This is a genomic window from Flavobacterium sp. TC780, from assembly GCF_056783245.1.
This window is the reverse complement of record NZ_JBXBAV010000009.1, coordinates 1-45,803: the sequence shown is the minus strand read 5'-3', so window position 1 is coordinate 45,803 and position 45,803 is coordinate 1. Positions and strand designations below refer to the sequence as shown.

At 33.3% G+C, this 45,803-nt stretch carries 27 protein-coding genes, 4 tRNA genes and 9 pseudogenes; 32 read left to right on the top strand and 8 right to left on the bottom strand.

What is annotated here, in order from left to right:
* The 5 genes from AC1RYN_RS00935 to AC1RYN_RS00915 form a co-directional block, all read left to right on the top strand.
* A partial coding sequence (locus AC1RYN_RS00935; RefSeq protein ID WP_481805457.1) for a putative porin occupies positions 1–1,551 on the top strand: 1,551 nt, incomplete at its 5' end.
* A 52-nt stretch (positions 1,552–1,603) separates the two neighbouring features.
* Positions 1,604–2,965: a pyridoxal-phosphate dependent enzyme gene (locus AC1RYN_RS00930; protein WP_481805456.1), complete on the top strand. Its 1,362-nt coding sequence runs from the start codon at positions 1,604–1,606 to the stop codon at positions 2,963–2,965.
* A 100-nt stretch (positions 2,966–3,065) separates the two neighbouring features.
* On the top strand, positions 3,066–3,548 hold the full coding sequence (locus tag AC1RYN_RS00925; protein ID WP_481805458.1) for a 3'-5' exonuclease: 483 nt from the start codon (positions 3,066–3,068) through the stop codon (positions 3,546–3,548).
* Positions 3,549–3,606: 58 nt separating this feature from the next.
* Positions 3,607–4,878: a DUF2851 family protein gene (locus AC1RYN_RS00920; protein WP_481805455.1), complete on the top strand. Its 1,272-nt coding sequence runs from the start codon at positions 3,607–3,609 to the stop codon at positions 4,876–4,878.
* 67 nt (positions 4,879–4,945) lie between these two features.
* Positions 4,946–5,173, top strand: a complete 228-nt coding sequence (locus AC1RYN_RS00915; RefSeq protein ID WP_129537458.1) for a PspC domain-containing protein — start codon at positions 4,946–4,948, stop codon at positions 5,171–5,173.
* 73 nt (positions 5,174–5,246) lie between these two features.
* Here AC1RYN_RS00915 and AC1RYN_RS00910 read toward each other — a convergent pair whose 3' ends face one another.
* Positions 5,247–6,698, bottom strand: a complete 1,452-nt coding sequence (locus AC1RYN_RS00910) for an amino acid permease (RefSeq protein ID WP_481805454.1) — start codon at positions 6,696–6,698, stop codon at positions 5,247–5,249.
* Between the two features lie 238 nt (positions 6,699–6,936).
* Between AC1RYN_RS00910 and AC1RYN_RS00905 the strand changes: the two genes are divergently transcribed.
* The 21 genes and pseudogenes from AC1RYN_RS00905 to AC1RYN_RS00805 all read left to right on the top strand — a co-directional run bounded on the left by AC1RYN_RS00905 (position 6,937) and on the right by AC1RYN_RS00805 (position 25,881).
* A complete protein-coding gene (locus AC1RYN_RS00905; RefSeq protein ID WP_481805453.1) occupies positions 6,937–7,824 on the top strand; it encodes a ComEA family DNA-binding protein in 888 nt (295 codons plus the stop codon).
* Positions 7,825–7,834: 10 nt separating this feature from the next.
* Positions 7,835–8,974, top strand: a pseudogene (locus AC1RYN_RS00900) (acyl-CoA dehydrogenase family protein).
* A 356-nt stretch (positions 8,975–9,330) separates the two neighbouring features.
* A complete protein-coding gene (rpsU, locus tag AC1RYN_RS00895; protein WP_039111382.1) occupies positions 9,331–9,525 on the top strand; it encodes a 30S ribosomal protein S21 in 195 nt (64 codons plus the stop codon).
* A 193-nt stretch (positions 9,526–9,718) separates the two neighbouring features.
* A complete protein-coding gene (locus tag AC1RYN_RS00890; protein WP_481805452.1) occupies positions 9,719–10,564 on the top strand; it encodes a tyrosine-type recombinase/integrase in 846 nt (281 codons plus the stop codon).
* A gap of 44 nt (positions 10,565–10,608) precedes the next feature.
* A complete protein-coding gene (hpf, locus tag AC1RYN_RS00885; protein ID WP_481805451.1) occupies positions 10,609–10,911 on the top strand; it encodes a ribosome hibernation-promoting factor, HPF/YfiA family in 303 nt (100 codons plus the stop codon).
* Between the two features lie 90 nt (positions 10,912–11,001).
* Positions 11,002–11,075 (top strand) — tRNA-Thr (locus AC1RYN_RS00880).
* Between the two features lie 55 nt (positions 11,076–11,130).
* Positions 11,131–11,211: transfer RNA gene (locus AC1RYN_RS00875), tRNA-Tyr, on the top strand.
* 81 nt (positions 11,212–11,292) lie between these two features.
* Positions 11,293–11,364 (top strand) — tRNA-Thr (locus AC1RYN_RS00870).
* A gap of 55 nt (positions 11,365–11,419) precedes the next feature.
* A pseudogene (gene tuf / locus AC1RYN_RS00865) lies at positions 11,420–12,609 on the top strand (elongation factor Tu).
* 63 nt (positions 12,610–12,672) lie between these two features.
* Positions 12,673–12,743 (top strand) — tRNA-Trp (locus AC1RYN_RS00860).
* A gap of 18 nt (positions 12,744–12,761) precedes the next feature.
* Complete coding sequence (gene secE / locus AC1RYN_RS00855; RefSeq protein WP_035619188.1) at positions 12,762–12,959, top strand: preprotein translocase subunit SecE; 198 nt, start codon at positions 12,762–12,764, stop codon at positions 12,957–12,959.
* A gap of 10 nt (positions 12,960–12,969) precedes the next feature.
* A complete protein-coding gene (gene nusG / locus AC1RYN_RS00850) occupies positions 12,970–13,521 on the top strand; it encodes a transcription termination/antitermination protein NusG (RefSeq protein WP_039111377.1) in 552 nt (183 codons plus the stop codon).
* Between the two features lie 67 nt (positions 13,522–13,588).
* Positions 13,589–14,026, top strand: a complete 438-nt coding sequence (gene rplK, locus AC1RYN_RS00845) for a 50S ribosomal protein L11 (protein ID WP_035619182.1) — start codon at positions 13,589–13,591, stop codon at positions 14,024–14,026.
* Between the two features lie 13 nt (positions 14,027–14,039).
* The gene (gene rplA, locus AC1RYN_RS00840) at positions 14,040–14,729 is read left to right on the top strand and encodes a 50S ribosomal protein L1 (RefSeq protein WP_035619180.1); all 690 of its coding nucleotides are present in this window, start codon (positions 14,040–14,042) and stop codon (positions 14,727–14,729) included.
* A 22-nt stretch (positions 14,730–14,751) separates the two neighbouring features.
* A complete protein-coding gene (gene rplJ / locus AC1RYN_RS00835) occupies positions 14,752–15,252 on the top strand; it encodes a 50S ribosomal protein L10 (RefSeq protein ID WP_481805450.1) in 501 nt (166 codons plus the stop codon).
* A 90-nt stretch (positions 15,253–15,342) separates the two neighbouring features.
* Positions 15,343–15,714, top strand: coding sequence for a 50S ribosomal protein L7/L12 (gene rplL / locus AC1RYN_RS00830; protein ID WP_481805449.1), 372 nt, complete (start codon positions 15,343–15,345; stop codon positions 15,712–15,714).
* Between the two features lie 261 nt (positions 15,715–15,975).
* Positions 15,976–19,787 (top strand): annotated as a pseudogene (rpoB, locus tag AC1RYN_RS00825) (DNA-directed RNA polymerase subunit beta).
* Positions 19,788–20,077: 290 nt separating this feature from the next.
* A pseudogene (rpoC, locus tag AC1RYN_RS00820) lies at positions 20,078–24,384 on the top strand (DNA-directed RNA polymerase subunit beta').
* A gap of 11 nt (positions 24,385–24,395) precedes the next feature.
* Positions 24,396–24,704, top strand: a pseudogene (locus tag AC1RYN_RS00815) (DUF3467 domain-containing protein).
* A gap of 215 nt (positions 24,705–24,919) precedes the next feature.
* Complete coding sequence (locus AC1RYN_RS00810) at positions 24,920–25,042, top strand: hypothetical protein (RefSeq protein ID WP_481805448.1); 123 nt, start codon at positions 24,920–24,922, stop codon at positions 25,040–25,042.
* Positions 25,042–25,881: an alpha/beta fold hydrolase gene (locus tag AC1RYN_RS00805; protein WP_481805447.1), complete on the top strand. Its 840-nt coding sequence runs from the start codon at positions 25,042–25,044 to the stop codon at positions 25,879–25,881. Before AC1RYN_RS00810 ends, AC1RYN_RS00805 begins: the two co-directional genes overlap by 1 nt.
* Positions 25,882–26,319: 438 nt before the next feature.
* On the opposite strand, the pseudogene AC1RYN_RS00800 reads toward AC1RYN_RS00805, so the two are convergent.
* Together AC1RYN_RS00800 and AC1RYN_RS00795 are read right to left on the bottom strand one after the other, a co-directional pair.
* Positions 26,320–27,911 (bottom strand): annotated as a pseudogene (locus AC1RYN_RS00800) (peptide chain release factor 3).
* A 177-nt stretch (positions 27,912–28,088) separates the two neighbouring features.
* The gene (locus tag AC1RYN_RS00795; RefSeq protein WP_481805446.1) at positions 28,089–29,522 is read right to left on the bottom strand and encodes an alpha-amylase; all 1,434 of its coding nucleotides are present in this window, start codon (positions 29,520–29,522) and stop codon (positions 28,089–28,091) included.
* 564 nt (positions 29,523–30,086) lie between these two features.
* On the opposite strand from AC1RYN_RS00795, the pseudogene AC1RYN_RS00790 reads away from it, so the two are divergent.
* The 4 genes and pseudogenes from AC1RYN_RS00790 (at position 30,087) to AC1RYN_RS00775 (ending at position 37,996) form a co-directional block, all read left to right on the top strand.
* A pseudogene (locus AC1RYN_RS00790) lies at positions 30,087–31,514 on the top strand (peptidylprolyl isomerase).
* A 79-nt stretch (positions 31,515–31,593) separates the two neighbouring features.
* Positions 31,594–32,547: an AAA family ATPase gene (locus tag AC1RYN_RS00785; protein WP_481805445.1), complete on the top strand. Its 954-nt coding sequence runs from the start codon at positions 31,594–31,596 to the stop codon at positions 32,545–32,547.
* A gap of 283 nt (positions 32,548–32,830) precedes the next feature.
* Positions 32,831–35,602: pseudogene (locus tag AC1RYN_RS00780) on the top strand (bifunctional aconitate hydratase 2/2-methylisocitrate dehydratase).
* 129 nt (positions 35,603–35,731) lie between these two features.
* Positions 35,732–37,996, top strand: coding sequence for an aconitate hydratase (locus AC1RYN_RS00775; protein WP_481805444.1), 2,265 nt, complete (start codon positions 35,732–35,734; stop codon positions 37,994–37,996).
* Between the two features lie 237 nt (positions 37,997–38,233).
* Here AC1RYN_RS00775 and AC1RYN_RS00770 read toward each other — a convergent pair whose 3' ends face one another.
* On the bottom strand, positions 38,234–39,613 hold the full coding sequence (locus tag AC1RYN_RS00770; protein ID WP_481805443.1) for a Kelch repeat-containing protein: 1,380 nt from the start codon (positions 39,611–39,613) through the stop codon (positions 38,234–38,236).
* Between the two features lie 244 nt (positions 39,614–39,857).
* Here AC1RYN_RS00770 and AC1RYN_RS00765 point away from each other — a divergent pair, with 244 nt between their 5' ends.
* Entirely contained in the window at positions 39,858–41,051 is a 1,194-nt protein-coding gene (locus AC1RYN_RS00765; protein WP_481805442.1) for a C40 family peptidase, read from the top strand.
* Between the two features lie 60 nt (positions 41,052–41,111).
* Here AC1RYN_RS00765 and AC1RYN_RS00760 read toward each other — a convergent pair whose 3' ends face one another.
* From AC1RYN_RS00760 to AC1RYN_RS00745, 4 genes are all read right to left on the bottom strand, one after another.
* A complete protein-coding gene (locus AC1RYN_RS00760; RefSeq protein ID WP_481805441.1) occupies positions 41,112–41,468 on the bottom strand; it encodes an iron chaperone in 357 nt (118 codons plus the stop codon).
* 63 nt (positions 41,469–41,531) lie between these two features.
* Positions 41,532–42,926, bottom strand: a complete 1,395-nt coding sequence (locus AC1RYN_RS00755; protein WP_481805440.1) for a serine hydrolase — start codon at positions 42,924–42,926, stop codon at positions 41,532–41,534.
* A 160-nt stretch (positions 42,927–43,086) separates the two neighbouring features.
* Positions 43,087–43,812, bottom strand: a complete 726-nt coding sequence (locus AC1RYN_RS00750) for a glycosyltransferase family 9 protein (RefSeq protein WP_481805439.1) — start codon at positions 43,810–43,812, stop codon at positions 43,087–43,089.
* Positions 43,757–44,188: a glycosyltransferase family 9 protein gene (locus tag AC1RYN_RS00745; RefSeq protein ID WP_481805438.1), complete on the bottom strand. Its 432-nt coding sequence runs from the start codon at positions 44,186–44,188 to the stop codon at positions 43,757–43,759. Before AC1RYN_RS00745 ends, AC1RYN_RS00750 begins: the two co-directional genes overlap by 56 nt.
* A gap of 485 nt (positions 44,189–44,673) precedes the next feature.
* On the opposite strand from AC1RYN_RS00745, the pseudogene AC1RYN_RS00740 reads away from it, so the two are divergent.
* Positions 44,674–45,762, top strand: a pseudogene (locus AC1RYN_RS00740) (APC family permease); the annotation flags it as partial.
* Between the last annotated feature and the right edge of the window lie 41 nt (positions 45,763–45,803).

Sequence of the window (45,803 nt, the reverse complement as noted above, 5' to 3'; positions counted from 1 at the left end):
AATTACATCTACTTGTTCAGTTACGTATTGCTAAGGTTAATACATGCTCCTGTTGTTAGGGAGGCAGCACCTAGATTTAATGTCTCTGCAGAATATAAGGGATTGCGTTCAGAAGGAAATTATATAAATCAATTGTCGAGCACAGGAAATTTTAAATTAACAGCAAGTTATAGTACTAAAAAGGGACAGTACTATATTAATGCACACTATACTTATCAAGATATCTCTAATGAAGAAAACGGAGGGATAACAAGAACTAATGATTTTGAAAGTGGTAATCCAGATTTTAAAAACCGACAGAGGCTAGAAGTGTATCTTACTGATGCGGAATCATTCTTAAAAGGGAAAAGATTGTTTTTTGATCATGCATATAGGATAAATGAAACACAGGGAAACAATAATTTGTATGTAACGCATCAATTTAATTACGAAAATAAATTTTTTGAATACTACCAACCAACAGTTTTATCAACAGTTGGTACAAGAAATATTCTTCGATTTGGAGATTCGTACGTAACAAGTAATATTAATGACCAGTCGCATTATAATAAAATGTATAATAAGGCAGGAATAGCTTATGAAAACATATTGTTAGGAAAGTTTCAATTTTTTATAGATGATTTTAGAAGTAATTCATACTATGGCAGAGTTTTGATTTTTGATGATGGGGTAATTATTCCTAGTTCATTAAGTCAGGATATTAATAGTTTTGGAGGTCAATATGAATATCAAAAAAACAAATGGAATGGAAGATTTTTATATTCAAGATCAATAACAAATCAATCGCTTTCTAACTTAGAAGCAAAGCTTAAACATGATTTTAGTGATAAAATTAAACTTTCATTTGAATACCAAAACATAAATAAGTTGCCAAATAATAACTTTAATTTATATCAGAGTAGTTATATAGAATACAATTGGTCTAATAAATTTAAGAATGAAAAAATCAATTCTTTAAGTGCTAGTGCAACGACACCATGGGTTAATATGTCCTTTCAGTATTCTGTGTTGAATGATCATATGTATTTTAAAGATGAATCAACAATTGCACAAACTAATGCAGGTACCCAAATTATAAAGCCAGCACAATACGATGGTACAATCAACTACTTAGAAGTAAAAGCCAGTAAAGAATTTAAATTCGGACGTTTTGCATTGGATAATACAGTTTTATATCAAAAAGTAGATCAGGGAGATGCTATATTAAATGTGCCAGAAATCGTAACAAGAAATACGCTGTATTACACTAATTATTTATTTAAAAAAGCACTTTTTTTTCAAACAGGAATTGTGTTTAATTATTTCACTAGTTATTATGGGAATGATTATAATCCTGTAATTGGTGAGTTTTTTGTTCAGAATAAGAAAGAAATAGGAAATTACCCGAACTTAGATTTTTTTATAAATGCAAGAATCAGACAAACGAGAATCTTTTTTAAAGTTGAGCATTTCAATTCGTCGTTTTCAGGTAATAACTTCTATTCAGCACCTAATACTCCATACCGTGATTTAGCCATCCGTTTTGGTTTAACTTGGAATTTCTTCCAATAAAAATAATTAATAATAATGGGAATCAGATTGTATAATTTCCAAACTTAATAAAATGAATTACTCAAAAAATATTTTAGAAACAATCGGTAACACGCCTTTAGTAAAACTTAATAAAATCGTTACTGAAATAGATGCTTTGGTTTTAGCCAAAGTAGAAACTTTTAATCCAGGAAATTCGGTTAAGGATAGAATGGCAGTAAAAATGGTTGAAGATGCCGAAGCCGATGGACGTTTAAAACCAGGAGGAACCATTATCGAGGGAACTTCAGGTAATACAGGAATGGGATTGGCACTAGTTGCAATTATAAAAGGATACAAGCTTATTTGTGTAATTTCGGATAAGCAATCAAAAGAAAAAATGGACATCTTGCGTGCAGTAGGTGCAAAAGTTGTGGTTTGCCCAACAGATGTAGAGCCGACAGATCCTCGTTCGTACTATTCAGTATCGAAACGATTGGCAGAGGAAACTCCAAATTCGTGGTATGTAAATCAATATGATAATCCATCAAATGCATTAGCGCATTATGAGCAAACTGGACCTGAAATTTGGGGACAAACAGCTGGTAAAATAACGCATTTTGTAGTTGGAGTAGGTACAGGAGGAACAATATCAGGAGTTGCAAAATACTTAAAAGAGAAAAACCCTAATATTAAAATCTGGGGAATAGATACTTATGGATCAGTTTTTAAAAAGTACCACGAAACAGGTATTTTTGATGAGAACGAAATTTATTCATATATAACTGAAGGAATTGGAGAAGACATTTTACCAAAAAATGTTGATTTTTCATTAATAGATGGATTTACAAAAGTAACAGACAAAGATGCAGCTGTTTATACTAGAAAAATTGCACTTGAAGAAGGGATTTTTGTGGGTAACTCAGCAGGAGCTTGTATAAAAGGATTGTTGCAACTAAAAGAGCATTTCACAAAAGATGATGTCGTGGTTGTTCTTTTTCATGATTCTGGAAGCCGTTATGTGGGTAAAATGTTTAATGACGATTGGATGCGTGAGAGAGGTTTTCTTGAAGAGAACATTACTAAAGCAGAAGATGTTATAAAAGATCATATCGACAAGCAATTAATCGTTGTACGTACAGAAGAATTAGTTTCACACGCTATTGAAAGAATGCGTAAATATAAAATATCTCAAATTCCAGTAGTAGATATTACAGGCTTTGTAGGTTCAGTTGATGAAACTGATTTATTTAGAAGTTACGTAGCAGATAAAAATGTAGCCGAAAAACCGATTAAAGAAGTAATGGGAAAACCTTTTCCTATTGTGAAATTAGGAACGCCGATTGAAGAAGTTTCTAAACTTTTCACAAAAGAAAATGATGCTGTCCTTGTAGAGCTAGGAAACGGAAGGCATCATATTATTACCAAATACAATATTATTGGTTCAATAAAATAAAACAATAGAGCAATAGTTCATAGCATATTAAATAGCCACAAATCAAGCAAGAAAGTTTGCTGAATTTGTGGCATTTTTGGCTTATAAAAAAATACTAAAAATGACTTTTACAGCTATAGATTTTGAAACTGCTACAGGATATCACCCTTGCTCAGTGGGTATTGTTACGGTAGAAAATGGAGTAATCATTGATGAGTTTGTTGCATTAATTAAGCCGCCTAATAATGAATACTCGCCATTTACAATAAAAGTTCATGGTATTTATCCTCGAGACACAATAAATGCTAAAACATTTACTCAAGTATTTCCAGAAATAAAAAAGCGCCTAGAAAATAGAATTGTTGTTGCTCATAACGAAAGTTTTGATCGTAATGTCTTAGCGAAATCAATGGCATTACATGGTTTAGATTATGAAGATTTAAATATTGCTTCACGTTGGGAGTGTACAGTTAAAATCTATAAGGCAAAAGGACTAAAGCCAACTAAGTTGAGTGATTGTTGCCGTGAAATGAATATTCAACTTAATCATCACGAAGCCTTGTCAGATGCACGAGCTTGTGCTAAATTATATTTATTGAGGTAATTTTCTTATGTTTTAAGTTTTTTTGAATTACTTTAGTCAATCTTTAAAAGACTAAATAATGAAAGAAGATTTTCTACATTACCTATGGAAATATAAAAAGTTCGATACTTTAAATCTAAGAACGTTTAATAATGAAGAGCTTATAATTATTAATGTTGGCCAGTATCTAGAATTGGCTGGACCAGATTTTTTTAATGCGCAAATAATAATTGGAAATCAAAAATGGGCCGGAAACATTGAGGTTCATTTAAAATCTTCTGATTGGTATTTGCATAATCACGAAAATGATAAAGCATATGAGAGTGTAATTTTACATGTTGTTTGGGAGCATGATAGTGAAATATTCAATCAAAATAACTCTGAGATACCCGTTTTGATTTTAAAAAATTATGTTTCAGAAGAAATCATTAAAAATTATAAAACGTTAATAACTCCTAAATCTTGGATTTTTTGTGAAAAAGAAATTAAAGATATTAATAGATTTTCATTTCTAAATTGGCAAGAGCGCTTGTTTTTTGAGCGATTAGAGCGTAAATCGAAGGCTGTTTATGATCTATTGGAGAAAACAAATAATGATTGGGAAGCAGTTTTATTTTGCTTCTTGGCTAAAAACTTTGGCTTAAACACCAATGGAGATTCTTTTTTACAATTAGCCCAATCAATACCGTTTACTATAATTAGAAAAGAAAGTTTTGAAGTTGAAAATTTAGAAGCTTTACTTTTTGGTAATGCTGGATTATTAGATGCTGATAAAGAAGATAATTATTTTAAAGATTTAAAAATTAGATATTTTTATCTATTGCATAAATATCAACTAGAGAGAGTACATGTTGAACCCATGCAGTTTTTTAAGCATCGTCCTGACAATTTTCCGACAATCCGCCTTTCTCAATTGGCTAATTTGTATCATAAATACCAAAATTTATTTTCAAAGATTATAAATTTAAAGACAGTTCAGGAAATTTATGATTTGTTATTGGTTCCAGTAGCTCCATATTGGCAAAATCACTATCTGTTTGATAAAGAAAGTCCTTTTAAATCAAAGAAAACGGTTCGCTCTTTTGTTGATTTACTTATTATTAATACAATTATTCCAATAAAGTTTGCCTATACTAAAAAACTAGGTGAATTTATTTTAGAAGATTTAATTGTTATTTTAAATGAAATTAAACCTGAAAAAAATGCCGTTATTGATAAGTTTAAAGCATTCGATGTTAACGCAGTTAATGCTTTAGAAACACAATCTTTACTGCAATTAAAAAATGAATATTGTAATAAAAATAGGTGTCTTGATTGTGTTGTTGGATTGGAATTGCTAAAGGGGAATTAGAGAAAACAAAATTAAGGAATCAGATGATGGGTAAATTTTGTATTTTTGTCTATTATTTGAAGTATATATGTCAGCAATTATCAAACTTAAATTCTTTTTTGAAAAATACGGTTTTCACGTTTCTTCTAGGTTAGCCGATAGATTAGGAATGCGCGTAACAAGCGTTCGTTTATTCTTTATATATATATCTTTTGTTACGGCTGGACTTTGGTTCGGAGTCTATTTAACATTAGCATTCTGGATTAGATTAAAAGATTTGGTTCGTGCAAAGAGGACTTCTGTTTTCGATTTGTAACTCATTTTACTTCATAAAAAAAGGGATTACAAAGCAACAAAGCTTTGTAATCCCTTTTTTAGTATTCTTATTTTTATTTATCAGGATTGTTTAATTTACTGTTTTTCTTACCGTAAGTAAAGTAAATGACAACACCTAGTGCCATCCAAATTACCAATCTTACCCAGCTTTCGTTAGGCAAAGAGTACATCAGTGCTAAACAAATTATGATACCAGCAATAGGAACAAAAGGAACTAATGGAGTTCTAAAAGATCTTGGAGCATCTGGCATTTTTTTACGCATTACCATAACACCAATACATACTAATACAAACGCTAATAAGGTACCAATACTAACCATGTGACCTAAATCACTTACAGGAACAAATCCAGCGAAAAGACTCACAAATACCAAAAAGAAGACATTAGTTTTCCAAGGAGTACGATATTTTGAATGAATTTCACTAAAGAACTTAGGTAGTAATCCATCTTTACTCATAGTATAAAATACACGGCTTTGTCCCATTAGCATTACTAGTATTACTGATGTATAACCAGTCAGAATCGCAACGATTAAACCAGTTTGTAAAAACGAATATCCAGTTTTTGCAAAAGCAGTTGCGGCAGGTTTTGCATCACCAGCAAATTCATAATAAGGTACAAGGCCAGTCATTACGTGAGCAAATAAAACATATAATATAGTACAGATTATTAAAGAGCCTAAAATACCAATAGGCATTCCTTTTTGTGGATTTTTTGCTTCCTGTGCAGCAGTAGAAACAGCATCAAAACCAATGAAGGCAAAAAACACAGTCCCCGCTCCAGCAGCAATCCCAGACCAGCCAAATTCGCCAAAAACACCTGTGTTTTTAGGGATATATGGAGTGTAGTTTGCAGTGTCAATAAAACTCCATCCTAATACGATGAAAACAATTACAACAGCAACTTTTAGAACAACTAAAAAGTTGTTTATAGATGCAGATTCTTTAGTACCTCTTATTAATAATAAAGAAAGTAATGAAACAATGATAATAGCAGGAAGATTGATAATACCTCCTTCGATAATAGTTCCGTCGCTTAGTTTTAATGTCTCCCAGGGAGAACAAATTAAATTGTGCGGTAGATGTATATTGTATTTGTTAAGTAATTCGAGTAAATACCGAGACCAACTTACGCCAACCGTCGCTGCTCCTAATGCATATTCTAAAACTAAATCCCATCCAATTATCCAAGCCATAAATTCACCCATTGTTGCATAGGAGTATGTATAAGCACTACCAGCAACAGGTATCATCGAAGCAAATTCTGCATAGCATAGACCTGCAAAAGCGCACCCTATAGCCGCTAGAATAAAGGACAATGTAACTGCTGGCCCAGCATGCTCGGCAGCGGCAATTCCAGTTAATGAAAATAATCCGGCTCCAATAATTGCACCTACTCCTAGAGCTACTAAAGAGCGGGAAGATAAAGTTCTTTTTAAGCCTCTTTCAGATTCGGAAGCTTCATTAAGCAATACCGATAGTGGTTTAGTTTTCCAAATTGACATATATTATTTTGGTTAATTGTTATTAAGCTTCAAATGTATTCTTTTTTATAAAAAATAAAAACAATTAGTGCATTTTAAGTTGTAAAATAATTAATTTTATGAAGAATTGTTGGTTTGCCTTGCTTTTTAACTTGATGATATCTTTTATTTATATTGTTTATTTTAAGTTAAAACTTGTTAAATTTATGTTTTTTTGACTTAATTTACAATTCAAAATTAAATTAAGTTTCTGTCAAAGATGAATTTTAGAAAAATCGCTCCTTACTTTAAATTTAGTCCAGAACAAAGAATTGGTATTTTTTTGCTTTTTGCAATAATTATTGTTTTACAGTTGGTTTATTTTTTTGTTGATTTTAGTTCACCATCACAATTTTTTCCAGACAAAGAAAAATGGATGTCTTTACAGAGAGAAATAGATTCAATTAAAAATGATAATGAAAATAAAGAAGAGAAAAAATATTTATTTAATCCCAATTTTATTACTGATTATAAAGGATACAAGCTAGGTATGACAGTCGAGCAAATTGATCGATTGTTAGTTTTTAGAAAACAGAATAAATATGTCAGTTCTCCCAAAGAGTTTCAGGATGTGACAAAAATTTCAGACTCTTTGTTGAGTACTATGATTCCGTATTTTAAATTTCCTGATTGGACAGCTAATAAGAAGGAGATGAAGGAGTATGAAAAATATCCAAATAAGAAGATACACATTAAAAAAGAGAAAAATATACTAATAGACCTCAATCAGGCAACGCAAGAAGATTTAATTAAAGTTTCGGGAATAGGAGAGACTCTTTCTTTACGGATTTTAAAACAGAAAGAAAGTTTAGGGTATTTTGTTTCGATGGAACAGCTTAAAGATATTTGGGGACTTTCGCCTGAAGTTATTTTGAATTTAAATGATCATTTTAAAATTTCTGAGCTTACTTCTTTTAAAAGAATAGCTATAAATGATGCTTCTTTAAAAGAGCTTTCAAGTTTTCCTTATTTCCGATATACACTGGCAAAACAAATCGTCACCTATCGAAGTATGAACGGAAATATAAACAATATTGAGGATTTGATAAAAATTAAGGGCTTTCCTGTTGAAAAAGCAAAAATAATTCGTTTATATTTGGAGTTCTAAAAATATACTAATGAATTTTGATTATAACGAAACGCAATCAATGATTGCTCAGTCCATAAAAGAATTTGCTGAAAAAAATATCCGTCCCCATATAATGGAGTGGGATGAAGCACAAACATTTCCAATTCCATTGTTCAAAGAATTAGGAGCAATGGGTTTTATGGGAGTTTTGGTTCCAGAAGAATATGGAGGATCAGGACTAGGTTATCATGAATATATAACCATTATCGAAGAGATTTCAAAAGTTGATCCTTCAATTGGGTTGTCTGTTGCGGCTCATAATTCATTATGTACAAATCATATTTTAACTTTTGGTAATGAGGAGCAAAAGAAAAAATGGCTTCCTAAATTAGCAACGGCAGAGCATATTGGTGCATGGGGGTTAACAAAATAATACTGGATCCGATGCAGGGGGAATGAATACAACAGCAGTAAAAGATGGAGACCATTGGATTGTAAATGGAGCGAAGAACTTTATTACACATGCTAAATCTGGTGATGTTGCAGTAGTAATTGTACGCACAGGAGAAAAAGGAGACTCGAGAGGAATGACAGCTTTTGTGTTTGAAAAGGAATGCCTGGGTTTACATCAGGAAAAAAAGAGAATAAATTAGGAATGCGTGCTAGTGAAACAGCCGAATTGGTTTTTGATAATTGCCGAATTCCCGATGCAAATCGTTTAGGAAATGTAGGGAGGGGTTTATACAGTCTATGAAGATATTCGACGGAGGGCGAATCTCTATAGGAGCTCTGTCTCTTGGAATAGCTAAGGGAGCTTATGAGGCAGCATTAAAATACTCCAAAGAAAGATATCAATTCGGACAGCCAATCAGTAATTTTTCAGGGGATTTCGTTTAAGTTGGCAGATATGGCAACAGAAATTGAGGCTTCAGAATTATTATTGCATAAAGCAGCATTTTTAAAGCAACAACATAAGCCAGTAACCACAATGGGGGCAATGGCTAAAATGTATGCTTCAGAGGTGTGTGTGAAAGTGGCGAATGAAGCGGTTCAAATTCATGGAGGATACGGATATACAAAAGATTTTCCAGTAGAGAAATTCTATAGAGATTCTAAGTTGTGTACTATAGGTGAAGGGACTACCGAAATTCAAAAAGTAGTTATTTCAAGGAACATCTTAAAAGACTAGTTGTATGATGAGGGTATCCATAAAAAAAAGAAGCCATTCAGTTCGTGTTGATTGGCTTCTTTTTTTTTTATGGATGGGCTTTCTGTTGCAAACGAAGCTTATTGAACTCCAATTAAAATAAATGTTAAGTGAAGTGATTATTTTGTTCTTAAAAAAGAACAAAAAAGGATTTTTGCTTCAATCCTTCACGCAATCTTATAATGTTGTTAAGTCGAGTATTGATTAGCGAAAAAGATTTATGTTAGTTTATCTCAGTAATAGGTATTCCATTAGGAAAAAAATAATTCATAATTTATAACTCATAATTGGAAATAATGTTTACTTTTGCACACTTAACGAAAGGGGGTGTCAATATTATGTTAATTATACCAATTAAAGACGGAGAAAATATCGATAGAGCATTAAAGCGCTATAAAAGAAAATTTGATAAAACAGGAACTGTTCGTCAGTTAAGAGCACGTACTGCTTTTATTAAGCCATCTGTAAAAAATAGAATCAAAATTCAAAAAGCTGCTTACATTCAAAACATGAAAGACAACTTGGAGAGTTAGGTAAAATCTATAATTCAAATAAATGCCGTTAGTCATCAAATTTTTATAACTTTGATGCTAACGGTTTTTTATTTTGTAAATCGAACGATTTTGAGTTTAGTGTTGAAAAGAAGGGGTGGTGTGGTATTCTTTAGAGAAGTAAATAGAGAGTAAAAGTGAAAACAAATAAAGAGGCATTCAGGAATATCTTAAGTTGGAGAAAAAGTATTCTTCGCATACTCTGGGTGCTTATATGAATGACGTGGTTTCTTTTGAGTCATTTAATAAATTGCATTTCGATCAGGAAAATATTGATCAGGTGAATTATAGTCAGATTAGATCGTGGGTGGTTTCGCTTGTGGATGCTAATGTATCAAATGTTTCCGTTAATCGTAAGATGGCGTCTTTAAAAGCATTTTATAGGTTTTTGTTAAAGACAAAGCAAATAGAGGTTAGTCCAATGCAGAAGCATAAGGCTTTGAAGACTCCTAAGGTGGTGCAGGTTCCGTTTTCGGAGAAGGAATTGATAGATTTGATAAATCAGATGGGGGATTCTGAGGGGTTTGAAGGGATTAGGAATAAATTGATAATTGATTTGTTGTATACGACAGGTATTCGAAGGGCGGAGTTGATAGGTTTGCTTGTGGTTAATGTTGATTCGTCTGCTAATACGATTAAAGTATTAGGGAAACGTAATAAAGAGCGTATAATTCCTGTTTTGCCGGTTATTGTTAGGCAGTTTTTGTTGTATGTAGAAGAGCGTAAAAGTATTGAGAATATAGTTGATCAAGAATATTTTTTTATTACTAAAAAAGGGTTAAAATTGAATGAAACCTTTGTGTATCGATTAATAAATTCATACTTTAGTAAAGTCTCTGAAAAGGTAAAAAAAAGTCCTCATGTCCTCCGACATACATTTGCGACTCATTTATTAAATAACGGGGCTGATTTAAATTCAGTAAAAGAATTATTGGGACATTCAAGTTTGGCATCCACTCAGGTGTATACGCATAGTAGCTTAGCAGCTCTTAAAAAAAGTATATGTAGATGCGCATCCTAGGAATAAAAAATAATTCTAAAATGTTTAATTCTAAAATAACTATTATGAAGGTAAGTATTAATGCGGTTAACTTTACTGTTGACAGAAAGTTGGTAGATTTCGTTCAGGAAAGAATGGATAAGTTGGAAAAGTATTATGACAGGGTGGTATCAGTAGATGTTTTTTTAAAAGTTGAAAAAACTAGTGACAAGGAAAACAAAATTGCCGAGATAAAGATTAATGTTCCTGGGGATGATTTTTTGGTAAAAAAACAGTGTAAAACCTTTGAGGAGGCGGTTGAGCTTTCGGCAGAGTCCTTGGAAAGGTTGTTGGTTAAGAGGAAAGAAAAAATAAGAACACATATTTAATGTAATTTTTTTTTAAAAAATGTTTTGATTCAAAGATAAAATAGCTACATTTGCAGTCCGTTAGAAATAGCGGACTTTTTTATTGAAATTGCCAGCGTAGCTCAGTTGGCTAGAGCAGCTGATTTGTAATCAGCAGGTCGTGGGTTCGAGTCCCTCCGCCGGCTCAAAATAATTCAAATGCGATTTGAAATTGTTCATGTAATTATTGATAAAAAAAATGGGGAGATACTCAAGCGGCCAACGAGGGCAGACTGTAAATCTGCTGTGAGAACTTCGCAGGTTCGAATCCTGCTCTCCCCACAAAAGAGGAAATTAAAATTGTGGTTTTTGGGTTTTGAAATCTAGAAGCTGAGTTTTGAAATCTGAAATTTAGAATTCTCTGCCGGTGTAGCTCAGGGGTAGAGTGCTTCCTTGGTAAGGAAGAGGTCTCGGGTTCAATTCCCGACATTGGCTCAAGTAAGTAGGAAATTGAAAATTAATATATAACTAAGATTAAAAATTAAGTAAAATGGCAAAGGAGAATTTTAATCGTTCCAAACCGCACTTAAACATAGGTACAATTGGACACGTGGATCACGGAAAAACTACATTAACTGCTGCAATTACTAAAGTATTGTCAGATGCAGGTTACTGTCAAGCTAAATCGTTTGATCAAATCGATAACGCTCCAGAGGAGAAAGAAAGAGGTATTACAATTAATACTTCACACGTAGAGTATGAAACAGCTAATCGTCATTACGCTCACGTTGACTGTCCAGGTCACGCGGATTACGTAAAGAACATGGTTACTGGAGCAGCTCAAATGGATGGAGCTATCTTAGTAGTTGCTGCTACAGATGGTCCAATGCCACAAACACGTGAGCACATCCTTTTAGGACGTCAAGTTGGTATTCCAAGAATCGTTGTTTTTATGAACAAAGTGGATATGGTTGATGATGCTGAGTTGTTAGAGCTTGTTGAGATGGAAATCAGAGACTTGTTATCTTTCTACGAGTATGATGGAGATAATGGTCCTGTTGTTCAAGGTTCAGCTTTAGGAGGATTGAATAATGATCCTGCTTGGGTTCCTAAAATTATTGAATTAATGGAAGCTGTTGATGCTTGGATCGAAGAGCCAGTACGTGACGTTGCTAAACCATTCTTGATGCCGGTTGAAGATGTATTTACAATTACAGGACGTGGAACTGTTGCTACAGGTCGTATCGAAACTGGTATTGCTAATACAGGAGATCCAGTTGAAATCATTGGTATGGGAGCTGATAAATTAACTTCTACTATTACAGGAGTTGAGATGTTCCGTAAAATCCTTGATAGAGGTGAAGCTGGAGATAACGTAGGTTTATTGTTAAGAGGTGTTGATAAAGAATCTATCAAAAGAGGAATGGTTATCATTAAGCCAGGATCAGTAAAACCACACGCTACTTTCAAAGCAGAGGTTTATATCTTGAAAAAAGAAGAAGGTGGACGTCATACTCCATTCCATAATAATACTACCGTCCACAGTTCTACGTACGTACAACTGACGTAACAGGAGTTATTACTTTACCAGAAGGTGTAGAGATGGTAATGCCAGGAGACAACTTGACTATTAATGTTTCTTTATTAAGCCCAATCGCAATGAGCGTAGGTTTACGTTTCGCTATCCGTGAAGGTGGTAGAACAGTAGGAGCAGGTCAGGTAACTGAAATCGTAGGATAATCCTATAAAAATAAAACAATAAAAGCCAGTTGGTTTTCTTAACTGAGATCACTGGCTTTAATTACGGGCGTAGTTCAAGGGTAGAATAGCGGTCTCCAAAACCGTTGATGGGGGTTCGAATCCCTCCGCCCGTGCAATAATAAATATATCTCATGACAAAAGTTGTTAATTACATATCAGAAGCATTCGAGGAATTGAAGTCAAATGTAACTTGGCCAGCATGGGCAGAAGTGCAACGATTGACGATTGTAGTAGCTGTATTTTCAGTATTATTCGCTTTGGCAACTTGGGGAGTAGATGAATTTTTTGCAAAAGCATTGGCTGGATTTTTTAACTGGATAAAAGCGTAATTTTTTTGTAATGGCAGATAATAATGTGAAAAAGTGGTATGTGGTTCGAGCAGTAAGTGGACAAGAGAATAAAGTCAAAGCTTACATCGAAACTGAAATTGCCAGATTAGGTATGGGTGATTATGTTTCCCAAGTTTTAGTTCCTACTGAAAAAGTGGTAACTGTGAAAGAGGGTAAAAAAATAGCTAAGGATAAAGTGTATTTTCCTGGGTATGTTATGATCGAAGCCAATTTAGTTGGTGAAATACCTCATATTATTAAATCGATAACTAGTGTAATTGGTTTTTTAGGCGAAATTAAAGGTGGTGAGCCTGTTCCGCTTAGATTATCAGAGGTAAATAGAATGCTAGGTAAGGTTGATGAACTGGCTGTTAACACAGATACACGTTCAATTCCTTTTAACTTAGGAGAAACAATTAAGGTAATTGATGGACCTTTCAACGGATTCAATGGAACAGTTGAAAAAATCAATGAAGAAAAGCGTAAGCTAGAAGTAATGGTTAAGATTTTCGGAAGAAAAACACCATTGGAGTTAAGCTTTATGCAAGTAGAAAAAGTATAATTTTTGTTACATCTATAATAACCACTACAATTGCTTCCAATAATTGCAGTGTTAAATTTTTTAAAAAATGGCTAAAGAAATTAGTAAGGTAGTTAAACTACAAGTTAAGGGAGGTGCTGCGAATCCGTCGCCACCGGTTGGACCTGCTTTAGGAGCTGCTGGGGTTAATATCATGGAGTTCTGTAAGCAATTTAATGCTAGAACACAAGATAAACCTGGCAAAATATGCCCAGTACAAATTACTGTGTATAAAGACAAATCATTTGATTTTGTTGTAAAAACTCCTCCAGCAGCAGTTCAGTTAATGGAAGCTGCAAAGCTAAAATCTGGTTCAGGTGAGCCTAATCGTAAAAAAGTAGCTAGTGTTACTTGGGAACAAATTAGAGCTATTGCTGAAGACAAGATGCCAGACTTAAATGCATTCACTATGGAGTCTGCAATGAGTATGGTCGCTGGAACAGCTAGATCTATGGGTATAACTGTATCAGGAGATTCTCCTTTTTAATTAAGAGAAAGACATGGCAAAATTGACAAAAAAGCAAAAAGAGGCTGCTTCAAAAATTGAAAAGAACAAACTATATTCTCTTAAAGATGCTGCGGCATTATTAAAAGTAGTTGCTTCTGCAAAATTTGATGAGTCTGTTGATATCGCAGTTCGTTTGGGTGTAGATCCAAGAAAAGCAAATCAAATGGTTAGAGGTGTAGTAACATTACCTCACGGAACAGGTAAAGATGTAAAAGTATTAGCATTGGTTACTCCAGATAAAGAAGCAGAAGCTAAAGAAGCTGGAGCAGACTATGTAGGTCTTGATGATTATTTACAAAAAATAAAAGATGGTTGGACAGATGTTGATGTAATCATCACTATGCCAGCTGTAATGGGTAAATTAGGTCCATTAGGTCGTATTTTAGGACCTAGAGGTTTAATGCCAAACCCTAAAACAGGTACTGTAACTATGGATGTTGCAAAAGCTGTTCAAGAGGTTAAAGCTGGTAAAATTGACTTTAAAGTTGATAAAACTGGTATCGTTCACGCAGGAATTGGTAAAGTTTCTTTTGGAGCTGAGCAAATTGTTGACAACGCACACGAAATTATTCAAACATTAATAAAACTTAAACCAACTGCTGCTAAAGGTACCTACATTAAAGGTATTCACCTTACAAGCACTATGAGTCCTGCTATTGCATTAGACCCAAAAGCAGTATAATTGGTAGTTAAAAATTTTTAGTATGACTAGAGAAGAAAAATCAATCGCGATTGAAGATTTAACTGCACAGTTAGCTGGTACAAATATTATTTATGTAGCAGATATTTCTGGACTTAATGCAGAAACAACTTCAAACTTGAGAAGAGCTTGCTTTAAAGCAGGTATTAAATTAGAGGTTGTAAAAAACACATTGCTTGCAAAAGCTATGGAAGCTTCTGAAAATAATTATGGTGAGTTGCCTTCAGTATTGAAAGGAAATACTTCAATCTTTATTTCAGATGTTGCAAATGCACCTGGAAAAATTATCAAAGATTTCCGTAAGAAATCTGATAAACCAATTTTAAAAGGAGCTTTTATTAATTCAGAAGTTTACATTGGAGATGATCAATTAGATGCATTAGCAACTATCAAATCTAAAGAAGAACTTCTTGGAGAACTTATTGGATTACTTCAATCTCCAGCTCAAAGAGTTATCTCTGCTTTACAAAACCAATTCGCAAACAGCGAGGAGGAAGAAGCATAATGACAAATGCGGGAAATTTTATTTCCTTGCTGCTTAATTAGCGCACAATAAATAATTATATTTTACAAATCATTTTAAACGATAGAAAAAATGGCAGATTTGAAACAATTCGCAGAACAATTAGTTAACCTAACAGTTAAAGAAGTTAACGAATTAGCAACAATATTAAAAGACGAGTACGGTATCGAGCCTGCTGCTGCAGCTGTTGTAGTTGCTGCTGGAGGTGATGGTGCTGCTGCTGAAGAAGCACAAACTGAATTTACAGTTGTATTAAAAGAAGCTGGTGCTTCTAAATTAGCTGTAGTTAAATTGGTAAAAGAACTTACAGGTTTAGGTCTTAAAGAAGCTAAAGATGTAGTTGATAGTGCTCCAAGTAACGTTAAAGAAGGTGTTTCTAAAGAAGAGGCTGAAGGTCTTAAAAAATCTTTAGAAGAAGCTGGAGCTGTTGTTGAGCTTAAATAATTCAACTCAGTTTTAGAACTAGGTTTAGGTCTTGAGTTATCTCAATGACCTAAACCATTTTTCGTATAATAAAATATATCAAGTTTTATTATCAAATAGTTTAAAATACGAAAAAGTTTTTGATCAATACGAAGAAAAAAATTAGGCTGAATTTCGTTAGTTTATTTTTAAAGATGTATTGATTATAATAAGAAAGTATAGATTAAACAGTGTGTTTTTACACAAAAAATTACTTTTTTTTAATCAAAATTTTGTCCATTGATGATAACAAATCAGACTGAAAGATTGAATTTTGCCTCTACAAAAAATATTCCTGTATATCCAGATTTCCTAGATGTTCAGGTTAAGTCTTTTAAAGATTTTTTTCAATTAGAAACTAAATCTGACGAAGAGGCAACGAAGGGTTGTACAACACCTTCATGGAAAATTTTCCAATCACAGATACAAGAAATAACTTTGTATTGGAGTTCCTAGATTATTTTGTTGATCCACCACGTTATACAATTCAAGAATGTATAGAGAGAGGTCTTACTTATAGTGTGCCTTTAAAAGCTAGGTTAAAACTATATTGTACAGATCCAGAACATGAAGATTTTGAAACTATTGTACAAGATGTTTATCTAGGTACAATTCCTTATATGACTCCAAGCGGTACTTTTGTTATCAATGGTGCTGAGCGTGTAGTAGTGTCTCAACTACACCGTTCTCCTGGGGTTTTCTTTGGACAATCATTCCACGCAAATGGAACAAAACTTTATTCTGCCAGAGTAATTCCTTTTAAAGGATCTTGGATAGAATTTTCTACAGATATTAATAGCGTAATGTATGCTTATATCGATAGAAAGAAAAAATTACCAGTTACAACTTTATTCCGTGCAATTGGATTCGAAAGAGATAAGGATATCCTTGAAATTTTCGACCTTGCTGAAGAAATTAAAGTTTCTAAAACAGGTATTAAAAAATATATTGGAAGAAGACTTGCTGCACGTGTATTAAATACATGGCATGAGGATTTCGTTGATGAAGATACTGGTGAAGTAGTTTCTATCGAACGTAACGAAATCATCCTTGATAGAGATACTATTATCGACAAAGATAATGTTGAAGAAATCATCGATTCTAACGTTAAATCTATTTTGTTACATAAAGAGGATAATAATCAAGCAGATTATGCTATTATCCACAATACATTACAAAAAGATCCAACAAACTCTGAAAAAGAAGCTGTTGAGCATATTTACCGTCAGCTGCGTAACGCTGAACCGCCTGATGAGGAAACTGCTCGTGGTATCATAGATAAATTGTTCTTCTCTGATCAACGTTATAACTTAGGTGAAGTTGGTCGTTATAGAATGAACAAAAAACTTGGTCTAGATATCCCAATGGAAAAGCAAGTGCTTACCAAAGAAGATATCATTACCATTGTAAAATATTTAATTGAATTAATCAACTCTAAAGCTGAGATTGATGATATTGATCACTTATCAAACCGTCGTGTTAGAACAGTTGGAGAACAATTGTCTCAACAATTCGGTGTTGGTTTAGCACGTATGGCTAGAACTATTCGTGAGAGAATGAACGTTAGAGATAACGAGGTGTTTACACCAATTGATTTGATTAATGCTAAAACATTATCATCAGTTATCAACTCTTTCTTTGGTACTAACCAGTTGTCTCAATTTATGGATCAAACGAATCCACTTGCTGAGATTACGCACAAAAGAAGATTATCTGCACTTGGACCAGGTGGACTTTCGAGAGAAAGAGCTGGTTTCGAGGTACGTGACGTTCACTATACGCATTACGGACGTTTATGTCCAATTGAAACTCCTGAGGGACCAAACATTGGTTTGATTTCATCTCTTGGTGTTTATGCTAAAGTTAACGGAATGGGATTCATTGAGACTCCTTACCGTAAAGTAACTAACGGTGTTGTAGATCTTGACACTACTCCAGTATATTTAAGTGCTGAAGAAGAAGAAGGAATGTTGATTGCGCAAGCAAACATCGAAATGGATGCAACAGGAAAAATTATCGCTGAAAACGTAATTGCACGTCAGGAAGGTGATTTCCCTGTAATCGAGCCAACACAAGTAGATTATACAGACGTTGCTCCAAATCAAATTGCTTCTATTTCTGCATCTTTGATTCCTTTCTTAGAGCATGATGATGCGAATAGAGCTTTGATGGGATCAAACATGATGCGTCAGGCAGTACCTTTAATTCGCCCTGAAGCCCCTATTGTAGGAACAGGTTTAGAGCGTCAAGTTGCGTCTGATTCAAGAGTATTGATTAATGCAGAAGGTGATGGAACAGTAGAATATGTTGATGCAAACATCATCACTATTAAATACGATCGTTCTGAAGAAGAAAGAATGGTTAGTTTTGAGTCTGATGAAAAAACATATAATCTAATTAAATTTAGAAAAACCAATCAAGGAACAAGTATCAACTTGAAACCAATCGTTAAGAAAGGTGATAGAGTAGCACTTGGTCAAGTATTATCAGAAGGATATGCTACACAAAATGGAGAATTAGCTTTAGGTCGTAACCTAAAAGTAGCGTTCATGCCATGGAAAGGGTATAACTTTGAGGATGCGATTGTAATTTCTGAAAAAGTAGTTCGTGATGATATCTTTACGTCAATTCACGTAGATGATTATTCATTAGAAGTTAGAGACACAAAATTAGGTAACGAAGAGTTAACTAATGATATTCCTAACGTTTCTGAAGAAGCTACTAAAGATTTAGATGAAAACGGTATGATTAGAATTGGAGCAGAGGTTAAACCTGGCGACATTCTTATCGGAAAAATTACTCCAAAAGGTGAATCAGATCCTACTCCAGAAGAGAAATTGCTTCGTGCAATCTTCGGAGATAAAGCAGGTGATGTTAAAGATGCTTCATTAAAAGCCTCTCCTTCTTTACATGGTGTAGTTCTTGATAAAAAATTATTTGCAAGAGCCGTAAAAGATAAACGTAAACGTACACAAGACAAAGATGCTTTAGGTGCTTTGGAAATGGAATTTGAAACTAAATTTGTTGAATTAAAAGACAGATTGGTTGAAAAATTATTCTTGATCGTTAACGGAAAAACATCTCAAGGTGTAATGAATGATTTGGGTGAAGAAGTTTTGCCAAAAGGTAAAAAATATACTCAAAAAATGCTTTACGCAGTAGAAGATTTTGCTCACTTAAGTAAAGGTCAGTGGGTTGCAGATGATGCAACTAATAAAATGGTTAATGATTTAATTCATAACTATAAAATTAAGTTGAATGACTTACAAGGATCTTTAAGAAGAGAGAAATTCACTATTACTGTTGGAGATGAATTGCCAGCAGGAATCTTGAAATTAGCAAAAATTTATATTGCTAAAAAACGTAAGTTGAAAGTAGGGGATAAAATGGCAGGACGTCACGGTAACAAAGGTATTGTTGCAAGAATCGTTCGTCATGAAGATATGCCTTTCCTTGAAGACGGAACACCTGTAGATATTGTATTGAATCCACTAGGGGTACCTTCTCGTATGAACATTGGTCAGATTTATGAAACGGTTTTAGGTTGGGCTGGACAAAATTTAGGTAGAAAATTTGCTACTCCAATTTTTGATGGTGCTACTTTAGATCAAATCAACGAATTGACTGACGAAGCGGGAATACCAAGATTCGGTCATACGTATTTGTATGATGGAGGTACTGGAGAACGTTTCCACCAAAGAGCAACTGTAGGTGTAATCTACATGTTGAAATTAGGACACATGGTAGATGATAAGATGCACGCACGTTCTATCGGACCATACTCGTTGATTACACAACAACCACTTGGAGGTAAAGCTCAATTTGGAGGTCAGCGTTTTGGAGAGATGGAGGTTTGGGCACTTGAGGCTTATGGAGCGTCAAGTACACTACGTGAAATCTTAACTGTTAAGTCTGATGACGTTATTGGTAGAGCTAAAACTTACGAAGCAATCGTTAAGGGAGAGTCAATGCCAGAACCAGGTTTACCAGAATCATTCAATGTATTGATGCACGAATTGAAAGGTCTTGGACTTGATATTCGTCTAGAAGAATAAATAAAAATTTTCAGTCGCAGTCTCAGTATTTCAGTTCAACACTGAAAACTGAGACTGAAACTGTTTAGTAAAGTTTAAGTTTTTAAGATTTATACCCGTAACCCGTTCCGATTTTTTATAGTAATGCAAGGCATTTTATAACTAGCGCTTCAAAAATTGAGTTTGAAGTTTAGAGAAGTAACCCGAGGTAGCAGCGTAATGATTTAACTCTTTTATTAGGAAACTTTTAAAAGATGTAGATTATAATCTAAAATCAATTTTTAATAGCAAATAAATCAATAGTAAAAACTATGATGAATAATAGAAATAATAATAAAGATAAAAATCCTGTAAAAAGATTTAATAAAATCTCTATAGGATTGGCTTCACCAGAATCTATCTTGAAAGAATCAAGAGGAGAGGTGTTGAAACCAGAAACAATTAACTACAGAACTCACAAACCAGAACGTGACGGACTTTTTTGCGAAAGAATCTTCGGACCTGTTAAGGATTTTGAATGTGCTTGTGGTAAATATAAAAGAATTCGTTACAAAGGTATTATATGTGACCGTTGTGGTGTTGAAGTTACTGAAAAGAAAGTACGTCGTGATAGAGTAGGACATATCAACCTTGTTGTGCCTATTGCTCATATCTGGTATTTCCGTTCTCTTCCTAATAAAATTGGTTATATCCTTGGACTTCCTTCTAAGAAATTAGATATGATTATTTACTACGAAAGATACGTAGTAATTCAAGCAGGTATTGCTAAAAATGCAGATGGAGAATCTTTACAAAGATTAGACTTTTTAACTGAAGAAGAATATTTAAATATTTTAGATTCTCTTCCTCAAGACAATCAATATTTAGATGATTTTGATCCTAATAAATTTGTTGCCAAAATGGGAGCAGAGTGTATTATGGATTTATTGGCACGTATTGACTTAGACGAGTTATCTTACCAACTAAGACACAGCGCTAACAACGAAACATCTAAACAACGTAAAACAGAAGCATTAAAAAGATTACAAGTAGTTGAGTCTTTCCGTGAGTCTAACTTAAACCGCGAAAACCGTCCAGAATGGATGATTATGAAAGTGGTTCCTGTTATTCCACCAGAATTACGTCCGCTTGTGCCACTTGATGGAGGTCGTTTTGCAACTTCAGATTTAAATGATTTATACCGTCGTGTAATTATACGTAACAACCGTTTGAAAAGATTAATGGAGATTAAAGCTCCAGAAGTTATCTTAAGAAACGAGAAACGTATGTTGCAAGAATCAGTAGATTCATTATTTGATAATACACGTAAAGCTTCTGCTGTTAAAACAGAATCAAACAGACCATTAAAATCATTATCAGATTCATTAAAAGGTAAACAAGGACGTTTCCGTCAAAACCTTTTAGGAAAACGTGTGGATTATTCTGCTCGTTCGGTAATTGTTGTTGGACCGGAATTAAAATTATTCGAATGTGGTATTCCTAAAGATATGGCATCTGAATTATACAAGCCTTTCGTTATCCGTAAGTTGATAGAAAGAGGTATTGTTAAAACGGTAAAATCTGCTAAGAAAATTATAGATAAGAAAGAGCCAGTAGTTTGGGATATCCTTGAAAATGTAATTAAAGGTCACCCAATATTACTGAATCGTGCTCCTACTTTGCACAGATTAGGTATCCAGGCATTCCAACCAAAATTAATTGAAGGAAAAGCAATCCAATTGCACCCTCTAGTTTGTACGGCATTTAATGCCGATTTTGATGGGGAATCAAATGGCGGTACACTTACCATTAGGACCAGAGGCTATTTTGGAAGCTCAACTATTAATGTTGGCTTCTCATAATATCTTAAACCCTGCTAACGGTGCGCCAATTACTGTACCTTCTCAGGATATGGTCTTGGGTCTATATTATATGACCAAAAGACGCTTTTTTTCGACTCCAGAACTTAAAATTTTAGGTGAAGGCTTAACTTTTTACTCTGCAGAAGAAGTAAATATTGCATTAAACGAAGGAAGATTAGAATTGAATGCTTCAGTGAAAATTAGAGCAAAAGATTTTAATGAAGCTGGAGAGTTAGTGTATCTATCAATGATTAAAACAACTGCTGGTCGTGTATTGTTTAATGAAAGAATAGTACCAAAGCAGGAGGATATATCGATGATGTATTGACTAAGAAAAACCTTAGAGATATTATTGGACACGTTTTAAGCGCAACCAATGTACCTACTACAGCTGCCTTCTTGGACAATATGAAAGATATGGGGTATAATTTGCCTTTAGAGGAGGATTATCATTCTCTCTTGGTGATATTAGAATTCCAGAACAAAAAACTAAGTTGATTGCAGATGCCAGAGAACAAGTTGAAGGTATCTCAACAAACTATAACATGGGTCTTATTACCAATAACGAACGTTACAACCAAGTTATTGATGTTTGGACTTCTGCAAATGCTCAACTTACAGAGTTAGCAATGAAAAATATTAGAGAAGATCAACAAGGATTCAACTCTGTATATATGATGCTTGACTCTGGGGCAAGGGGATCTAAAGAACAGATTCGTCAGTTAACTGGTATGCGTGGTTTGATGGCTAAGCCTAAAAAATCTACTGCTGGTGGTGGTGAGATTATTGAAAACCCGATTCTTCTCTAACTTTAAGGAAGGACTTTGATCCTTTAGTACTTTATCTCTACTCACGGTGCTCGTAAAGGACTTGCGGATACGGCTCTTAAAACTGCCGATGCTGGTTACTTAACAAGAAGATTACATGACGTTTCTCAAGATGTTATTGTTAACATTGAGGATTGTGGTACTCTTAGAGGTGTTGAAGTTTCTGCATTGAAAAAGAATGAAGAGATTGTTGAATTGTTAGGAGAAAGAATTTTAGGGACGTTTGCATTGCAAGATGTAATAAATCCTTTAACAAGTGACTATTTAGTAAGATCAGGTGAGCAAATCACAGAAGCTATAATGAAAGCGATTGAGGCTTCTCCAGTAGAGAAAGTTGAAGTCGTTCTCCATTAACTTGTGAAGCGCTTAAAGGAATCTGTGCTAAATGTTACGGTAGAAACTTAGCTACTGGTAAAATGACTCAAAGAGGAGAGGCAGTTGGAGTAATTGCAGCTCAATCTATTGGAGAGCCAAGCACAGTTAACATTACGTACTTTCCACGTTGGAGGGGTTGCGGGTGGTATTTCTGAAGAATCTAGCATCGTTACAAGATTTAACGGTAAACTAGAAATCGAAGATTTAAAAACTGTTAAAGGTGAGGATAACGAAGGTAATTCAGTTGATATTGTAGTATCTCGTTCTACCGAATTGAAATTAATTGATGAAAGAACAGGTATCTTATTAAGTACAAACAACATTCCTTACGGTTCTAGCATCTTTGTAAAAGATGGACAATCGGTTGTTAAAGGAGATGTAATCTGTAAATGGGATCCATATAATGGAGTTATCGTTTCTGAGTTTACTGGTAAAATTGCTTACGAAGATTTAGAGCAAGGTCAATCATTCATGGTTGAAATTGATGAGCAAACAGGATTCCAAGAAAAAGTAATTTCTGAATCAAGAGCTAAAAAATTAATTCCAACTTTATTAGTTTATGGTAAAGAAGGTGAATTAATTCGTTCTTATAACTTACCAGTTGGAGCCCACTTAATGGTTGAAAACGGTGAGAAAATTAAAGCAGGTAAAGTATTGGTAAAAATTCCACGTCGTTCTTCAAATCAGAGAATTACCGGAGGTTTACCAAGAATTACAGAGTTGTTAGAAGCTCGTAATCCTTCAAACCCAGCTGTAGTTTCTGAAATTGATGGATTCGTTTCTTTTGGAAAAATCAAAAGAGGTAACCGTGAGATCGTTATCGAATCTAAATTTGGTGATGTTAGAAAATACTTGGTTAAATTATCAAGCCAAATTCTAGTTCAGGAGAATGACTTCGTTAGAGCAGGTGTGGCATTGTTCAGACGGTTCGATTATCCAGACGATATTTTAAGAATTCAAGGACCAGCTGCTGTTCAACAGTACTTAGTAAATGAAATTCAAGAAGTATCCGTTTACAAGGGGTAAAAATCAATGACAAGCACTTCGAAGTTGTTATTCGTCAGATGATGCGTAAAGTAAGAGTACAGATTTGCTGATACTTTATTCTTAGAAGATCAATTGATTCATACTAAGGATTTTATCGTTCAAAACGATAAATTATACGGAATGAAAGTAGTTGAAGATGCTGGAGATTCTAGCGTATTAAAAGCGGGTCAGATTATTTCTCCTCGTGAATTACGTGATGAAAATTCATTATTAAAACGTACAGATAAAAATCTAGTAGTAGCTAGAGATGTAATTACTGCAACTGCAACACCAGTTCTACAAGGTATTACAAGAGCTTCGCTACAAACTAAATCATTTATTTCTGCTGCTTCTTTCCAAACGACTAAAGTACTTAACGAAGCTGCAGTAGCAGGTAAAGTAGATTACTTAGAAGGATTGAAAGAAAATGTAATTGTTGGACATAGAATCCCTGCAGGAACTGGTATGAGAGAATACGATCATACAATTGTAGGTTCAAAAGATGATTACAATGAAATGATGGCTAATAAAGAAGAATATATTTATTAATTTAGGAAACTATGAGTAATTCGAATCAACAACAAGAGCAAATTAATATAGAATTAGATGAGAAAATCGCTGAAGGAATTTATTCTAATTTAGCAATTATTAATCATTCTTCTTCAGAGTTTGTTTTAGATTTTGTAAGTATTATGCCAGGTATTCCTAAAGCCAAGGTAAAGTCAAGAATTGTCTTAACACCGCAACATGCTAAACGATTAAAAAGCAATTGGAGAAAATATTCATCGATTTGAAGTCGCTCATGGCGAAATCAAGGAAACTGAACAAGCACCATACCGCTTAACTTCGGTCCGGCAGGACAAGCATAAATTTTAAAAGCCCCAGAAATGGGGCTTTTTTTATGGAAAAAAGAGTAGTGAAATTCAAAAAAAATAGAGATTAAATCTGCAAACTTTTGGTCTCAAAATAGGATTCGTATAAAGAGTCTTGTTAAACATCGTTAATTATTTATTGACTACTGACAAAGGGCTGTCACTGCCCAAGTTTACATTTGTGTCATATTAATCTTTAAACAATTAAAAAAATGACAAACGTAACTGGTGCAAGTTTTAATCCAATCGAATTTCCAAGTCCTACTTTAATTTCTATCAATGGGATAGTACTCGAAGTATTTGAGGCAGGTCAACAAATTCTGATAAACGTATAGTGCTTTGCCACGGTTTTCCAGAGCATGCCTTTTCTTGGCGCTATCAGATTCCCGAACTAGTCAAAGCTGGCTATCATGTCATTGTTCCTAATCAGAGAGGTTATGGGAAATCATCTTGTCCAACCGAAGTAACAGCGTATGATATTGAACATTTAACAGGTGATCTGGTCGCTTTACTTGATTACTATGGATATAAAGACGCTGTTTTTATTGGTCATGATTGGGGTGCAAATGTTGTTTGGAATCTTGCATTATTGCATCCAGAACGAGTAAATAAAGTGATAAACTTGGCCTTACCTTATCAAGAGCGTGGAGAAAAACCTTGGATAGAGTTCATGGAAGAAGTATTTGGAGGAGACTTCTATTTTGTTCACTTTAATCGACAGCCAGGAGTAGCAGATGCTATAATGGATGAAAATATACCTCAGTTCCTTCGCAATATGTTTCGTAAGAACGTACCTCTTGTGTTGCCTGAACCAGGAATGTGGATGATTAATCTTGCAAGAACAAAAAAAGTACTCGGCGACCCCATAATGAATGAAGGTGAACTGGACGTTTTAATCTCTGCCTTTGAATCTTCAAAGTTTACAGGAAGTATAAATTGGTATAGAAACCTTGACCGAAACTGGCACTTATTAGCAAATGTAAACCCAATCATTCAACAACCCGCACTTATGATATATGGTAATCATGATATGATTCCTAAGTTTGAAAGATTATCAGAGTTTGTGCCTAATGTAGAAGAGGTTAGTTTAGATTGTGGTCATTGGATTCAACAAGAACTTCCAGATGAAACTAATCAAGTGATTTTAAAATGGCTAGAACAATATAATAACTAAACAAGAAATGGAGACATATTGTCTTGACGCTGCAATATGCTAAATGATTACTAAAAGCAATTGGAGAAAATATTCATCGATTTGAAGTTGCTCAGAGTAAAATCGAAAAAAGTGAATAAGCAACAATACTGCTTAACTTCGGTCCAGCAGGAGAAGCATAATTAAAATTTAAAAGCTCCAGAAATGGAGCTTTTTTTATACCTTAGAATTTGATGCTTTTATTTTTGAAGAATGAGGTTGTTTATGAATAAGATACATTTTATCCGATTTTAGACTCACTTTATCGACTTAATTTTATTTTTAGAATGTTTTTTTAGAATTTGCAACTTCCTAGAAATTGAATACTCACTCGAGGTTGTTTTTTTTGTTAATTCACATATTCAAAAAAAGCGTACTTTATAAAGTAGCGCTTTTTTTATATAACATTGAATCTTATAATTATTCAAATTCAGAAGTGAAAAATAATTTTACACTTGGATATTTATTTTGAGTCATTTGTATTGTAAAGTCTGAATCAGCTAAAAATACCAATTGACCATATTTATCTTTTGCTAAGAATTTTTGTTTGATACGTTTGAATTCTTTGAACTCATCATTTTTAGCATCATCAGGTTTAACCCAACAAGCTTTATGAACAGGGAAATTTTCATACGTACATTTCGCACCATATTCATGTTCCAAACGATATTGAATTACCTCATACTGAAGAGCTCCTACAGTTCCAATAACTTTACGGTTGTTCATTTCTAGAGTAAACAATTGCGCAACACCTTCATCCATTAATTGATCGATTCCTTTGTCTAATTGTTTAGCTTTCATTGGATCGGCATTATTAATGTATCTAAAGTGTTCAGGAGAGAAACTAGGAATTCCTTTAAGCCATTACTTCGCCTTCAGTTAATGTATCTCCAATTTTAAAGTTTCCTGTATCATGCAAACCAACAATATCACCAGGATATGAAATGTCTACACATTTTTTTCTTCTCAGCAAAAAAAGCATTTGGACTAGAAAATTTTAAATTCTTTTTCTGCGTACATGATAATACGGTTTATTTCTTTCGAAAGTACCAGAAACGATTTTATAAATGCTAAACGATCTCTATGTTTAGGATCCATATTGGCATGTATTTTAAATACAAAACCTGTCATTTTTTCCTCGGTAGGTTCAACTAAACGTGTTTCTGAATCTTTTGGTCTTGGAAAAATAAGGGGCGATTGTAACAAAACAATCTAATAATTCACGTACTCCAAAATTATTTAAAGCAGAACCAAAAAACAACAGGCTTGGATTTTCCGTCGTAAATAATCCTGACGATCAAATTTAGGATATACTTCATCAATTAATTCTAATTCTTCACGTAGTCTATCAGCAGGTTTTTGACCAATGATTTTTTCTAGCTCAGGATTTTGTACATCGGAAAAAGCAATGGTTTCTTCAATGTTTTTACGACTATCTCCACTAAATAAATTTATGTTTTGTTCCCAAAGGTTGTAGATTCCCTAAAGTCATATCCCATTCCGATTGGGAAACTTAATGGAGTTACAGTCAAACCTAATTTTTGCTCAACCTCATCCATCAAATCAAATGCATCTTTACCTTCACGATCTAATTTGTTTATAAAAACAATAATCGGAATTTTACGCATTCTACATACAGCAACTAATTTCTCCGTTTGTTCCTCAACCCCTTTAGCAACGTCAATTACTACAATTACACTATCTACAGCGGTTAAAGTTCTAAAAGTACCTCCGCAAAATCCTTGTGTCCAGGTGTATCAAGGATGTTGATTTTTTTATCTTTATAATTAAAGGCCAATACAGAGGTAGAAACCGAAATTCCTCTCTGACGCTCAATTTCCATGAAATCACTCGTAGCTCCTTTTTTTATTTTTATTGTTTTTTACTGCACCAGCCTCCTGAATAGCACCACCAAATAACAATAGTTTTTCAGTTAATGTTGTTTTACCAGCATCGGGATGCGAAATAATTCCAAATGTTCTCCTACGTTGTATTTCTTTTAAAAAGCTCATATTTAATATCAATAGTTTGCAAAAGTACTATTAATTACGGCTTGAAAAAAATAGTAGCTTCTTAATTTAAGTCTGTTTCGTTTAGAAGCTACGTTGTTATTATCTGGTTGCTTGAATAAAAAAAGAGGCTGATTTAAATAGTCAGCCTCAAAATTAAATGTATTTATTAGGTAATCATTAATTATTAATCGACCAAATGGTATAACCTTTTGGAGGACATTGAATTTTCACCCATTGATCAGCTTGAGTTGTAGGATACCAACTTGAGCTCCCTGTAAAATCTTTGATTTGAGTATTTGCCCAATTGGTTTGAATCCATCTTTCCTGCCATGATGTTGAATTGTTGATGTATACTACCAATCCAGGATTTCCGTTATATCCGTTTCTGCGGGCAATATATTCATCATTATCAGAGTATAAAATAGAAGTGGTTCCAGTGGCTTTGTTGTTATGAATCCAGATAAGGTTGTTTAATTTATTTTTATCAAGCCATTCTTCGTAGTCTCTATAAAAAATAGTTGGATATCCTTCATGAGTTAATATATAGGAGTAAGCCAATAATTTATTCGAAATTTCGTCAGTGTCATGATTGGTAACAAAAGTAACAGCTTTGTATGGGTTTCTTTTCCACATCATATCGTCATTTAATAGAGCAAGATTATTTCCATCAAAGGCGTCATTCATTTTATAATAACAAGCAAAATCAAAAACTGAACTATTAGCATTATTAGCCCAGTCATTTAATACGTTTACATTCGAATCCCATAATTCGCCAACAGAAAAGCCTCCTACATTTGCATTCCAGGCGTTTACAACCCACGCACCAAATCCTTTAACGTAATCAAATCTCCAACCATCAAATTTCATAGTATTTTTATAATATTTACCGATCCCATCAGCTCTAAGCCATAACCAATCCTGTACATGAGGATTTGCGTGGCATAAATCTGGGAAACCGCCAAAAGAACCTTCGTCATTATTACCATAACTATTTTTATAAAAGTCATTATAATTACGAGTGAATTTTCCTGAAGAAACTCCACTAAAGTTGGTCCAAGTATTGGTTCCTGTAAACGGATTTGCTTCCGATTGCCCGCCACTATTATGGTTAATTACAATATCAGCATAAACCTGCATGTTTTCAGCGTGAGCTTTGGTGATCAAACTTACAAGTTCTGTTTTAGATCCAAACCGAGTTTCTACAGATCCATTTTGATTATAATCTCCAAAATCAAAATAATCAGTTGGATCATAACCCATCGAAAAAGCGCCATTTTGTGCTTTTGATGCAGGTGGTAACCAAATGGAACCAATTCCAGCATTTGACCAATCTGTGATTTTAGTATTAATAGTATTCCACCAATTTCCACCAGAAGGAACATCCCAATAAAAAGCTTGCATCATTACTCCTCCACCAGGATTTACAACATATTTTCCTGTTGTAGAAGTTCCTGTATCGAACGGACGACCATCGTGATTGGTGACATTTATAACTTTAAATTTAGAATTCGCAGCTTCAATTTCCGAGTCAGTATTTTCGTTTGAGCTACAAGAATAAAAAAAAGCTGTTAGAGCACTAATTAAATAAAGCTTTACAATTTGTTTTTTCATAATTAAATGGATTTAGGTTAATTTTAGATTTGGTGATTTAAATTGTGATTAATTAAATAATAAATATAAAGTTTGATTTATTTGTATATTTTTGGGACAAATAACAATAATCACATATCGAATGTAGGTAAAACTTGCTTGTATAAGTATTTGAATATTTTAATTTCTAAGCGAAAACGTTATAGTGTTGAAAACTTTAAGTTATTTAGTTTAAAATGAGTTGCTTGTGAAGGGGTTTTGGTAGTGGTTAATCGAGATTAGAGTAGAAAAGAGTTTGAGAGATCTTATAAATTGTTCCAAATATTAGATGTGGTTAATTTTTAGATACGAGATTTTTTTTGATAGCATATAATTTTTTGTTAATAGTAATAAGTTAACTTGTATTATGTGATTGAATTGTTATTTTTGTTCGTTATAAGTTAATTAAGCAATGTTTGTTAGATTTGTAAAGATTTTTATTTCTGAACATTTAAAATATATATTGAAATACGCGGTTTACTATATTTGTAACCGGATAATGCTAAAAAAATAAAGCTACTTTACATTAAATTAAATTTTAAAATAATGCTATTAAAAAAATTACGAATAAAAACTATCAATTGTCAATTTGTATTAACAATATGTTTTTTGCTTCTTTTCAATCCGCTAACTAGAGCGCAAGAAATTATTAAAGATACAGTTGTTGCAAAACCAGTTGTAGTTAAAAAGTAATCAAAAACAAAAAATTGATGGTATTATCGCTACAGTAGGTGATTATATTATTTTAGATTCAGATATCGACAAAAGTTATTTAGAAATTAGTAGTCAGGGAGGTCTAAAAGATATTTCAAGATGTCAAATGCTTGGAAAACTCCTAGAAGATAAGTTATACGCTCATCAAGCCATTCAGGATAGTATTATTGTAAGTGATGCAGAAGTAAAAGGTATGATGGATGAACGATTGAATTATATGGTCCAGCAAATTGGAGATATAAACAAGGTAGTTCAGTATTATAAAAAGAATTCTGTTGAAGAGTTTAGAACCTATTTTGCAGATATCTTAAAAGAGCAAAAGTTAGCATCAGAGATGCAAAAGAAAATTATTGATGGAGTAGAGATTACTCCAGAAGAGGTTCGTAATTTCTTTAAGAAAATACCAGCAAATGAGTTGCCAACATTTGGTGCTGAGATGGAAGTAGCACAAATTGTTGTGGAGCCTAAAGTTTCTAAAGAAGACAAACAAAAAGTTATAGAGAGATTAAATAGCATTAAAAAAGATGTAGAAGATGGAGCTAGTTTTGCAACTAAAGCCGTTTTGTATTCACAAGATCCAAGCTTAGCTCAAATGGAGGATATTATAAAATGACTAGAAAGACACCTTTCGTAAAAGAATTTAAGGATGTTGCTTTTAGTCTTCAGGAAGGTGAAGTTTCGGCTCCTTTTGAAACTACTTTTGGATTCCATATCATAAAAATTGATAAGATTAAAGGGCAAGAGGTAGAGCTAAGACATATCTTAATTGCTCCAGTAGTTTCTGAAGATGCTTTAAAAGAGGCAAAAGAAAGAATTACTGCAATCAGAGAAAAAATAGTTGATAAGAAAGTTACTTTTGCCGAAGCAGCAAGAGCAGATTCAGATGAGAAAGAAACACGTGCAAACGGTGGAGCTTTAATTAATCCAAATACGCAGGATACGCGTTTTGAATTAACAAAAATGGATCCTACATTGTACACTCAGGTTTCTAATTTAAAAGATACTGATGTTTCACAGCCGATTTTGAATACAGATGATAAAGGTAAAAAAACATACAAGTTAGTTACAGTGACTAATAGAATTGAAGAGCATATTGCTGATTATGGTAAAGACTATATCAAGATTAAAGATTTAGCTTTAAAGGAAAAGCAAATCAATGCTATTGCAAAATGGTTTGATGAAAAAATAAAAGAAACTTATATTAAAATCATCGGAGAGTACAGAGATTGTACTTTTACTAATAATTGGTTGAAAAAATAATTTTTATAAAATAAATAAAAAGAGTTAGTTTTATGAATTCATAGAACTAGCTCTTTTTAATTTTAAATACATTCATAAGATGTCTGATGTAACTGCAATTCATAACTTAGTCCAAAAACGTAATGAATTAAAAACTGAAATCGCAAAAATAATTGTAGGTCAGGATGATGTTGTAGATCAAATTTTGATTTGCATTTTCTCTGGTGGACATGCTCTTTTAATAGGTGTTCCGGGATTAGCAAAAACATTATTAATAAATACATTGTCACAGGCTTTAGGGCTTGATTTTAAGAGAATCCAATTTACTCCGGATTTGATGCCATCAGATATTTTAGGAAGTGAAATTTTGGATGAAAACAGACGATTCAAGTTTATAAAAGGACCTGTTTTTTCGAATATTATTTTGGCAGATGAGATTAATAGAACACCGCCAAAAACACAAGCTGCTTTACTAGAAGCAATGCAGGAACGTTCGGTAACGATAGCTGGTGAAAACCATAAATTAGATTTACCTTACTTTGTATTAGCAACACAAAACCCTATTGAGCAAGAAGGAACTTATCCTTTGCCAGAAGCACAATTGGATCGTTTTATGTTTGCTATAAAATTAGAATATCCAAGCTTTGAAGAAGAAGTACAAGTTGTAAAACGTACTACTTCAGATAATACAAGCGTGATTAACCCATTGTTTACGGCTCAGGAAATTATAGATTTCCAACATTTAATACGTAGAATCCCAGTTGCAGATAATGTGATTGAGTATGCTGTAACTTTGGTTAGTAAAACCCGTCCAGATAATAGTTTGACAAATGATTTTGTTAAAAATTATTTAGATTGGGGAGCAGGACCAAGAGTTTCGCAAAATTTAATTTTGGCAGCCAAAGCACATGCTGCATTCAATGGAAAATTTTCACCAGATATAGAAGATGTAAAAGCGGTAGCAACTGGTATTTTGAGACATCGAATTATTAAAAATTATAAAGCCGATGCCGAAGGAATTACAGAAGAAATTAAATTGGAGAAGCTACTATAACGTTATAAAAGCTTATTTAGAAAGGTTCTTTGCTTAAAACATAGCAAAGAACCTTTTTCTTTATAATAAAGAATTTCGACTTTGTTAAAGAAAGGATTTTATATTATTAATAATTTAATATTTTGACGTTAAAATGCAATTTTGCTAAATTTACGCAATGTAAATCGTTATTTTTTAATAATAACTTTTGAAAAGGCGAGTTCTGTTATATTTTTTTTAATTCTCGGCTTTAATTTTTAAATTTGCGTACAAAAAAATAAGATACTTAGAAAAGACTTCGATTATGAATACTTATAACGATTACATTAAAGAGATTGCAGAACGAAAAGACCTAGGACTTCACCCGAAGCCAATAGATGGTGCTGAGTTGTTAAGCGTGATTATTGCTCAAATTAAAGATTTAGATAACGAATATCGAGAAGAATCGATTGAACACTTTATTTATAACACTATACCAGGAACTACAAGTGCTGCAGGTGTTAAAGCTAAGTTTTTAAAAGAGATCATTTCTTGGTGAATCTGAAGTGAAAGAAATAACACCAGCTTTTGCATTTGAGTTATTATCACACATGAAGGGTGGACCTTCTATTGAAGTGTTGTTAGATTTAGCTTTAGGTAATGATGCTGCTGTTGCAAAAGAAGCAGGAAATGTTCTTAAAACACAAGTTTACCTTTACGAGGCAGACACAGATCGTTTAAAAGAAGCATTTAAAAATGGTAATCCAATTGCTATAGAAATTATTAAAAGCTATGCGCAGGCAGAGTTTTTTACAAAATTACCAGAAGTAGTTGAAGAAATTAAAGTAGTTACTTTTATTGCAGGTGAAGGTGATATTTCTACGGATTTATTATCTCCAGGTAATCAGGCTCACTCACGTTCTGATCGTGAACTTCATGGGCAGTGTATGATTACGCCTAAAGCACAAGAAGAAATTAAGGCATTACAAGCACAGCATCCAGATAAAAGTGTGATGTTAATAGCAGAAAAAGGGACAATGGGAGTTGGTTCTTCTAGAATGTCAGGTGTAAACAACGTGGCGCTTTGGACAGGAAAACAAGCAAGTCCATATATTCCATTCGTTAATATAGCTCCAATCGTTGGGGGAACAAACGGTATTTCTCCGATTTTCTTAACAACTGTGGATGTTACGGGTGGTATTGGTTTAGATCTTAAAAACTGGGTTAAAAAGCTTGATGCAGATGGAAATGTTATTCGTAATGAGAATAATGAGCCAATTTTGGAAGAAGCATATTCAGTTGCTACAGGTACAGTGCTTACTATAAACACTAAGACAAAAAAACTTTATAACGGAGACAAAGAATTAATTGATATTCTAAGGCTTTTACGCCTCAGAAAATGGAATTTATAAAAGCAGGAGGATCATATGCAATTGTATTTGGTAAAAAACTTCAGACATTAGCAGCTAAAATTTTAGAAATTGAGGCCCCTCTTGTATTTGCTCCATCAAAAGAGATTTCTCTTGAGGGACAAGGTCTTACAGCAGTAGAAAAAATCTTCAACAAAAACGCTGTTGGTATAGCTCCAGGTAAAGTATTACATGCTGGTTCAGATGTTCGTGTAGAAGTTAATATCGTAGGGTCTCAAGATACGACAGGACTTATGACTGCTCAGGAATTAGAGTCTATGGCCGCTACAGTAATTTCGCCAATTGTTGATGGTGCTTACCAATCAGGTTGTCACACCGCTTCAGTTTGGGATAAAAAAGCTCAGGCAAATATTCCAAAATTGATGAAATTTATGAACGATTTCGGTTTAATCACAGCACGTGACCCGAAAGGAGTTTATCATGCAATGACAGATGTAATTCACAAAGTTTTAAATGATATTACAATAGACGAGTGGGCTATCATTATTGGTGGTGACTCTCATACAAGAATGTCAAAAGGTGTTGCTTTTGGAGCAGACTCAGGGACAGTAGCGCTTGCACTTGCTACAGGAGAGGCTTCAATGCCAATTCCTGAATCTGTGAAAGTGACGTTTAAGGGAGAGATGAAAGATTATATGGACTTCCGTGATGTAGTTCATTCAACACAAGCTCAAATGCTTAAAAAGTTTGGTGGAGAGAACGTATTCCAAGGTAGAATTATCGAGGTTCATCTAGGAATCTTACTCGCTGACCATGGCATTTACGTTTACAGACTGGACTGCAGAGATGAAAGCAAAAGCTTCTATCTGTATTTCTGAAGATGATACTTTAATTGAATCTCTTGAGATTGCAAAAAGTAGAATCAAGATTATGATCAATAAAGGAATGGACAATGAAAAACAATATTTTTCAGGGATTGATTAATAAGGCAGATAAGAGAATTGCAGAGATTAAATCGGCAGAAAAGCCAGCTTTAACTCCAGATGCAAATGCTAAATATTATGCTGAAGTTGTTGTAGATCTTGATCAGATTATAGAGCCTATGATTGCAGATCCAGACGTGAATAATGCTGATGTTTCTAAAAGATAGGACCACGATACAATCAGACCATTGTCTTTTTATGGAGGAGAAAAGTAACTTGGATTTATTGGTTCTTGGATGGTTCACACAGGGTGATATGAAGATTCTTGCTCAAATGCTTAAAAATATAGAAAACAGACACAGTAAGGTTCGTAGTTTAAAAGGCGCCACTTGTTGTTGCGCCACCTACATATAATATTGTAGATGAACTTAAGGCTGAAGGAGACTGGGAAGTTTTACAGAAATACTCAGGTTTCGAATTCAACGATAGTGCTCCTAAAGGTGCAGCACGTACTGAATATGAGAATATGTTGTATTTAGAGCGTCCAGGATGTAATCTTTGTATGGGTAACCAGGAAAAGCAGCAAAAGGAGATACTGTAATGGCAACATCTACTCGTCTTTTCCAAGGTAGAGTAGTAGAAGATACTGAGGGTAAAAAGGGAGAGTCATTACTTTCTTCTACGCCAGTTGTGGTGTTGTCTACAATTTTAGGTAGAACTCCTACACTAGATGAATATACAGCAGCTGTAGAAGGTATTAGTCTGACTAGGTTTGCTCCTTCTCATAAACTGTTAGTGATGTAATTTACGATAAGTTATAATGATTATATATAAAAGGCCTGAGTGATAAACTCAGGCTTTTTCTTTTACAGCTATTCTATTTTTTGTAACTTGTCATGTTCAAAAAAGAATAAAAAATAAAACAAGTATATTATGGCATTTGATATTGAAATGATTAAAAAAGTGTATGACAACATGCCAAGTCGTGTTGATAAAGCACGCGAAATTGTTGGTCGTCCACTTACTTTAACGGAGAAAATTTTGTACAATCACCTTTGGGATGGAACCCCAACCAAGGCGTTTGGAAGAGGAGTTGATTATGTTGATTTTGCACCCGATCGCGTTGCATGTCAAGATGCAACTGCACAAATGGCATTATTGCAATTTATGCATGCAGGTAAATCAAAAGTAGCAGTTCCTACAACAGTACATTGTGATCACTTAATTCAAGCTAAAGTAGATGCTGTAACCGATTTGGCTAGAGCAAAAACACAAAGTAATGAAGTGTTTGATTTTCTTTCATCAGTTTCTAATAAATACGGAATTGGTTTCTGGAAGCCAGGAGCAGGAATTATTCACCAAGTAGTACTTGAAAATTATGCTTTTCCAGGAGGAATGATGATTGGTACCGATTCACATACTGTAAATGCAGGAGGATTAGGAATGGTAGCTATTGGTGTTGGTGGAGCCGATGCGGTAGATGTTATGTCAGGAATGGCATGGGAATTAAAATTCCCTAAATTAATTGGAGTAAAATTAACTGGTAAATTATCAGGATGGACAGCTCCTAAAGATGTTATCCTTAAAGTTGCTGGAATTCTTACTGTAAAAGGTGGGACAGGTGCAATTGTTGAATATTTTGGAGAAGGTGCTACTTCTATGTCATGTACAGGAAAAGGTACTATTTGTAACATGGGGGCTGAGATTGGAGCAACGACTTCAACTTTTGGATACGATGATTCTATGAGTCGTTACCTGCGTTCTACAAACAGAGCTGATGTGGCAGATGCTGCAGATAAAATAGCTCCTTACTTAACAGGAGATCCAGAAGTATATGCAAATCCAGAGCAATATTTTGATCAGGTTATCGAAATTAACTTAACTGAATTAGAGCCACATTTAAACGGTCCTTTTACGCCAGATTTAGCTACTCCAATTTCTAAAATGAAAGAAGCAGCAATCAAAAATAATTGGCCATTAAAGATTGAAGTTGGTTTAATTGGTTCATGTACCAATTCATCTTACGAAGATATTGCTCGTGCAGCATCTTTGGCAAGACAAGTTTCGGCTAAAAAATTAAAAACAAAATCACAGTTCACAATTACTCCAGGTTCTGAGGTAGTTCGTTACACAATCGAACGTGATGGTTTTATCGATACATTCCATAAAATTGGAGCGACTGTTTTTGCTAACGCTTGCGGGCCATGTATTGGTATGTGGGATAGAGAAGGAGCAGAGAAAGAAGAAAGAAATACAATCGTTCATTCATTTAACCGTAACTTTTCAAAACGTGCGGATGGAAACCCTAATACACTAGCTTTCGTAGGTTCGCCAGAATTGGTGACTGCAATGGCTATTGCGGGAGACTTAAGTTTTAATCCATTAACAGATACATTAATCAACGAAGATGGAGAAGAAGTAATGTTAGATGAGCCTACAGGAGACGAATTGCCTCCAAAAGGATTTGATGTTAAAGATCCAGGATTTCAGGTTCCAGCTGAAGACGGTTCAGGAGTTCAGGTAGCTGTAAGTCCAACATCTGAGCGTTTGCAATTATTAGCTCCATTTGATGCTTGGGATGGTAAAAATATTACGGGTGCAAAATTATTGATTAAAGCATTCGGGAAATGTACAACAGATCATATTTCTATGGCAGGACCATGGTTGCGTTTCCGTGGGCATTTAGATAATATTTCAAACAATATGTTGATTGGTGCAGTAAATGCATTCAATCAAAAAACAAATTCAGTTAAAAATCAATTAACCGGAACGTATGACGCCGTTCCTGCAGTCGCTCGTGCATACAAAGCAGCTGGAGTTCCATCTATTGTTGTGGGAGATCATAACTACGGAGAAGGATCTTCACGTGAGCATGCGGCAATGGAGCCACGTTTCTTAGGAGTTAAAGCGGTATTGGTAAAATCTTTTGCTCGTATCCACGAAACAAACCTTAAAAAACAAGGGCTTTTAGGATTGACATTTGCGAACGAAGTAGATTATGATAAAATCCAAGAAGACGATACAATCAATTTCGTTGATTTAGTAGATTTTGCTCCAGGAAAACCATTAACATTGGAATTTGTTCATGCTGATGGAACTAAAGATATAATCTTAGCAAACCATACGTATAATGCAGGACAAATTGGCTGGTTTGTAGCTGGTTCAGCATTAAATTTAATTGCGGCTGGAAAAGCGTAATTAAAGCTTTAAATTATATTAAAAACTCTCAGGGCAACTTGAGAGTTTTTTTTATTAAGAGCTAGATCCAGCTATCCGCTTTATCTTTTCTTTTTTAAAGGAAAAAAGAAAAGGATGCCACTTTTATCTGGGCTAGAGATCCTATTTAAAAAAGAAATTTAGTATAAAGAGCTCCTAAGAGTTTTTTTAGCTGTCAGGTATTCTAATTTCACACATTATAACTCTGACATTATAAAACTAACCCTGTATTTTTGCCAGAGTTGTTTCTTGAGATAAGTTTTTAATCTTATTCGGATTTGTTAATTTAAATTCATTTAAATCTATACTAAAAACTTTTGCAGAAGGTATTTTAGAGTAACTATTGTCAATACGTCCGCCCAAAATATATAATTTATTATCGTTATAATACATGGCTGAAAATTTCAAAGGAAGGTTGATTTCGTATTCTTTTAATTGCTTTAATTTTAGATTGTAAGTATACATTTTTTCATCCTCAAAAAAATAAATAATATCATCATTATAAGTAATAGCAGGTCTTTCTAATCCTGAGAATAGTTCCCCCTCAGTTTGCCATTTTTCTGATACTAAATCAAAGGTTTCTATTTTAGATATTGGTTTTCCGTTGTTTCCGCCAATAAGGTAAATTGTATCGCCTATCAGTATTCCGGTAGTTTCTTCTGCAGTTGGCATGCTCGTAAGTTCATACCAGTATCCGGAAGTAATATTATACAAATGCACTTTATTTGTAAAATCTTTTACGCCACTTTCAGTTGCTTTTATAGAACCTCCCATTACAACAATATTATCCTTATAAGTAAAAGAAGCAAAATCAGCAGCCTGATGTGGATTTGTTTTGTCGACTTTAATGCTACGTTTTTTAAGGTCTAAAACTTCAATTTGATCTTGTAGATATTCCCAACTACTTACTTTATTTACGAACATTTTTTTTCCTCCCAAAATATAAATCAAATTGTTATAAAAATGAATGTTATGATACGCTCTAACCTGTAGTTTTAAATCTGGAAATTCCCAAGAGTTGGTTTTGATATCGTAAATAGAAAGATACTTCTTATAATGTCGTTTTGCTGCTCCGGTACCTTCATTTAAAAAATCCTGCAAACTAGGATTAGCTATTTTTGCCCGCACTTTAGCCATGTGATCGATTTCAGGATAAGTGTCACCACCACTAATATAAATTTTATTGTCTTTTAAAAAAGATCCAAATGAATATACAGGATGTTTTAAAGATGTTATTTCTGTAAAAGCAAGTTTTGTTTTTAATTTAGGATTGGTGGCAATTGTAACACCTAATAAATTTTGTACCTCTTCTTCAAGAAAAACTTTATAATTATTCTTTATCAGGTAGCTTAAAGAAACTTTTTTAGTGATGTAGCCAATATGAGAAAATTCTAATGTCTCATCGTTTTTAAATTCAGGAAGAAGATTCAAAGAGAATTTACCGTTTTCATCGGTTATAGTTCCAACTTTACTAGACAATGCAAATACATTAGTATTTTCAACTGAAATATTATCTTTTTGAGAAATGACAATTCCTTTTATACTTTGAGCAATTAATATTGCAGGAAAGAGTACGGAAATTAAAATTAGCTTTTTCAAGAATGTTATTTTTAGTCGGTTATTCCTTGTTTAAAAGTAGTACTATTTTTTAGTAAAAAATAATTAAATTAATATAGAACGATTATGTTTTATGCGGAATTTGTTAATTTGAATATAAAGAGTTGTTAAAAATTAGTGATTTTTAGTTTAATAAGTTAAATTAGCTTTTTAAGTAATTTAGATTGTTGTTTTTTGATTTTTTAAAATGAATTAAATAGAATCTGCGAATGTAATTTGAATAAGAATGAAAAGTTTTGTACTAGTATTAGCATTGTTTTTTTTTAGTTTTGGTGTTTTTTCACAAGAAAAATATATCAAGCACAAAATTTCTAAAGGAGAAAATGTTAGTGTAATAGCAAAAAAATACAATGTAAAAGTTAAAGATATTCTTGATTTAAATCCTAAAGCAAGTAAGTTATTGAAACTAAATTCAATCTTGCTAATTCCAAGTTCACAAAAAACGATTGCTAATAAAACAAAAAAGACCAAAGAAGTAATTGCAAGTAATGTAACAAATAGTCTTCAAGAAACTACTACACATGAAATTTTAGCAAAAGAAACATTGTATGGAATTTCAAAGCAATACCAACTTACAGTTGAAGATCTTAAAAAAGCCAATCCAAAATTAGAAAGCGAAGGACTTAAAATAGGGCAGCAAATTATAATTCCAGGAAATGCTAAGCCAATTATAAAAGCCAATTCTCAAGAAGAAATAGCTTCATTAGAGAATGTATCAATTACTACAACTCAGCCAGAGATAATTGAAAAAACGGCAGAAGCTGAAATTGTACGGAAGGTTTTGCCTAAAGAAACTAAATATGCAATTGCTAAACAATACGGACTTACAGTTGCTGAATTAGAAAAACAAAATCCATTTATAAAAAAGAGATTACCAGTAGGTTCAGTTTTAAAAATTCATCCTTCAGGAACTTACGTTGAGAATAATGTACAAGAAGAAGCTAAAACTTCAATTGATAATACCGCTACTGCAGTAGCAACAGTAGTTGTAAAAGATACTGCTACAACAACTGAAGGAAGATTTACTCATAACTCAGACTTATTAAACCAACTGGTTTTAAATGCAACCGAAAATGTAGGAGTTCGTTATCGCTCAGGTGGTACAACTAGATCAGGTTTTGATTGTTCGGGTTTAATGGTTACAACATTTGGTAGTTTTGATATCAAATTGCCTAGAAGTTCAATTGAACAATCTCGTATTGGAGTTAAAATTGCTTCAGAAGAGGCAAAAAAAGGAGATCTAATCTTCTTTAAAACAAATGGAAGACGCCAGATAAATCATGTTGGAATGGTAATAGAAGCTAACGATGGTGAAATTAAATTCATTCATTCCTCAGTTCATCGTGGTGTTATTGTGTCCTCGACAAAAGAGGCATATTACGAAAGAAACTTTACACAAGTTAATCGCGTTTTACAATAAGTATCTCTGAAATATATTTGAGCTTATTTTAAAAAATATTCAGTTAAAAAATCTACTTTTTTATTTTTCTAAATTTTCTGTAACCCGAAAGTTTACAATCTTAGTTATTAAATCCAAAGGGATAGGTTTGTCTAAAGGGAATTGAATTGAGCCTTTTCCTGATTTATAGGCAGATAGTTCTTCCTGAAAAGCTTCGTTGCCTGAGGGCATTGCATAAAAACCGATATGATTCTTGAAAGCTGCAAAGTGAACTAAGTTTCCATTAAGAGTAAAGGTAGGAATAGCATAGCTAATTTTTTCTTTGGCATTGGGAGCAGCTTTTTTTATTGTTTGACGGACTTGTTCTAATATTTCCTGAGTCTCAGATGGAAAAGCAGCAATATATTCATCAATATTTTTGGGTTTTGAAGTTGTCATAGCTTTTAATTTTATAAAACAAAACCGTAATTGTACCCAATTACGGTTGTTCCAATGAGTTTATTATTTAGATATTTCTTCTAATACTTTTTTTGCATTTTCATTTTTTGGATTAAATTGTAATGATTTTTTATAGTTTATAATAGCAAGTTTTTTATCTCCGTCTTTTAAATAGGCTTCACCTAAGCTATCATATACATTTGCAGATTTAGGAAAAGTATCAGCATTTATTTTAAAAATAACGATAGCCTCTTTGGTTTTTCCTGACTGTAATAATTGATATCCAGCGTTGTTCATTTCATTTTCCTTAATAGTATATTCATCAGATTTGTTGAGCTCTTTTAGTTTTGCTAAGCCAGCTTCTAGTCCTCGGGATTTAATAACATCTAAAAAAGCATATGCGCTAGATCTCTTAGGCATGTCATATAAAATGGCTCTTATTGCCCGACACATCTCATTGAGATTTGCTCCACCAGTATTATTTAATAAAACTATCAAATCTTTAGATGAAGGAATTCGGGTGATTAATGTGTTGAAACCATTTATGCCTCCACCGTGTTCGACAATTTGTACTTTTTCGTCTGATTTTCCAATGTTGACATCTTCAATAGACCAGCCGTATCCATAATAAGATGGTGGTCCAGCAGGAATATATTTACCAAATAATAAATCTCTGTATTTAGCCGATATTAGTTTTTCAGAATAAAGAGCCTGATCCCATAAGTATAAATCTTCTACAGTCGAATATAGAGAACCAGCAGCGTAAGGAAGAGACATATCTATATAACGTGAGTTTACATAAATTTTTCCGTTTCTTTCATATCCAGTAGCTCTATTTTCTAAAATGACATTATGGTGGTCGTATCCTGAATTAATCATCTTAAGTGGAGTGAAAATGTTTTCTTGTAGGTATTGCTCATAAGTTTTTCCGGTGACTTTTTCTATGATGTAACCCAATACAAAATAACCAGAGTTGCTATAAGTAAATTTTTCTCCTGGTTTGAATTGAAGTGGTAAATCGGCAAATGTTTTTATAAAAACTTCTGGTGTATATGGATTTCGGCTAATATCTGGAAAAAAATTAGGAAATGAAGTGTAATTAGGTATTCCTGCTGTGTGTGTTAGTAATTGATGAATAGTTATTTTGTCGCCATTAGTTTTAGAGTAGTCAGGAAGATAAGTAGATATTGGAACATCTAGTTTAAGTTTTCCTTGTTCCGCTAGTTGGAGTATTGATAGTGCTGTAAATTGTTTAGTAATAGAACCTAATCTGAATTTTGTATTAGGTTGGTTGGGGATTTTCCATTCCATATTGGCTAATCCAAAACCTTTTTTATAAATAATCTGACCATTTTCTGTTACAAGGGCAGTTCCTGTAAACTGATCGTATTTTGAATATAAGCTTAGTAGTTCATTTATTTTGTCGGCCTTAGTCTGTGCAATACTTGTGTTTGCCAAAATTAATTGAAAAAGAACGCTAAAAACAAGCACTTTAAATAAAGAGTGATTTGAATTTTTTTTTTCACTATGATTGATGATTTTTGGTTGCTATATTTTAAGTATATATTAGTAATAGACGATTAAAATTTAATATAGTTACTAAAAATCATAATTTTATTTAATATAAAGCTATAATTGTTGATGTAGTGGTAACTCGAAGTGATAAGTTGTGACTAATCATGTATGCAATGATTTTGATAGATTGTAAAATAGAAGTTTTATTAGTATTTATGGCAATACTATTATTGTAGTAGGGTTCATATTTTTTTTGTTCGCTAATAGAAAATAACCCAATTGTAGGTGTTTGTACGGAACTAGCTAAATGCATGATTCCGCAATCGGCACCAATAAAAACTTCGGTGTTTGCAATTAATGCTCCGATTTCGCGTATATCTTTACTGTAAAAATGAGGAGCTTTAAAGTTAATTTGTGAGACATTTTCAATTGGTAAAATTTCGATAATATTATAATTAGGGTATTTGATTTTTAATTTTTTATAAAATTTTCCCCACCATAATTTCGAATGACATTTGTCACCAGTTGCATAGGTATATATACAGAGTGTTTTTTTATCGTTATTAACTAAATTGTTTAATGTTTCTTTTCCTTTGATAATTTCCGAATTGTTTAATTTGAGATTTAGTGCGCCAATTGGAATATTGTTGGGAGTAATGTTAATTGCGTTTAAATAGCTCCTGAAATTATATATTGGGTATTTTGCAATATGCTCATAATCGTCATATTTTAATTGAATGTCTTCGGTAGCAGGATCACCAAAGAATTTTAATTTAGAATTTGAAAAACTTGATTGAAAGTCTTCCAGATGAAGAATTTTTATCGACATTAATTGCAATGTCGTATTGTTTTTTTCGGATAGATATCCAAACTTTAATATATTGGACTAAATTTTTAAAAGGTTTTTTAGGTAATTGGATTATTTTATCGACATTATCATAATTTTTGAATAATATAGGAGCTAAGTTTCCTTTCACAAATAAATCTATTTTGCATTCAGGAAACGTATTCATAACTTCTTCTAGTAGTGGAGTAATTAATAAAAGGTTTCCTAATCTGGCATTTGGTCTGGAAATTAGCACTCTTTTAATTTCGGTTTTAGAGATTGAGTCACCTTTCTTATTGAGTTCTGAGTTACCAATATTTTTGGTTAAACGATGCATTAAATTACGCCTTACTATGTTTATGCTTTTTAATATTTTCATAGTGCAAAGGTTATTTGTTAGACTCGTTTTTATTAAAAGAATAAATGATTAACTCAAAAATTAGCAGCGACAAACAATAAACGAATAAGACTCTTTTTTATAATTAGTATTATAAAATGACTCAATTAGTTATTTTGTAAGGCGCCTAATGTAAAGTTAATTTGTTCATTTATAGGAAGATTACATAATTTTGTCTTTTTCTTATATGATTAAACGAAATTATTTTTTCAAAAATAATTATTGGTAAAGTATTGGTTATATTGTGATTAAGTTTTTGGATGCTAAAAAGGGATAATTGAGGAGTGGTTATTTATTGATTTTTTATTGTGTATTGTAAATAAAAACAGCTCAGGCCTTGCTCTGTTTGGTGATGTTGTTAAAAAGAATGATTAGGACTATGGTATAAGCTCAAAAATCAATGATGTAAAAATTAAGGTTTCCAAAAAAAATTATATTACTTTTTAGCTAACCAAAAACCAAAATATATGCAAGAAAACAAACCAGAAGATTTTAAAAGAGAGCTCGGATTATTAGATGGAACTATGCTTGTAGTTGGGTCTATGATAGGTTCGGGAATATTTATTGTGAGTGCCGATATTGCTCGACAAGTGGGTTCTGCTGGTTGGGCTAACAATGATTTGGCTGATTTCGGGATTAATTACAGTTATTGCGGCAGTGAGTTATGGAGAATTAAGTGCTATGTTTCCAAAAGCAGGTGGGCAGTATGTTTACTTAAAAGAGGCTTATAACAAATTAATAGCTTTTTTGTACGGATGGAGTTTTTTTGCAGTTATTCAGACTGGTACAATTGTACTGTAGGTGTCGCTTTTGCGAAATTTGCCGCTTATCTTTATGAGCCATTTAGCGATGAGAATATACTTTTTGAGGCAGAGGTGCTTTTCATTTAAATGCAGCTCAATTGGTTTCTATTGTTACGATTGTTTTCTTAACATATATTAATAGTCGTGAAGTTAAAAACAGTAAAATATTGCAGACAGTTTTAACGATTATTAGGAATTCTATCACTTTTAGGATTAATTGTTTTTGGATTAACACTAGGTGCGAAAGCTTCTATTTGGGATGCGAATTGGGCAGATGCCTGGTCTACACGAGCTTTTGATGCGGATACTAAATCTTGGCTTCCAATTGGAGGAACAGCATTGATTACGGGGATTTCAGCTGCTATGGTTGGGTCTTTGTTCTCTAGTGATGCCTGGAATGGAGTGACTTTTATTGCGGGTGAAATTAAAAATCCAAAACGGAATGTGGGTTTTAGTTTGTTTTTAGGAACTTTTATAGTCACGATTATCTATGTTTTGACAAACTTAATGTACTTGGCTGTTATTCCTTTGGATGAGATTGCTACTGCAAAATCGGATAGAGTTGCAGTTGTGGCATCACGATATATTTTTGGAAATATTGGAACATTAATCATTGCAATTATGATTATGATTTCGACTTTTGCTTGTAATAATGGTCTAATAATGGCTGGTGCCAGAGTGTATTATACAATGGCTAAGGATGGTTTGTTTTTTAAGAAAGCAGCTGTTTTAAATGAGTCTAGTGTTCCTGCTTAGGTGCTGCCTCCCTAACAACAGGAGCATGTATTAACCTT

Excerpts from the sequence above, each read along its gene's own strand:
- rplA (WP_035619180.1), top strand. The coding sequence starts at position 14,040 with ATGGCAAAATTGACAAAAAAGCAAAAAGAGGCTGCTTCAAAAATTGAA.
- secE (WP_035619188.1), top strand. The coding sequence starts at position 12,762 with ATGACAAAAGTTGTTAATTACATATCAGAAGCATTCGAGGAATTGAAG.
- AC1RYN_RS00785 (WP_481805445.1), top strand. The coding sequence starts at position 31,594 with ATGTCTGATGTAACTGCAATTCATAACTTAGTCCAAAAACGTAATGAA.
- rplJ (WP_481805450.1), top strand. The coding sequence starts at position 14,752 with ATGACTAGAGAAGAAAAATCAATCGCGATTGAAGATTTAACTGCACAG.
- AC1RYN_RS00930 (WP_481805456.1), top strand. The coding sequence starts at position 1,604 with ATGAATTACTCAAAAAATATTTTAGAAACAATCGGTAACACGCCTTTA.
- AC1RYN_RS00810 (WP_481805448.1), top strand. The coding sequence starts at position 24,920 with ATGACAAACGTAACTGGTGCAAGTTTTAATCCAATCGAATTTCCAAGT.
- nusG (WP_039111377.1), top strand. The coding sequence starts at position 12,970 with ATGGCAGATAATAATGTGAAAAAGTGGTATGTGGTTCGAGCAGTAAGT.
- AC1RYN_RS00920 (WP_481805455.1), top strand. The coding sequence starts at position 3,607 with ATGAAAGAAGATTTTCTACATTACCTATGGAAATATAAAAAGTTCGAT.
- AC1RYN_RS00760 (WP_481805441.1), bottom strand. The coding sequence starts at position 41,468 with ATGACAACTTCAAAACCCAAAAATATTGATGAATATATTGCTGCTTTT.
- hpf (WP_481805451.1), top strand. The coding sequence starts at position 10,609 with ATGAAGGTAAGTATTAATGCGGTTAACTTTACTGTTGACAGAAAGTTG.
- rplK (WP_035619182.1), top strand. The coding sequence starts at position 13,589 with ATGGCTAAAGAAATTAGTAAGGTAGTTAAACTACAAGTTAAGGGAGGT.
- AC1RYN_RS00925 (WP_481805458.1), top strand. The coding sequence starts at position 3,066 with ATGACTTTTACAGCTATAGATTTTGAAACTGCTACAGGATATCACCCT.
- rpsU (WP_039111382.1), top strand. The coding sequence starts at position 9,331 with ATGTTAATTATACCAATTAAAGACGGAGAAAATATCGATAGAGCATTA.
- AC1RYN_RS00775 (WP_481805444.1), top strand. The coding sequence starts at position 35,732 with ATGGCATTTGATATTGAAATGATTAAAAAAGTGTATGACAACATGCCA.
- AC1RYN_RS00905 (WP_481805453.1), top strand. The coding sequence starts at position 6,937 with ATGAATTTTAGAAAAATCGCTCCTTACTTTAAATTTAGTCCAGAACAA.
- rplL (WP_481805449.1), top strand. The coding sequence starts at position 15,343 with ATGGCAGATTTGAAACAATTCGCAGAACAATTAGTTAACCTAACAGTT.
- AC1RYN_RS00750 (WP_481805439.1), bottom strand. The coding sequence starts at position 43,812 with ATGTCGATAAAAATTCTTCATCTGGAAGACTTTCAATCAAGTTTTTCA.
- AC1RYN_RS00910 (WP_481805454.1), bottom strand. The coding sequence starts at position 6,698 with ATGTCAATTTGGAAAACTAAACCACTATCGGTATTGCTTAATGAAGCT.
- AC1RYN_RS00745 (WP_481805438.1), bottom strand. The coding sequence starts at position 44,188 with ATGAAAATATTAAAAAGCATAAACATAGTAAGGCGTAATTTAATGCAT.
- AC1RYN_RS00915 (WP_129537458.1), top strand. The coding sequence starts at position 4,946 with ATGTCAGCAATTATCAAACTTAAATTCTTTTTTGAAAAATACGGTTTT.
- AC1RYN_RS00795 (WP_481805446.1), bottom strand. The coding sequence starts at position 29,522 with ATGAAAAAACAAATTGTAAAGCTTTATTTAATTAGTGCTCTAACAGCT.
- AC1RYN_RS00765 (WP_481805442.1), top strand. The coding sequence starts at position 39,858 with ATGAAAAGTTTTGTACTAGTATTAGCATTGTTTTTTTTTAGTTTTGGT.